General features: G+C 66.1%; 53 protein-coding genes, 3 tRNA genes and 1 pseudogene (1 of these 57 only partly in view). 18 read left to right on the top strand and 39 right to left on the bottom strand.

The window, feature by feature from the left end:
• From AB0876_RS07390 to AB0876_RS07400, 3 genes and pseudogenes are all read right to left on the bottom strand, one after another.
• A pseudogene (locus tag AB0876_RS07390) lies at positions 1-597 on the bottom strand (hypothetical protein); the annotation flags it as partial.
• Positions 598-648: 51 nt separating this feature from the next.
• Positions 649-1602, bottom strand: coding sequence for an ESX-1 system-associated protein (locus AB0876_RS07395; protein ID WP_526041625.1), 954 nt, complete (start codon positions 1600-1602; stop codon positions 649-651).
• A gap of 301 nt (positions 1603-1903) precedes the next feature.
• Entirely contained in the window at positions 1904-2734 is an 831-nt protein-coding gene (locus tag AB0876_RS07400; protein WP_526041626.1) for a PE domain-containing protein, read from the bottom strand.
• A gap of 617 nt (positions 2735-3351) precedes the next feature.
• Here AB0876_RS07400 and AB0876_RS07405 point away from each other — a divergent pair.
• Together AB0876_RS07405 and AB0876_RS07410 are read left to right on the top strand one after the other, a co-directional pair.
• A complete protein-coding gene (locus tag AB0876_RS07405) occupies positions 3352-4191 on the top strand; it encodes a DUF4333 domain-containing protein (protein ID WP_526041627.1) in 840 nt (279 codons plus the stop codon).
• A gap of 173 nt (positions 4192-4364) precedes the next feature.
• Complete coding sequence (locus AB0876_RS07410) at positions 4365-4940, top strand: hypothetical protein (protein WP_526041628.1); 576 nt, start codon at positions 4365-4367, stop codon at positions 4938-4940.
• Between the two features lie 174 nt (positions 4941-5114).
• Here the strand turns inward: AB0876_RS07410 and AB0876_RS07415 are convergent, their stop codons facing one another.
• From AB0876_RS07415 to AB0876_RS07505, 19 genes are all read right to left on the bottom strand, one after another.
• Positions 5115-5600 (bottom strand): hypothetical protein, encoded by a 486-nt coding sequence (locus tag AB0876_RS07415; RefSeq protein WP_526041629.1) that lies wholly within the window; start codon positions 5598-5600, stop codon positions 5115-5117.
• A 9-nt stretch (positions 5601-5609) separates the two neighbouring features.
• Positions 5610-5948 carry a DUF4333 domain-containing protein gene (locus tag AB0876_RS07420; RefSeq protein ID WP_526041630.1) on the bottom strand — a complete coding sequence of 113 codons (339 nt, stop codon included), beginning with the start codon at positions 5946-5948 and terminating at the stop codon, positions 5610-5612.
• 27 nt (positions 5949-5975) lie between these two features.
• Complete coding sequence (locus AB0876_RS07425; protein WP_526041631.1) at positions 5976-6668, bottom strand: DUF4333 domain-containing protein; 693 nt, start codon at positions 6666-6668, stop codon at positions 5976-5978.
• A gap of 78 nt (positions 6669-6746) precedes the next feature.
• Entirely contained in the window at positions 6747-7997 is a 1251-nt protein-coding gene (locus AB0876_RS07430) for an Rv0964c family protein (RefSeq protein ID WP_526041632.1), read from the bottom strand.
• A 3-nt stretch (positions 7998-8000) separates the two neighbouring features.
• Entirely contained in the window at positions 8001-8321 is a 321-nt protein-coding gene (locus AB0876_RS07435; protein ID WP_526041633.1) for a WXG100 family type VII secretion target, read from the bottom strand.
• 703 nt (positions 8322-9024) lie between these two features.
• Positions 9025-10557 (bottom strand): type VII secretion integral membrane protein EccD, encoded by a 1533-nt coding sequence (gene eccD, locus AB0876_RS07440; protein WP_526041634.1) that lies wholly within the window; start codon positions 10555-10557, stop codon positions 9025-9027.
• Positions 10554-11984: a MinD/ParA family ATP-binding protein gene (locus AB0876_RS07445; RefSeq protein ID WP_526041635.1), complete on the bottom strand. Its 1431-nt coding sequence runs from the start codon at positions 11982-11984 to the stop codon at positions 10554-10556. Before AB0876_RS07445 ends, eccD begins: the two co-directional genes overlap by 4 nt.
• A gap of 131 nt (positions 11985-12115) precedes the next feature.
• Positions 12116-12403 carry a WXG100 family type VII secretion target gene (locus AB0876_RS07450; RefSeq protein ID WP_064957546.1) on the bottom strand — a complete coding sequence of 96 codons (288 nt, stop codon included), beginning with the start codon at positions 12401-12403 and terminating at the stop codon, positions 12116-12118.
• 31 nt (positions 12404-12434) lie between these two features.
• Positions 12435-12737 carry a WXG100 family type VII secretion target gene (locus AB0876_RS07455; RefSeq protein ID WP_491840030.1) on the bottom strand — a complete coding sequence of 101 codons (303 nt, stop codon included), beginning with the start codon at positions 12735-12737 and terminating at the stop codon, positions 12435-12437.
• Positions 12738-12828: 91 nt separating this feature from the next.
• Positions 12829-14157 (bottom strand): PPE family protein, encoded by a 1329-nt coding sequence (locus tag AB0876_RS07460; protein WP_526041636.1) that lies wholly within the window; start codon positions 14155-14157, stop codon positions 12829-12831.
• A gap of 42 nt (positions 14158-14199) precedes the next feature.
• The gene (locus tag AB0876_RS07465) at positions 14200-14493 is read right to left on the bottom strand and encodes a PE family protein (RefSeq protein ID WP_064957543.1); all 294 of its coding nucleotides are present in this window, start codon (positions 14491-14493) and stop codon (positions 14200-14202) included.
• A 180-nt stretch (positions 14494-14673) separates the two neighbouring features.
• The gene (eccCb, locus tag AB0876_RS07470; RefSeq protein ID WP_491840028.1) at positions 14674-16425 is read right to left on the bottom strand and encodes a type VII secretion protein EccCb; all 1752 of its coding nucleotides are present in this window, start codon (positions 16423-16425) and stop codon (positions 14674-14676) included.
• Positions 16426-16456: 31 nt separating this feature from the next.
• A complete protein-coding gene (eccCa, locus tag AB0876_RS07475) occupies positions 16457-18688 on the bottom strand; it encodes a type VII secretion protein EccCa (RefSeq protein WP_526041637.1) in 2232 nt (743 codons plus the stop codon).
• Positions 18685-20127, bottom strand: coding sequence for a type VII secretion protein EccB (eccB, locus tag AB0876_RS07480; RefSeq protein WP_526041638.1), 1443 nt, complete (start codon positions 20125-20127; stop codon positions 18685-18687). The genes eccCa and eccB overlap by 4 nt, the downstream gene beginning before the upstream one ends.
• Before the next feature lie 3 nt (positions 20128-20130).
• Positions 20131-21855, bottom strand: a complete 1725-nt coding sequence (gene eccA / locus AB0876_RS07485) for a type VII secretion AAA-ATPase EccA (RefSeq protein WP_526041639.1) — start codon at positions 21853-21855, stop codon at positions 20131-20133.
• Positions 21848-22387: a YbaB/EbfC family DNA-binding protein gene (locus tag AB0876_RS07490; RefSeq protein WP_526041640.1), complete on the bottom strand. Its 540-nt coding sequence runs from the start codon at positions 22385-22387 to the stop codon at positions 21848-21850. Before AB0876_RS07490 ends, eccA begins: the two co-directional genes overlap by 8 nt.
• A gap of 14 nt (positions 22388-22401) precedes the next feature.
• The gene (locus tag AB0876_RS07495) at positions 22402-23250 is read right to left on the bottom strand and encodes an ESX secretion-associated protein EspG (protein WP_526041641.1); all 849 of its coding nucleotides are present in this window, start codon (positions 23248-23250) and stop codon (positions 22402-22404) included.
• A gap of 14 nt (positions 23251-23264) precedes the next feature.
• Positions 23265-23576, bottom strand: a complete 312-nt coding sequence (locus tag AB0876_RS07500) for a type VII secretion target (protein ID WP_491840022.1) — start codon at positions 23574-23576, stop codon at positions 23265-23267.
• 31 nt (positions 23577-23607) lie between these two features.
• On the bottom strand, positions 23608-25188 hold the full coding sequence (locus AB0876_RS07505; protein WP_526041642.1) for an EspA/EspE family type VII secretion system effector: 1581 nt from the start codon (positions 25186-25188) through the stop codon (positions 23608-23610).
• A 392-nt stretch (positions 25189-25580) separates the two neighbouring features.
• On the opposite strand from AB0876_RS07505, the gene AB0876_RS07510 reads away from it, so the two are divergent.
• Positions 25581-27056, top strand: coding sequence for a MinD/ParA family ATP-binding protein (locus tag AB0876_RS07510; protein WP_526041643.1), 1476 nt, complete (start codon positions 25581-25583; stop codon positions 27054-27056).
• A 10-nt stretch (positions 27057-27066) separates the two neighbouring features.
• Here AB0876_RS07510 and AB0876_RS07515 read toward each other — a convergent pair whose 3' ends face one another.
• Positions 27067-27858, bottom strand: coding sequence for a transcriptional regulator (locus tag AB0876_RS07515; protein WP_526041644.1), 792 nt, complete (start codon positions 27856-27858; stop codon positions 27067-27069).
• 386 nt (positions 27859-28244) lie between these two features.
• On the opposite strand from AB0876_RS07515, the gene AB0876_RS07520 reads away from it, so the two are divergent.
• A complete protein-coding gene (locus AB0876_RS07520) occupies positions 28245-28538 on the top strand; it encodes a WhiB family transcriptional regulator (protein WP_491840018.1) in 294 nt (97 codons plus the stop codon).
• A 238-nt stretch (positions 28539-28776) separates the two neighbouring features.
• Here AB0876_RS07520 and AB0876_RS07525 read toward each other — a convergent pair whose 3' ends face one another.
• The gene (locus AB0876_RS07525) at positions 28777-29043 is read right to left on the bottom strand and encodes a DivIVA domain-containing protein (RefSeq protein ID WP_491840017.1); all 267 of its coding nucleotides are present in this window, start codon (positions 29041-29043) and stop codon (positions 28777-28779) included.
• A 45-nt stretch (positions 29044-29088) separates the two neighbouring features.
• Between AB0876_RS07525 and AB0876_RS07530 the strand changes: the two genes are divergently transcribed.
• Positions 29089-30057, top strand: a complete 969-nt coding sequence (locus tag AB0876_RS07530) for a pirin family protein (RefSeq protein WP_491840016.1) — start codon at positions 29089-29091, stop codon at positions 30055-30057.
• Here the strand turns inward: AB0876_RS07530 and AB0876_RS07535 are convergent.
• From AB0876_RS07535 to AB0876_RS07550, 4 genes are all read right to left on the bottom strand, one after another.
• Positions 30054-30557 carry a pyridoxamine 5'-phosphate oxidase family protein gene (locus AB0876_RS07535; protein WP_491840015.1) on the bottom strand — a complete coding sequence of 168 codons (504 nt, stop codon included), beginning with the start codon at positions 30555-30557 and terminating at the stop codon, positions 30054-30056. The two genes, AB0876_RS07530 and AB0876_RS07535, sit on opposite strands and share 4 nt — an antisense overlap.
• Before the next feature lie 83 nt (positions 30558-30640).
• On the bottom strand, positions 30641-31798 hold the full coding sequence (locus AB0876_RS07540) for a hypothetical protein (protein WP_526041645.1): 1158 nt from the start codon (positions 31796-31798) through the stop codon (positions 30641-30643).
• A 1-nt stretch (position 31799) separates the two neighbouring features.
• Positions 31800-34265, bottom strand: coding sequence for a GAP1-N2 domain-containing protein (locus AB0876_RS07545; RefSeq protein ID WP_526041646.1), 2466 nt, complete (start codon positions 34263-34265; stop codon positions 31800-31802).
• On the bottom strand, positions 34262-36286 hold the full coding sequence (locus tag AB0876_RS07550; protein ID WP_526041647.1) for a SaeA-related protein: 2025 nt from the start codon (positions 36284-36286) through the stop codon (positions 34262-34264). Before AB0876_RS07550 ends, AB0876_RS07545 begins: the two co-directional genes overlap by 4 nt.
• 163 nt (positions 36287-36449) lie before the next feature.
• On the opposite strand from AB0876_RS07550, the gene ygiD reads away from it, so the two are divergent.
• Together ygiD and rfbA are read left to right on the top strand one after the other, a co-directional pair.
• Positions 36450-37223, top strand: a complete 774-nt coding sequence (gene ygiD, locus AB0876_RS07555) for a 4,5-DOPA-extradiol-dioxygenase (protein ID WP_526041923.1) — start codon at positions 36450-36452, stop codon at positions 37221-37223.
• A gap of 99 nt (positions 37224-37322) precedes the next feature.
• Positions 37323-38189, top strand: coding sequence for a glucose-1-phosphate thymidylyltransferase RfbA (gene rfbA / locus AB0876_RS07560; protein WP_491840011.1), 867 nt, complete (start codon positions 37323-37325; stop codon positions 38187-38189).
• A 32-nt stretch (positions 38190-38221) separates the two neighbouring features.
• Here rfbA and AB0876_RS07565 read toward each other — a convergent pair whose 3' ends face one another.
• Positions 38222-39250 (bottom strand): sensor domain-containing protein, encoded by a 1029-nt coding sequence (locus AB0876_RS07565; protein ID WP_491840010.1) that lies wholly within the window; start codon positions 39248-39250, stop codon positions 38222-38224.
• 506 nt (positions 39251-39756) lie between these two features.
• Here AB0876_RS07565 and AB0876_RS07570 point away from each other — a divergent pair.
• Positions 39757-40377 (top strand): lipoprotein LppJ family protein, encoded by a 621-nt coding sequence (locus tag AB0876_RS07570; RefSeq protein ID WP_526041648.1) that lies wholly within the window; start codon positions 39757-39759, stop codon positions 40375-40377.
• A gap of 361 nt (positions 40378-40738) precedes the next feature.
• On the opposite strand, the gene AB0876_RS07575 is transcribed toward AB0876_RS07570, so the two are convergent.
• Positions 40739-40821 (bottom strand) — tRNA-Leu (locus AB0876_RS07575).
• 274 nt (positions 40822-41095) lie between these two features.
• Between AB0876_RS07575 and AB0876_RS07580 the strand changes: the two genes are divergently transcribed.
• From AB0876_RS07580 to pknB, 7 genes are all read left to right on the top strand, one after another.
• Entirely contained in the window at positions 41096-42598 is a 1503-nt protein-coding gene (locus tag AB0876_RS07580) for an FHA domain-containing protein (RefSeq protein ID WP_526041649.1), read from the top strand.
• A 131-nt stretch (positions 42599-42729) separates the two neighbouring features.
• The gene (locus AB0876_RS07585; RefSeq protein WP_029110475.1) at positions 42730-43197 is read left to right on the top strand and encodes an FHA domain-containing protein FhaB/FipA; all 468 of its coding nucleotides are present in this window, start codon (positions 42730-42732) and stop codon (positions 43195-43197) included.
• 58 nt (positions 43198-43255) lie between these two features.
• On the top strand, positions 43256-44776 hold the full coding sequence (locus tag AB0876_RS07590; protein ID WP_491840007.1) for a PP2C family protein-serine/threonine phosphatase: 1521 nt from the start codon (positions 43256-43258) through the stop codon (positions 44774-44776).
• Entirely contained in the window at positions 44773-46188 is a 1416-nt protein-coding gene (rodA, locus tag AB0876_RS07595; RefSeq protein ID WP_064885491.1) for a peptidoglycan glycosyltransferase RodA, read from the top strand. The genes AB0876_RS07590 and rodA overlap by 4 nt, the downstream gene beginning before the upstream one ends.
• Positions 46185-47663, top strand: coding sequence for a D,D-transpeptidase PbpA (pbpA, locus tag AB0876_RS07600; RefSeq protein ID WP_491840006.1), 1479 nt, complete (start codon positions 46185-46187; stop codon positions 47661-47663). Before rodA ends, pbpA begins: the two co-directional genes overlap by 4 nt.
• 31 nt (positions 47664-47694) lie before the next feature.
• Positions 47695-48957 carry a protein kinase domain-containing protein gene (locus tag AB0876_RS07605; protein WP_491840005.1) on the top strand — a complete coding sequence of 421 codons (1263 nt, stop codon included), beginning with the start codon at positions 47695-47697 and terminating at the stop codon, positions 48955-48957.
• Entirely contained in the window at positions 48954-50825 is a 1872-nt protein-coding gene (pknB, locus tag AB0876_RS07610; protein WP_491840004.1) for a Stk1 family PASTA domain-containing Ser/Thr kinase, read from the top strand. Before AB0876_RS07605 ends, pknB begins: the two co-directional genes overlap by 4 nt.
• Here pknB and AB0876_RS07615 read toward each other — a convergent pair.
• Positions 50803-51477: an aminodeoxychorismate/anthranilate synthase component II gene (locus AB0876_RS07615; RefSeq protein ID WP_491840003.1), complete on the bottom strand. Its 675-nt coding sequence runs from the start codon at positions 51475-51477 to the stop codon at positions 50803-50805. The two genes, pknB and AB0876_RS07615, sit on opposite strands and share 23 nt — an antisense overlap.
• A gap of 17 nt (positions 51478-51494) precedes the next feature.
• Positions 51495-52244: a DUF881 domain-containing protein gene (locus AB0876_RS07620; protein ID WP_055119247.1), complete on the bottom strand. Its 750-nt coding sequence runs from the start codon at positions 52242-52244 to the stop codon at positions 51495-51497.
• 94 nt (positions 52245-52338) lie between these two features.
• Here AB0876_RS07620 and crgA point away from each other — a divergent pair, with 94 nt between their 5' ends.
• Positions 52339-52623: a cell division protein CrgA gene (gene crgA, locus AB0876_RS07625; RefSeq protein ID WP_003883285.1), complete on the top strand. Its 285-nt coding sequence runs from the start codon at positions 52339-52341 to the stop codon at positions 52621-52623.
• Between the two features lie 155 nt (positions 52624-52778).
• The gene (locus AB0876_RS07630; protein WP_491840002.1) at positions 52779-53195 is read left to right on the top strand and encodes a PH domain-containing protein; all 417 of its coding nucleotides are present in this window, start codon (positions 52779-52781) and stop codon (positions 53193-53195) included.
• A gap of 86 nt (positions 53196-53281) precedes the next feature.
• On the opposite strand, the gene AB0876_RS07635 is transcribed toward AB0876_RS07630, so the two are convergent.
• Entirely contained in the window at positions 53282-53809 is a 528-nt protein-coding gene (locus AB0876_RS07635) for a peptidylprolyl isomerase (protein WP_055119243.1), read from the bottom strand.
• A gap of 153 nt (positions 53810-53962) precedes the next feature.
• Here AB0876_RS07635 and cwsA point away from each other — a divergent pair, with 153 nt between their 5' ends.
• The gene (gene cwsA / locus AB0876_RS07640; protein WP_491840001.1) at positions 53963-54361 is read left to right on the top strand and encodes a cell wall synthesis protein CwsA; all 399 of its coding nucleotides are present in this window, start codon (positions 53963-53965) and stop codon (positions 54359-54361) included.
• A 15-nt stretch (positions 54362-54376) separates the two neighbouring features.
• Here cwsA and AB0876_RS07645 read toward each other — a convergent pair whose 3' ends face one another.
• The 6 genes from AB0876_RS07645 to gyrA all read right to left on the bottom strand — a co-directional run.
• Positions 54377-55018: an Rv0361 family membrane protein gene (locus tag AB0876_RS07645; protein WP_526041650.1), complete on the bottom strand. Its 642-nt coding sequence runs from the start codon at positions 55016-55018 to the stop codon at positions 54377-54379.
• Positions 55019-55133: 115 nt separating this feature from the next.
• Positions 55134-56003 carry a hypothetical protein gene (locus AB0876_RS07650; RefSeq protein ID WP_526041651.1) on the bottom strand — a complete coding sequence of 290 codons (870 nt, stop codon included), beginning with the start codon at positions 56001-56003 and terminating at the stop codon, positions 55134-55136.
• Positions 56004-56155: 152 nt separating this feature from the next.
• Positions 56156-56228: transfer RNA gene (locus AB0876_RS07655), tRNA-Ala, on the bottom strand.
• Positions 56229-56381: 153 nt separating this feature from the next.
• Positions 56382-56455, bottom strand: a tRNA-Ile gene (locus AB0876_RS07660).
• 56 nt (positions 56456-56511) lie between these two features.
• Positions 56512-57414 carry a DUF3566 domain-containing protein gene (locus AB0876_RS07665; protein ID WP_526041652.1) on the bottom strand — a complete coding sequence of 301 codons (903 nt, stop codon included), beginning with the start codon at positions 57412-57414 and terminating at the stop codon, positions 56512-56514.
• 52 nt (positions 57415-57466) lie between these two features.
• Positions 57467-57671: the 3' end of a DNA gyrase subunit A gene (gene gyrA, locus AB0876_RS07670; RefSeq protein WP_491839993.1), read on the bottom strand. Its footprint extends 2300 nt past the window's final position; the window shows 205 of its 2505 coding nt (coding positions 2301-2505); its start codon lies beyond the right edge, outside the window; its stop codon occupies positions 57467-57469.

Below are 57671 nucleotides of genomic sequence, written 5' to 3' on the forward strand. Positions count from 1 at the left end.
CGATGGATCACCCTGACCGCCATTCGGGTCCGGCGTTTTCGTTTGTGCCGGATCAGGAACCTTCCCGTCCGCGCCGGCTGTGTGCGCTGGCACATGCAAATGGTGCGCTAAGGACTTTGCCGCATCGGAGACATGCCCCACGTTTTCGTCGTAGCCCTTAAGGATTTCATCATCGATCCGATCGGATCGAGTGTCTCTGAAGGGAATCTGAGGAAAGCCCTCGTTGTGAATGTCTTCGCACGTCTTCTGCACACGTTGCGCGGTCGAATTAACCAGATCTTTTGTGTCGGCGATCTTCTTTTCGATGAGTTGCAGTTTGCCTTTTACCCGCTCCGCGGCGGCCTGACTGAGTTCGTGATCGTCGATGATCCCGGAGGCCTCGTCGTAAGCCGCTTGGGCACCGGTGCCCTCCCAATGATCGGACAGCTTCATACGCTGCCTGCCCGCATCGGGAACAACCTGATCGCGCACGTTAGTTGCCAATGTGCCGAACGCGTCGGCGGCAGCGCCGATGGCCTCTTCGTCGGCGTGCGGCCACGCGGGGCCGAGTACAGTCTGGCCACCGTACTCACTGGTATCGGGTTGCTTAGTCCCCACTGTGGCTACCGCCCGTTGCGCTTCCTGACACGATTCCGAGTCTGCATACCGTTACCCCACTGCCTTGCAAGCGAACTCGACCACATTCGCGGCGCGAGTTGCCGCTGCTGCGAGATATTTATCGGCCGGGGTATAGGTAGGCAGCGCCTCCAAATAGGCCTTCCGGTACTGAACCGATAGGTCCGCGAGGTCGCGCAGCGTCGGATTCTCGCTTCTACGACCCAACGCGGAAAGCTGCGTGTTCAAAAGTCTCATGACGGGAACCACATCGTCGTTTGTCTTTCGTTGTTCCGGCGACCATTCAGTGCCAGGGATATCCGGACTTGTCCGGTTCCAGGCATCGCTATTGGCGTAGTATTGTTCTATCGCTGAATTCCATTCTGGGCAAACAGAATTCGGCTCAGACAGCATTTTTTGCGCATCAGCGGGATCGCGCACCGGCGCGACATCAGAAGGCGCCGGCAGGGCCTGAACCAATGGTCCCCGGGCGGCGGCTGAACTGTACGAAATCGCAGCGCATATTCTGTCGATTGCATCGGCCGCTCTGGCTGCGGCCGCAGCCAGGTTGTTGTTGATGGGTGCGTAGTTGGGGATGCTGTCGGCATAGGCTCGTGCATAGGCGATGAATTGTTCGTACAGTTCCCGCATGACTCGATGCGGGGTCAGTTTCGCTGAGGGGATGATTTGGTCGGCGGCATCCCGGAATGCCTGTCCGGCAGCCTCGTACTGACCACGGATCTCCGGCGTCCAGTCCGCGGCGGCAAGCTCCGGGTCGCGCTTTTCCCAGCCATTCGTGGTCCGACTGATGTACGCGCTGATTACGGGATACTGCGTTTTGCAAGAGGGGTCCTCGGTAATCACCGCCACGGGCCCGGTGTCATTAGCGCTGGCAATATCCGGGTGCGCCGCACCGCTGACGGATGCGGTCGGCGGAGCGGCCGTTGGCGAACCGGGGTCGCCACCGTCGCCCTTGTTCGCCACCGACAACGTGACCGCGGCGGTCACACCGACCACCGCCACTAATGCCACTCCACCCAGCGCCCACTTCCAGCCGTTGCCCCGCTTCCGAGCCTGCACCGGTTGCAACGGCGCCTGCTGCCAGGCCGGCGGCTGGTTCGGATTCGCCCCCGGATACCCACCCGGCCCGCCAAACGGTGGCTGGCCGCCATGCTGTGGTGGTTGGGAGCCGCCATGCGGCGGCTGAGAACCCCCTGCGGGAGGCACCGAACCAGGAGGAGGCGGTAGAGTCACCGATGCACCCCCACACGAGCATTCACGTCATTCATCTCAATAACCCTGCCGTGCTTCACAGCGCAACCTCCGGTGACGTCTCTGTCATTCGCCGATGCCGTGGTGCTTCACCAGGAATCGACGACTCTGTCTGCGGGGCACCCACCGGTGCCTGCGGACCACGGCCGGCATCCGCTCCGGCCGCGTCCTTGTTCTTGTCCTCTGGCGACCTGTCGTCGGAGGACTTGTCTTCATCGTCCATGTCTTTGCCCTCGGGCTTGTCGCCCGCAGATCCCGGCTGCCCAGCACCTTGAGCGCCGTTGGCAGCGGCATCGCCCTTGGCGCCCTCGCCCGGCTTCTCCGGACCCTGGGACGCCTGCTGCACGATGCCCTGAACACCCTGCATCACCGGCTGCACCATCTGCCCAGCCGCCCCCGCCGCTTGCATGGGTACCTGCACCGCCTGCTGCCCAACCTGCATTGCCACACCCATCAACTGGCTCAGCAGACTCCCGCCGCCATCACCAGCCGATGAAGCGGCAGCCGGGGTGCTCCCCGGAGAGCCGGCACCGAACGCATCAGCAGGATCCGACAGCTTGCTCCCTGCAGAGCTGATCTGATCCCCTCCCGCCCCATCGGTAGCGTGATACGAACCTCGGGCAGCCTGCAAATTCGCGGCGAAACGCTCCTCACGCGCACGAGTGGCGGCAACCTGCTGTTTCACGTCGGATTCATAGTCCGGAACCACCGCTGCCACCAGAACGCTGAGCGGGTCACTGCCAGCTGTAACCGGAGGGGCTGCCGGTACCGTTACCTCAGCCGGATCCCAGGCAAGCTTCGTCTCATCAACCCGAATACCGGGATACCCCATCCGCAATTCCCCTCGTACGACCCACGGCAGATCCACCAACGCAGGCATAGCACCTGCCAGCTTAACGGCCGTTCGTTCCCGTCGTATGCGCCAATCTCCAGCGGCGACTCCGGTCGGCCCAAGCTTCAAGCGAAGCCCCTACCGAGGCAAGTCTGTCGAGGGTGTAGGCCGCGCTTTGCGGTCAGGGCCACATGCAGCGAACTCGCCTGCTTTAGGCCACGTCTGCCGAACAACTCCACCGGAGCCGAACACCTTCTTCGCCCACTCGGTCCGCACCGGCCGCGCCCCAATTCGGCAGTGACCAAATCCCAACTCGTTGCCCCGATCTCACCGGGATAGTCCGACCTAACGTTGCGAAGCACCGTTTGCTGCCGCTCGGCCGTCGACGGTTCTGCGAGATTCCCGACGACGACGATTCAGGACCTCATGATCCGCGTCCAACGAGACCTTCCCAAGGTGGTATGCGGATGTTCCCCGGCGATGCGAGACTCTGCCTTCGTGGGGACTGTTCGAAGATCGAGTGTTCCGCCGAGGAGTTGGGCTGCAGCGGCGCCGGCCTAGTGGAATGGGATGTACCGGCCGGGATATGGCTGCGTTGCTGTGGTCGGCGTCTGAACCCACTGGCTGCCCGCACTACCCGCCGCCGCGGTGCCATGACCGGATTCGCCTTACGTCACAACGCAATCACCGCGTTCATCAACGGAGGCCCCGACAACCCGCTGCGTCCTGGGCATCTGGCCGCCCCGATCCGGCGGACGCTATCGCCATTCCAACTCGGCCGTGATGTCACCACGGTCGAACTGGTCCTGGGAGTGATCGAAGGTGTCGCAGCATTGGCCATCGCGTGCGAAACGCACGTGGGCGTCCAGTGGCACGACGTACATCAAGTCCACCACTGCCTTCAACTTCGTTCTTCTTCGAGCGCTCCGGCTACCGTGGTTTGCGTCAGGCAAGGGTGGGCATCCATCCGACCCCAGTCGGCAGCCTGCCATACTCTGTCGGAACGCCTGCGGAGATCGCCGCACGCGGAGCGGATTCAGGGGGCAGATGTGGCTTTGCAATCGATGACGCGATGGATCGCGGTTGGGGCATTCCCGGTGATCGGGGCTTTGGCCGGATGCTCCGGCAGCTTCGAGGTCGGCACGATGTCGTCTCCATCCTCGTCGCCCGCGTCTTCGTCGTCTCCCACTTCAAGCGCACCCGCCGTGCCCGAGGTGAGCAAGAAGGCGTTGGAGTCCGCCGCAATGAAGCAACTTCAACCGAAAATCGACGTCCCAATCGACTCCGTTGATTGCGACGGTGGCCTGCCCGCAAAGGTGAATGCGACCCAGACGTGCGCAGTGACCGTCGGTGAAGACACCTATCAGGCAACCGTGACGGCCACCGAGGTCAACGGCACGAATATCGACTTCCATATCTCGATTCCACCCGGTCAGGGCAAGTCGGGCGACTCATCGGGTCCTGACGACTCGTCACCCAGCCCGGCCAACTGACACGCCGTCAGTTAGCGCCGAACAGCAGAAATAACCGGGGATCATCTGAACATCGCTTGCATCGTGAGGCGACCAGATGAATAGTCAGGCGGAGCAGACCTCGGTACGGGAGATTACCCGCCGTGAACGTGACTGGCGGCCGCCGGTCGGCTGCCAAGGGGGATGACGGGCACATGGCACCTTACGGTTCCAACGACTGGGATGACGCCGACGACAACGGCTTCGACGCGCTCGACTTCGGAGCCCCGGTGTTCGAAGAGGGTTCCGGCCTCGACGCTTTGCCAGACCACCACAGCGGTCAGGAGTTTGACCACGGCGAGGCCTTCGACGCGGCAAGCGACTACCTCTACCACGCGCCCGACGAGACCGAGGTCAACGGCTTCGGTGCCGTCAACGACGAAGCTGAGCCCGAAGGGACAGAACAGATCCCGGTGGTACAGGCCATCAATCCGCCTGGCACCGTCGCCGTCAGCGCCTACCTCAACGGCTCGATCGCCAAGGTCGACCTGGATCCGACGGTCGTCAGACTCACCGAAGCCCAACTAGCGGACGAAATCTGTTTCGTGGCCGGCGTGGCCGCCAAACGTGCGACCGCCGTGCTGCACGGCGACGCCGTGAACATGCTCGTAGAGCATGGAATGGACGTCCGCGAAGCTCGGTACTTCGTCGAGACGAACATGCCGTACGCGACTCCGGAACAGGCAGATGGCGCCGACCAGGCGCTCATAGCGCGACACTTCGGCCAGTAGCGCTAGGCGTTCTGATCCTGGCTGACCCGGCCACTGTGGTGGCCAAATCATCGCCGCGCGTTCACTGATCGCCGTTGTCGATGATCAGGTGGAACGCGGGAACAGTCGTCTACGGCTGGCGTGCAAGGCATTGCCTGCATTGGGATGCCCCCGGGGATCGGACCAAGCGGCGCCTCACACGCTCCGGTACAGCAGTCCTTTGTACGCCCACCCAGAAGCAGTCGCAGTGTCTCGCAACGGATTCTTCATGTCGTTCGTATCGAATCGATAGTCGTAACCGTTGACGGTCCCTGACGCAGTCACCTGTAGATTGCCACTGGAATCGACCCGGATCTGGCGGAACCGATTGTTGTCGTCGCGGCGCCACTCCCACATCTGGTCTTTGGCCCGCAGTTCAGACTTCTCCGGATCCAACCGCATGAGGACCATGAAGCTCTCGTTGATGTTGATCTCGTCGAAGATCGGCTGCCACCGCGGATCGCCCGTCCGCCACTCCGCAACAAGGTCAACGCCCTCTTCGGATGTGCCCTGTCGCACTCGCCACGGCGCTGCAGCATTGTTCAACCGCATCAACCGTTGCCACAGTTCTTGAGGGGACACAGCAATGACGTCTGGCTCCGGCTTGCGGCTGCCGCTGCCGAAGAAATCAGAGAAACCCACGATTGCCGCTCAGGACATCGGCTTGTCGTCGACCTTGGCATCGAACTTGATGTTGTCGTCACTCACCGATGTCGCGGTGACAGTCACACCCAATTTCGTACCCTTGACGGTCAACACACATCGCTGCGTCGCCCCCACCTTGGCTTCAAGGTCACCGTCGCAGGTCACCGAATCCGCCTTCTTACCCGCCTGGGCTTCCAACTTCTCCTTGACCGTTTTAGCCAACTGATCTTTGGGCGTACCAGTGCTGCCGATATGTACGTTGGCCGAACAGGCGCCAAGGACTCCTGCAGCCACGAGCATTGAAGCAGCCAGCATTCGGCGCGTATCAAGCTTTGTATTTAGCATTGTCAATTCCCCTCTGAATACTTCTCACTACACCATTGGTTTGCGATCAACCTGAATATCGAACTTGACTTCGGCACTTTCGACGGCGGTCACAGTAACTGTGACGCCCAGTTTGGTTTCACCAACCACTAGCGCACATCGCTGGACGGCGCCAATTTCTGCGGGAAGGTCGCCGTTGCAGATCACCGCGTCAGCCTTCTTCCCGGCCGAGCGTTCCAAAAGGTCTTTCACGCGCGATTCTAAATGCTCTTTAGTCAGCCCAGCACGCCCAGGACTACCGGCAGGTGCATCAACCGTTTCACCGGTGTTTCGTCGCGCCTGGATGGATTCCATGAACTGCACGACCGCAGATTGCCCGGATTCATAGGCGTCCGCCGGCGCGCTGTACAGCAGCTGAATCAGAACCAATTTAGACGGTTCTTCAGTCGGTATTTCGAAGAGAAACTGGGACTGCTTGATATCTATGGATCGGCCGTCGAGATTGACGGTGAATTGAAGTTCCTGGGCGTACTGATCGGGCGGGGACTCCGAGATCATCCCTTCCCGCACCAACGTCAAATCCGTGGTCCTGCCGGCCAGTCTCTGACGGTACGTCGCAGCCCGCTCGGCTAGGTCGCCAGTAGGCCCCATGAGCTGTTCGGTGACCGTGATGTTCGTCGTGAAGGGCGCATCAAGATCAGCTCTGCGTAGCAAGACGATTGATGCGGCGTCCTCGTTCACGACCTGGGGCTCGACAGAGACCCAACCGTCGGGTACGTCGCCTGTGAGCTCAATACCCCGACCAGCCACATGTCCCCCTTAGAATCCGAACCACTTGCCGACCTTCTTGGCCCCGTCCTTGATGGTGTCGGTGACCTTACCGGGGTCAATCTCCACCTCGAAGCCCACCTTGCCACCCACGCCTAATGCGGCGCCGACCGATCCGCCGATCTTGAGCTTGCCGTCGTGGAACCCGGCATCCAGATCTCCCGAGACACCGATCCCGGCTTGCAACTCGCCGTGGGCCCCCACGCCGACACCACCCACGTCGACGCTGGCGTCCCCGGTCAGACGTGCGCCGGCAAAAGCTTCGGCCTCCAAATTCACGCCGTCAGCGCCTATGGACGCATTGGCGGTGGCGTCAGCTTCAACGGCCGCGCGTACCTCGCCCTCAGCCTCGGCGATGCCATAGGTTGCCGAACCCTTCGCCTCAGCACCAACCAAGGTCGCATTGGCGTTGGCACCTGCCGAGATACCGTCAGAGGTGACCTCTACATTGGCCTTCGCCTCAGCGCTGAGGACATCGACACCTGCGGTGCCCTTGACCTCAACGCCGTTGTCGAACGTGTGCTTACCTTCGGGAGTCTCCTTTGAATAGACCGAAGCCTTTCCGCTGGTGACTTCTTTCTCGTAGAGCTTTACGCCGGGGCCTTTTTTGGACTTGTCGTCGCCGTTCTTCCCGTCTTTATCCTTGCCATCTTTGTCTTTGCCGTCTTTTTTCTCGTCTTTTCGGGACCCGAAGTCACGCTCTTTCTTGTTCTTCGGATCGAATTCCTTCGACTTCTCGAGCAGCTTCTTCTTCTCGCCAGGCTCAAAAGCTTTCGCCAGGAGGTCATCCGCCTTATTCGCCGCTTGCAGCAGCTTGTCGACGGCTGACTGGGTGTTCTTCACCATCGTCTCGACGAGCTTTTTGCTCGCCGCCTGAAGCGATTCGACCGACGGCGCTATCACCCGACTAGTCGCCGCATCGATCACAATCCCGTAGGCCCCCGCCGTTGAACGAAGCGCCGCCAGTTGGGATTTGACCTGACTTACCTCGTTCGCCGCGGTCCGCGCGGCGGTGGAGACCCCCGTGGAATCCTGGACATGGGTGAGCAGATCGCTTGCGCGAGCCTGTGTCTGTTGCAGCGCCGCCGCGGACCCCTGGCCCGACCAGCTTTGGAACGCAGTCAGACTCCCGAGCGAGCCACTGACCCGAGAGGCAGCTTCAGCTCGGACCGCACTTGACTGGCTGACCGCATTGATTGCAGCAGAATCCCACCGATCGATATCGGCTACGTTCAAGCCCACGGATCAAACCACGCTGGAATCGAATGTGTCGCCGGCTGACTTCACCGACTCCGCTTCGGACTCATCGGTGTGGCCGTACATCGCCGCAGCGGCAACGAAGCGCTCACCGTGCCCGGAAATATTGTGGTGATGAATCTCGGCGTCCTCGTCCCATTCGGCCAACTTTGCGGCCAAGGCTGCAGCCGACTTGCCGATCCACCCGGACTGCGCTGCCGCGAGCTGCTGGCTCGAGGAGGCAAGTTCACCCCGCAACGTTTCAGCAAGCTCGCCTACCTGCTTGCCCGATTCGTGCACAGCCGCCGCGTCCACACGTAGTTGGCTCATCGGCCCCCCTCTACCAATGCTCAAACAGTCCGCCAGGCGCGGCCTCTCACGAGTAGCTAGCCTAACCCGCGGTCACAGGCCTCAGGTGCAGAAGTTTTAGCTCATGGGCCGAACCCGCCGGCTGAGTTCTCAGCTGCCGAAAAGCTCCGCCGGTGCGGAGTATTCCTGCGCCCAACTCGGTCCGCGCCGGCGCAGTAGGCCCGACCACGCTGGTCACCAAATCCCAAGCGCCGCTTGAATTTGACCGAAACAGTCCGACGTAGCGCTTCGAGGCGTCACCGTTTGCCGCCACCTCGGCCAGCGCTGTCCCGGCGTAGTCGAACGGGCTCCAGTCGGGCTGTTGAGCTGCATGGACACGAACGCCACCCGCTCGCCGCCTTGAAGGTCTGCACGGAAATCTGAGCGGGTTTACCCAGTTGGCCGTATACATCGGTGGCCGCGGCCTTCAAAATCGCCTCGCCCTCAGGCGAATTCTGATTCACGTCGTGCCCTTGCTGGGCTTCCCGCGTCGGCGACCCGGTCGGCGCACACCCCGCCCACTAATCGCCATGCACACGGCCACCAAGCCGGGCAACCAACACTCGCCGGCACCGAGTCATCACGGTCTGACGCTACCGATGCCGACGATGGGCACTGCGATTGGCATGCACCGCGTCCCTACCGGGCAAGCCTCCGCCAAAGCCCACCAGCCACCCCGTAAACCTCAGTGCAACCGCAGGTTTCGCAGCAGGTCGTAGACGCCGGCGATCCACAGCAGCAACGGAATCACCGCGGCAATGGCCAGGCCGTCACCCAGTTCCAGGATCCGCTTGGTCACCGGTGACACGCGGCGCACGCCGTCGGTCGCACCGATGGTGATCACCGCAACCAACCCGAGCGCCGTGTAGATCGCCAGCACCAGCCACGCACTGGCGGGATTCCATAGGCACAACCGAACCATCACACCGGTGGGCACGGTGACCGCTGCCGCGAGCAGTGCCCAGGAGCACCACCGCTCAGCATAGAGCCGCGACCGGAAGCCACAGATCACAGCCACCAGGGCGGCCACGATCATGCTGTGTACGAAGAAGTGTCCTTGCACCACAACGGCAATCGCGCCGACCGACAGCACCAGCGCACCCGCCGATAGGAACCCGATCAACAGCTGGCGGGTGAGCAGGCTGCGCTCCTGCAGCCGTGCCGCCGATTCCGGCACCGAGGCGATGATCGCCTTCCAGGTGGGCGAGGCCTCGTCGACCTCGTCGGGAGTGATGACCGGGTCGAGCAGCTCGTCGTTGGACACCGACTCACCGGGCGCCGGGATGGGCGGCAGGGCGATACGGGCAACGGCGACAGTGAGTTTGGCGGCATTGGTCACCACGATCAACCCGAACGCGATGGCTCCGGCCGGTACCCACGTGCCGCCGTCGTAACCGACGGCGATCGCCGCACCGGTGATGGCGATCGCCATCACCGCCGCGAATGAGGCCACGTCAGCCCGACCTCGTGGCCCGCCACGGGTCGCCAAAGTCAACAACAGCACGACCGCACCCGCTCCGGCCAGCTGCGGCGCGCCGAGAGAATCGGCGTCATAGGGCAACGGCACGGCCAGCGCCGCGGCGCCGCCCAGCACGATCGTCGCCGCGAGCATCAGGCTCTCGGCCAAATCCAGGTTCTGGTAACGGCTCTGCGCGGCGAAGCTTCCGCCGAGCAGGCCCAGACCGAACAGCCCCAGCGCCAACGCCCACCACCAGCCCTGGCCGGCCCCATTCCAGGACACCAGCGACATGACGGTGATGACTGTGGCGACCACCGGAATGGCGATGCCGACAAAGCGATTCAGTGCCGTGCGGTCGAAGACCGGTGATTCGTCGAGCACCGCGATCGCGTCGATCACGTCCTCGACAAGCGGGCGGTACCGCTCGGTGCGGCTGACCGAAACCAAGGTCAGCAACGAACCGTCGACCACCCCGGCATCATCCAGGGATTCGTCGGCCTTCAGTGGCGGCGCACCCGGGCGGGCGAATGCCCACATGCCCTGCTCGGAGAAATCGAAACCGGCGAGGGTGTCCTTGGGAGTGTCCTCGAGCAATTCGCCCAGGACACTCACGGTTTCGTCGATGTAGGTCTCGATCGCCGCCGTGGCGGGCAACACCAGATCCGTCATCCGCTTACCGGTGAGGATGGTGACGCGGGTGGTGGCCGGCCGGCCGGGCGTCGAGCTCGATGTGTCAGCGGCAGCTGCGGTCGCGGTCAACGCCGTTCAAGCCTGTCGAAATCGTCGGAAAGCGCAGCGGCCAGCTCGGTGATGCGCCGCTGGAACGTGTCGCTGAGCAGCTCGAGCTGAATCTCGGTGCCCGCGGCGATGTGCTTGTCCCACGGCAGCACGACGACCCGGCCCGGAGGTACGTGGCGTTCGAACTGCTGCACCAGATCCTCGACGTCGACGTTGGGCTTACCCGGCGTGACGTGGTTGATGACGACACAGGACCGGCCGAGCAGATCCTGGTATCCGTTCTGGCGCAACCAGTCCATGGTGATGGCGGCCTGCCGGGCCCCGTCGATCGAGGCGCTGGCCACGATGACCATGCCCGACACGGTGGACAGCACTCCGCGGGACGCCTTCTGGAACAGGCCGGCACCGCAGTCGGCGAGGACGAGGTTGTAGTAGCGCGACACCACCGCGGTGGCGCCTTTCCAGTCGTCGTCGTTGAACTCACGCTGTGCGCCGCTGTAGTCCTCGGACGACAGCACCTCGAGGTTCGCGCCGTTCATGCTCGTGTAGGCGCGAATGTCGTTGTAGCGCGACAGTTCCTGGTCGGCGAGCAGATCGGAGATCGTCGCGGCGGACTGACGCCCGGCCCGGTCGGCCAGGTTGCCGCCGTCGGGGTCGGCGTCGATCGCCAGGATGCGGTCACCACGGACCTTTGCCATGGCCGATCCCAGCGCGACCGTCACCGCGGTCTTGCCGACGCCGCCCTTCAGACCGAACACCCCGATCTGGTAGGAGTCACGGGCATTGCGCCGAATCCGGTTGTGCAGGTCAAGTTCGTAGATCTCATCCGGCGACAGACCGAGGTTGATCCGCGTCGTGAGATAGAGCCAGTGGCGCCATCCGCGCTGGGACGGCATCTTCACGCCGGTCTTCACTCCGACGTGCGACAACGCGTCGATCGCGCGGTGGTTGCCCATCGTGGCGGCCGAGGTGGGTCCGGGCGCGGCCGGAGTCGGGATGGCCTGCCCCGCTCGCCACTGGCCACTGACCTCGGGATCGAGATCGGCGAACTGCGACGGTGCCGGGCCGGGCGCGACGCGCGGCGCCGGGCCGGGCATGGCGCGGGCCTGCTCGTGCCGGGCGCCCTGGCCGAACTGCTGTTGCTGCTGCGGAGCCCGCAGCATGGAGTTCTGCGGCCACTGCGGCGCGCTCGCCGGCGGCTGCGGCATGGGCGCAGGCATCGGCTGCGCCGTCTCCGCGTGCCGAGGCTGCGGCGCTGCCTGAGTCTGGGTGGAGGCCGTGGGGGCCACGGGCACATCCGTGGTACTGGTTTCCCCAACCGGGACCGGCGGTGGCGCCGCTGCCGCGGCGGCCTTCAGGATGGCATCTCTGTCCACGATGGCCGTGGCGTCGTCGACCGGTTTACCCGGTTCCGACGAGTGAAAGAGCCGGTCATAGTCGGCCGACATGGGGACCCCTCAGATAGTCAAAAACAGATGGTTAGATCTTTACACCCAAGCGCAAGTGGTGGGCGGGTTCGGGCCATCGTCAGATGGTCCGAGCACCCGCCCACCAAAGCATGCTTGTTTGCCGCGTAATACTAGGCAAACATCCCCGAGACGCCGGCCTCGGTCTGGGCCATGGTCTGGCCCGCCTCGCTGATGGTCTGCGCGAGGTTCTGCAGCGCCGTGTTCAGCTCGTTGGCGGTGCTGTCCCAACGGGTCTGAACGGCCTGGTAGGCGTCCGAACCCGAGCCACCCCATGCTGCGGCGAGCGAGGCCAGCGAGCCCTTGCCCTCGTCCAGCAGACCGGCGGTGGTGCTGACGGCGCCGTGGATCTCACCGGCTCCGCCTTCGATACCAGCGAAATTCCAAACCTGTTCAGTCATGTGTTTGTCTCCGTTCTTGAGGTCAGTTAGGTCAGATGTTCATCGCCGAGGACAGCGTGCTGGCCTGGTCGTCGTCGGTGCTGGTGTACTGCGTGCCCGAGGTGTGGATGTTGTTCGAGATGTCGTTCAGTTCCTGCATCTGCTTGTTGGCAGCGTCCTGGAACCGCAGCAGTGCGCTCTGAGCGGCGTCGCCCGCGGCACCCCGCATCTGAGCCGCCAGGGCGCCGCCGGTCGAGTCGACCTGCGCCATGACGCTCTTGAGCTCACCGGAGATGCGCTCGAAGTTAGCAGCCTCCTTGGCGAGGACGGCGGCATCTGTATTCATCTGTGCCATGTTGGATTCCCCTTATTTTTCCTTTGTCCTCACCAGAGAAAATTTGGCGAGTCCTCCGGCCGGGTGGCCGGAAAGTCTGTGTAGTGGACGACTACCAGTCGTCGTCCCCGTCGTCGGTTTGGTCGTACGTGAGCGAGGTCGGCGCGATCAATCCGTCCTTGGTGCCGCCGCTCTTCTCTTCGTTGTTCTTGGCGGCGTGCACCGGTGCCCCGCCACCTCCGCCGGCGCCGCCACCGACCGGCGCCACCGGACCCGCGCCGCCCGCGGCCATGGCGGACACGGCAGGCTTGGCCTCGCCGCTGATGCCCAACATGCTGGACAACAGCGCCGTGCGCGGCGGAGATCCGAGAGCGCCAGGCAACGACGCCGCACGCACCAGGCCCGCGCCCGAGCTCGGGCCGGTACCGCCTGTCAGCGGATGGTTCGAGAACGGCGTCGCCCCCATCAGCCCGACCTGCATACCCTTGTCGCTGCCGCCCATGCTGGTGAACTGACTGACCATCTGGGTGACCTGCTGCAGCGGCTGGGTGAACATCTGCATCTGGCTCTGGACCATCTGCGGTATCTGCCCCGCAAGCTGACCACCCTGCTGCGCCATCTGCATGACCATCTGCATGCCCTGCTGCATGGGGTTCTTCTGGGACGGATCCTGCTTCTGCTGCGCCGCGCTCTCACCCTTGTTCGCTGCCCCGGCCCCCAGCTGCTCGGCGTGGTTGACCCACGCCCCAGTGCGCCCCGCAGTCAAGGCCACCGACTCGACCGTCGCCTTCACGGCGACGCCCTCCATAATCGCGTTGCGCATCATGCCCTGGGCGACCCGCGGTGCCGTCGACGCGAGCGCTGCTCCCGCGGTCGTCTCTCCGACCCCGGGCAACACGATCGGCGTCATCGGCATGATCGGCTCGAACAGCAGGTTGACGGTGGTTGCGGCGTGGTAGGCCTCCATCGCATCGGCGGCCTGATTCCACATCCTGACCCAGTAATCCATCTCATTCACGGCGATCGGCACGGTGTTGATACCGAGGAAATTCGTCGCGTTGAGCGTTGCAGTGGTGACGTGATTCTGTTCGATCTCAGGTATCGGCGGCGTCGTCGTCAGAGCCAGGGTGTACGAGCTCGCCTGGGCGCCGGCCTGCAGGGCGCGTTTCTGCGCCTGCATGGCCATCGTCCGCAGCCACAGAATCATCGGCATCGTCGCGGAGACCGCACGCTCACTCGCCGCGCCACTCCACACCGAGGTCAGGTTGGCGAGCGCGCCGGCGAGTTCGTCGGCTTGGGTCTCCAGCAGGATCGCCAGGCCTTCCCAACCCGTCGCGGCCTGCAGCATCGGCGCCGGACCAGCCCCGACCATCAACCGCGCGGTGTTCACCTCTGGAGGCAGCGCAAACCAGGTCGGTGGGACGGGCGGAACCGCAACCATTACCAGATGACCCTATCTGAAGACGAATTTGCCGACGAGCTGCTAGAGCGTGGTGGCCTGAGCCGCGTCGACCGCGTTGTAGATGCCCGCGATCTCCGCGTAGGCCGCACCCGCGCGGGTCAGCTCCTCCTGGGCGAACGAGTTCGCCGCAAGCGCCTCGACACCCTCGCTGGCGAAGGCCATCGCCGCCAAGGCCGAGACCTCGTCAGCACCGGCCGGAACCAGCGCGGTGACAGCGGCGGTAGCGGTGGTGCCACCGGCCAGACCACGGGCCGCGTTTGCGATCACCTGTGCCGCAACACCTTCGGCACCCGGGTTGTGCATCAACGGTTCCATTTGCTTACTCCCCTGTTTCGATTACAAATAACCAGGGACAAGCACTCAAGGCCGGCCTGGCATGAAGTTTGCCAAGCCGCCAAGGAATCTGTCCCCCGATCCCTTTGCTGGCGGGCCGCCGCCAGCGTTGCTGAGTGCGTTGGATAAATACTAACTGCCCTTTCGGGGTGGTGAGAACACTTATTCCGCGGGCGGGTCCACATAGGACGCCTGAATAACCTCCTTGCCGTCCGGCGCGACCATAAATGCCTGGCCAGGCGGCCTTTTCTTGACGATGATCTCCCGCGACGGGAAATCGTTCTTCTCGCCGGACAGGAACAACGTCGGCGAACCGGCGCCGAACGCAGCACCCACGAACTTGTCCATCGTGGCCCGGTGCGCCAGGCTCATCTGGCACGTCACGATGATGTGCAGGCCGATGTCGGCCGCCGCCGGCAGCAACGCACTCAACGGCGCCATCGGCGACACCATGCCCGCAGCGGCGGTGATCATGTGCCAGTCGTCGACCAGCAGCACGATGTCGGGACCGCTCCACCAGGACCGCGACCGCAACTGTGCGGTGGTCAGATCCGCCGGTGGCAGCCGCTTCTTCAGGTTGGTGGCCAGCGCCTTGATCGACTCTTCCAGCGATGCGCTGTTGCGGTTGATCGCGCCGGCGGCCAGCAGATGCGACTCGGGCACCGCGTCGAGCAGGCCCGATCGGTAGTCGGCCAGCATGAACCGCACCTGGTCGGGACTGTTGCGACTGCAGATCGCCTTGGCGACCGCATGTGCGATGGTGGTCTTCCCCGACTTCGGAGCGCCGAAGATCAGCAAATGCGGCGTCATGTTCATCTGGTTGTAGGCGACCGCGAGGTCAGACTCGCGCAGCCCCAACGGCACCTGCCAGCGGGTCCGGTAGTCGGAGTCGGGTCCGGGCGGATTCGGGTCGAGCTGATGGAGGTAGATCTTCTCCGGGAGCACCCGCACCTGCGGCGCCTGGTCGGTGTAGCGCGAGGCCACTTCCTGTACGCCTGCCGAGATGGCATCGACGATGTTGGCGGCGCTGTGTACGCCGTCCAGCCGGGGCACCCCGATCATCAGGTGGTGCTTCTCGAGGGAGACGGCACGGCCCGGTCGGTTGGCCGGGATGTCCCGGGTGATCCGGTCGATCTGGGTCTCGTTGACGTCACCCAGGCGGAACTCCACCTTGACGCCCAGATAGTCACGCACCCTCGATTTGAGCTCGGTCCAGCGCGGGGTCGAGATGATGACGTGCACGCCGTACGCCAGACCCTGACCGGCCAGGTCCTGCACCGCCGCTTCCAGATCGGGGAACTCGGCCACGAACGCCGGCCAGCCGTCGATCACGAGGAAGACGTCACCGAACGGATCCTGGGCAGCGGGGTTGTTCGGATCCTCTCGCATCTCACGGTAGGACGAAATCGAGCCCACGCGGTATTGCTTGAACACCTGCTCACGGGCCCTCAGCACCGCCTTGACCTCGGCCACGACCCGGTTGACCCGGTCCGGTTCGGCACGGGTGGCGACGCCACCCACATGCGGCAGGTCTTCCATGTACATCAAGCCACCGCCACCGAGGTCGATGCAGTAGAACTGCACCTGCCGCGGCGTATGGGTCGCCGCGGCCGACAGCATCAAGGTCTGCAGGAATGTCGACTTGCCGGTCTGCGGGGCACCACCGATTGCGATGTTGCCGCCGGCCGCCGAGACGTCGATACCCCAGATGTCCTGCCGATGCCGGCGCGGCTCATCCATGATCCCCAGCGCGAAGCGCAGTGGCTGACGCTGGTAATCACGCTCGACCAGCTCGTTGACCGGGGTCGGATCAGTCAGCGGCGGCAGCCACATCTTGTAGGCGCGGCTCTCACCGGTGCCCAACTGGCCGAGGACGACCTCGCGCAGCACCCTCGGTTCGGCATCTGTACTCATACGCGATCCGCCTCCGGCTCCTCGCTGGCCCTCATGAACTGACCGCCGTATCGAAGATCGGTGTCGTCGTGAACTGGTGAATCCGCACCCGGGCCTGTCGCTTCGACCGCGGTTTGGCTTCGCCGTCGGCCGACTCCTCAACCTCGGGCACGTAGTTGGCCCCGGTGTAGAGGGTGCTGAACTTCACCGGATCCTCCATACCCACCCGCAGGAAGCCCACACCGCTCTCCTTGTTGGTGATGTACTGCGCCTCGGGCGTACCGATCACCGCCTTGGACTCGGCAGAACTGGTGGTACGCAAGGCAATTCGGTACGTCAGGTTCGGCTCGAGCTTGTCGATCCGGACGCCGCCGGTGTTCAGCGACTGGGTGGCCAGCAGCAGGTGCACGCGCAGCGACCGGCCGACGCGGCAGATGCGGTCGAACAGCTGGATGAAGTCCGGGTGGTTCTGCAGGAGCTCGGCGAACTCGTCCACCACCACGAACAGCGTCGGCAACGGTGGCAGGTCCGCACCACGCTCGCGGTGCTTCTCGTACTCGGCCACGCCGGACAACGCACCCGCGGCGCCCACCTGCATACCGGCCTGACGCAGAATCTGCTGGCGCCGGTCGAGTTCACCGGTGAGCACCTCGCCCATACGGCCGACCAGCTCGGCTTCCTCTTCCATGTTGGTGACGACGGCCGCGGTGTGCGGCAGCTTCTCCATACCCAGGAAGGTCGAACCGCCCTTGAAGTCGGTGAGCAGCAGGTTGATCTGGTCGGGGTGGTGGGTGGCCACCAGCGACAGGATCATGGTGCGCAGGAACTCCGACTTACCCGAGCCGGTGGTTCCGATGAGCATGCCGTGCGGGCCGGCACCGAACTCGGCGCCCTCCTTGATGTCCAGCTTCATCACCTCGCCGGACTTGAGCTCGTGCCCGAACGGGATCTTGAGCCGGTCGCGGTCGGTGTCGGTGAACATCCGCCAGCGCGCCGGGGTCACCTCTTCGACCGACTTGGCGCCCACCAGGTGGTGCCATTCCTTGGACACCTTCTTCTGCACCCGGACGTTCTTGTCGATGATCGTTCCGGTGATCGACCAGCCGGCCAGCTTGCGGGCGATCCGGCCCGCCTGCGCCGGAGTCATCCGGTCGACGACCCGGGTGACCTCGCGGTAGTTCTGGTTCGGCAACTTGTCGTCGGCCGTCCCGTCCGCGTCGACCCGCAACCGGTACGCCGAACCCCGGTGATTGCCGAGCGTGAGCACGGTGACCCCGGCCCGGCCGTCGACGGGGAAACCGGCCTTGCCGCCGGTCAGGTCCACCACGATGACGTACGGGCCGCCGGGCGCGGCGTCGGCGCTGTGCGGACCGCGCGCGGTCAGATCGCTCAGGCCGTCGGGGCGGGTGTAGACCAGCCGGGTGGGCCCGGCCGCATCGGTGTCGGTCTGGTGCTGGGTGTGCGGCAGCCACTTGAGCCACGACCACTTCGGGTCTTCCGGATTGTCCGTGAGCACCCGGATCTGCAACAGGTCCGGCGGATGGAACACCGCCAGATGACAGATCATCGCGGTCAGCATCGCCGAGGCGCCGTCGATGTCGCCGCCCACGGCGATCGTCGGAAATGTCCGCAGCTGAACAAGTTTCGGGCAATCGTGGATCAGTCCGTGGGTGCGCAGGAACTTGGTCACCCACATGTGGCTGACCGGCTCCAGGTGCGGCTGCGGCGCACCCTGCGGACCCGCCAGCTCACCGCTGGTGTTCGGCTTGAGCAGCCGGTCCACCGCGATCTCAGCACCGATGCCGATCCGGGTTGCGGCATAGAAGTCGGAGTTGGCCTGACGTGACCACTGCCGATGCGTGCCGATGATCGACAACAGATCGTCGGGATGCGGTGCGTGGTAACCGAAGAACGAGACCTGCGCCGACGCCGACGACGTCACGCGGGTGCGCAGGCCGGCCAGATACCGCAGGTATTCCTTGCGGTCGGCATTGATCTCGGGGACCTTCTTGCCACCGGAGCCGCCGGCGCCCATCATGCCGACGGTGCCCATGATCATCATCAACGGCATCATCAGCATGTACGGCGACAGCTGACGCACACCGGTGAAGATCATGATCGCGATCATGCCGAGCATGCAGCCGCCCATGACCCAGGGCATGGCCTTCTGCATGCCCGACGGCGGGATCTCGATACCGAGGTCATCCGGTGCGGCGACGTTGATCTCGCCCGGTGTCAGCCGTGGCCCCCGCTTGACGGTCGGGGTGAACTTCTTGGTTGTCATGAGCCTTGCTTGCTTTCCACTTTGCGCGGATGGGGGTCGGCAGGCAGCGTGTCGTGCTCAAGCAACGCCGCGTCCTTCGACAACACCGGGCCCTCCACCAGCAGCCCGACGACCTGCCACGGTGCGTTCACCGCACCGGACAAGCCCAGATTCTTCGCCGCATCGTCGTTGGCGATGCCGTACCGCACTCCTTGCGGGTCGATGTAATACAGGCTCTCGCCCACCCGGGGATCCGGCGACTGCAGCCGCACGAACTGACCGCCTTCGATGTACACCGTTGCGTCACCGCCGATCTGGTCGATTCCGGTGCCGACCGCCGACGACGGGATCGGCAGCCGACGGCCGGCGATCACGGTGGTCTTGGGCGCCTGATCGCCCGGCTCCCGCTGCCAGGCCCAGCACAGCACCGGGGCGTCCTGACGCAGCAGCACCTCGAGCGGCTTGTCCGGCAACGGCGACCCGTAGACCTTCTCGGCGATCTTGGCGACCACACTGGCCTCGACCGACGGCGGCTGCAACAGGCCGTAGGAATTCGTGGCGCGCAACGCCGCAGCGGTGGTGGGGTTGACCCGGGCCACCCCGTCCGGCAGCACCACATAGTGCTGCGGGTCTGATTCGGTGGCCGTCTGGAAGACCGAACCGATCACCAGATTCTCCGGTAGGCCAACGGTATTCGGCGCGCCTGCGGCCCCGATCGCCGGAAGCTGCCAGGGGCCCCGGTTGGCCAGTGCGTTGAACAGCCCCTCGGAGACCGGGGTGGCCTTCGCGGTCACCGGGATGCCCACGGCCGAGCTGATCGCCCGGTCCGACAGGTCGATGCTGTGCCTGCCGTCCTCGGTGACCAGCCAGTTCCCCCCCTGGAAGGACACCAGCATGCCCTGATTCGGGCGCATCGGGCCGACCCCGGTGTCGGTTGCCAGCGACCTGATCAGGACGGAGGACTCCACCTTGGGCGCCGAGCTGTCGGGCTTGGCCACGGTGTCGCACAACGTCCACCGCGAGGCAGGTGCGCCGATCGGGGTGGCGTACGGCGCGCCGGGAATACCGATCGGCTGTCCCTTGGGCAACCGGTTCAGCTCCTCGGACTTCACCGCGGACGGGGTACCGGCATTACCGAGCGCCAACCGCGCCGAGGTCAGGTTGTACACCGGGCGAAGCAGATTGCTGCCGGGCAGCATCACGTACAGCTGATTGGTGGTGCGGTCCACCAACAACTGGTCACTGCTCTGCTTGCCCAACGGCTTGAAGTACGCCATCAGCCCCGCGCCGAGACAGATCAGCACCGAGACGACGACACCGGCGAACACCGCCCGGCTGTAGAACTGCAGCGGATCGTCGAACATCCGGGTATCGCGGCGCACGATCGCGTGCTCGACGCGGCGCAGCAGAAAACGCCAGCCGCTGACCTGGACCTTGGTGGTGAGCCGGAAACCTGCCATCGCTTATTCGCCGACATTCAGGCGGCTGTGCACCGCCGCGATCGCCGCTGACATGTCGTCCCCGTTGACCTCACTGAGCTGTTCGACACCCAGGCCCTCGAAGTCCAGCGACCGGGACAGCCGCATGTCGCGGTTCTGCTCACCGGCCTCCACCAACTGCCGTGCGTAGCGACCGTTACCTGCGATGTCGAGTGCCGGCTTGTTGTTGAGCGTGCGCTGGCTCAACAACGAGGCCGCCTCGTTGACGCGCTTGCAGGCGTCATCGTCGAGCCACGAATCATTCGACTTGGCAATGACTTTGGCGATCTCGACGATGTCGTCGGGCGAGTACGAATCGAACTCGATCCGGGTGGCGAACCGGGACCGCAGACCGTCGTTGGCCTCCAACAGGCGGTCGATGTCGTTGCTGTAGCCGGCGATGATGACCACCAGGCGGTCGCGGTCGTTCTCCATCCGGGCCAACAGGGTGTCCAGCGCCTCGGTACCGAACGGGTCGGCGCGGCCGTCGCGCTCCTGCACCAGGGTGTAGGCCTCGTCGATGAACAGCACACCACCCAGGGCGCGATCGATCGTCTTGGCCGTCTTGACCGCCGACTGCCCTTCGTACTCCGCGACGAAATCCTTACGGGAGGTTTCGATCAGCTTCGGCTCGGCGATCACGCCAAGGCCGGCCAGGATGTTGGCGACCACGCGCGCGATCGTCGTCTTACCCGTACCGGGCGGACCCGCGAAGATCATGTGCTTGGAGGTCTGGGCTACCTTCATGCCGCGCGCGGCCCGGATCCGGGCCATCTGCGTCGCCGCCCGGTAGGCCTCGATCTGCTCCTTGACCCGGCTCAGACCGATCTGCTTGTCCAGTTCGGCCTGCGCCTCGGCGAGCAGCTTGTCCCTCCCCGAGGTATCGGCCACCACGCTGGACGGATCCCACGGATCGGTGCGGGCAGCGATCTTCTCAGCAGTCGTGGTCTCCAGCCGGTAGGCCGGATCACGCAGTGCTGCAGTGACTTTGGGCTCAGGGAAGTTCGCCTGCAGCCATTCCAGGAGAACCTGGGCTGATTCCTCGTTGCCCTGGTAACGCCGCGCCATCGCCAGGTACCAGGCGATTGCCGGTGCGCATGCCTGGCCGGCCGGTGTGTCATTGGCCTCGGTGAGCCTGCGGTCGGCCTCGGTGAACAGTCCAAGGTTAGCCGCCGCGACACCATGCGCCACACCAGCGGCCGCGCCAAGGAACTTGTCTGGCCACTGGTCGGCGCCGCGTACCTGGTCGATCACATCGGTCCAGCGTTGGGCCGCACCGTAGATGACCGCCTTGACCCAGGCCACCAGATGGTCGGACCCGCCGGCCGGGGCATCCTCCAAGGCCTCCATCGCGTCGGCGTAGTTACCCTCGGCAGCCTCCTGCACGGCGAAACCAAGGGTGATCGCCAGCGGCGAGTTGATCGGGTAGGAGATGTCCTTCCCGTAGATGCCGCCGATCGGCACCCGCGCGCCGACACCGTTCATCGAGATCTCGGCGGTACCGGCCAGCTGCCCGAAGTTCGAGCGTGAATACCAGGCCCGGAACAGCGTCACCCGGTCGCTGTCACCACAGCGGATCCGACCCACCCAGGCGTCACAGGCGGTTTCGTCGTAATTGGTTATCTCGGTGAATATCTCGAGCGATCGGGCCGGCGAGCCGGACAGCATGCCCACCGCGCTACCGAACATTCCAGCAAGGTGGTCAGCCATCGTCGCCTCCATAGCGGTTCGAAAAGACCTGGGACCGAGCATCATCGGCCTGCTCGGGCGTAGGTAGATCCAGGTCACGGGTCAGAAAGTCGCGGGTCGCCGCGTCGTCGTGTCCATGCTCCCGCATTCCCGCGAGCATGAACGAGTACTGGGCGGACTTGGCCTGTTGAGCAGCCAGGCCCGCGATCACCAGGATCTCCTCGGCGAGATCCTGTTCGGACAGATTGGTGACTTTCGGTGCCAACTCGATCTGATGGACCCGGCCATCCATGAATGCCGTCACCGTGACGGTTTCGGGCGGATTGGTGACGGTGAACAGCGGCACCGTGAGTGTCTCGTCGTCCACGCCGGACACGTCCGCGAAACCGTCACCCAATACCGCATCGTCGTGCGGCACGACGTCGTCGTAGGTCCCGAGCGCATCGAGGGCCGTTGCGTTCGAACCGTCGTCCGAGTACGAGAAATCCAGCGCCGCGAGGTCGTCATAGTCGCCTTCGTCGTCGTCCGGAGAATGTGGCGGAAAGTCACCCACCGTGGCGGCCTCTTTCAGTACGCGTAGGAGCTTTCCGGATCAGACTTGTCGAACCACGAACCCGAGGGCAGGAATTCGATCAAACCGTCCAACGCCCGCTGCAGGTTGTCCTTGGTCCCAGTCAGGAAGCTGCCGTAGAGCTCCCCGTTGACCCTGCGCGGAATGGACACGATGCGTCCCTGCTTCGAGTCCAGCACACCCGCGGCCACGTCGACCTGGGAGGTGGTGCCGCCCGGATTGCGCTCGGACACCACCAGCTCCACCCAGCTCTCGGGCTCGGAGATGATGTTGGCGTAGACCCGAGCCGAGGTCGGCGGGATCCCGTAGCCGGTCAGCTCGTCGGCGGTTCGGCAATTGGCGAGCGTCGCCGCGACACCGGTCAACGGCTCGACGCTGGCCGGTTGGCCTTCGCCGAGCACAGTGGTCACCATGCCGGCCAGACCCACCTGTGCGGCCACTCGCTGCAGTACCAGCATGTCGTTGTCGCGGGCCGCGACCACGTGCCGGCCACCCTTGCGGCACACCACGAACCGGATCATCTTGCCGCCCAGGTCGCGACGCCACCAGCGCCCCTCCAGGGTGCGCTCGGGCCGGCTCAGCGTGTCGAGCATCGCGGCCACCTCGGGATGCGGGGTGCCGAACACGTCCAGCACGCTCTGGGCCGTGAGGTCACGGGCCACCTGCTCCCACACCGTCTTGCGCAGATCGGGCTGCGGAATGTTCAACCGGATTCCCATCGAAGGCGGGAAATCGGTCAGCCCCAGCTTGTCGGCGACCACCAGGATCCCGTCGATGGTCAGCTCGACCCCGACGACATCGTCGATGGCCGCGGTGTTCGCGTCAGCGCCAAAAGAATTTGTCATCCGTCGCTCCGCCTCTACCGAATGGATCCATGGAGGGCACCGGACATCGTCGAATCCGTCCGGTCGTATCCGCCCGCTGCGCGGGATAGTTTCGACCCGAGGTCTCGCGACACACTGGCCAAACCCGTGCCCGCGGTCCGACGCGCGTTGACCGCGCGCGCAATGGCCGCAGCCGACGCCGACGAAATCGGGCCATGCGTCAGACGCACCGCGGTGTCGACCCCTTCGACCACACCGGTAGCCACAGTCAGGCTGGTCGCAGCCTGACCTTGTTTGGCCGATAGCTCGTGCAAATGAGCGGTGGCAACCCGCAAATCACCCGCCATGAAATTCCCCTCGATCCCTGTCCCCGAATTCTTACCTGTCGATCACGGCCGCAGATCCGGGTACACCGCGATCTAATGTAGCCGCCGCTGCCACATGCAGCTGGCCCTGCTCGAAATCCGCCCCGACATGCACCGGAGCCTGCCCCGCCGCAGCGCCGCCGGCGGCCGTGGCTTCCAGGTCGGGAGGCAGTGTCTTGGCGGGCGAATCCTTCGCGCCGGCGGCCGGCGGATCGGCCGGCCCACCCGCAGAATCCGGGCCAGGCAGGCCACCGGCCTCGCCCTTTTCGGCCTCACCCAGCTGCTCCTCGCCGTCCTCGTCGTCCTGCTTGCGGTCCTCGTCGGGTTCGTCGTCCTCGTCCCGATCGTCGTCCCGGCCGTCCCGCTCGTCGGCGTCGGTATTTCCCGACGCCTGGTCGAGCTGCGCGGCGTCGGCAGCGGGGCCACCTGCCTGCCCGGCCGCCTGACTCGCCATCTGCGCCGCCTGGGTCCCGGCCTGCGTGGCAGCCTGCGCCGCCTGGGTGAACCCGGCGAGTATTCCGCTGAGCGGGCTCACCAGCGAGCCCAGGATCCCGCCGAGAGCGCCGGCCGCGCTTGCCGCCGCATCGGATGGCGGGCTGCCCGCACCCGGCATGCCGGTGGGCATCGACGGCGAGGAAGCCGACGGCATCCCTGCCCCACCGCCCGACGGAGCAGCACTACCGCCGCCCGACGGGATGTCTCCGCCGCCGCCCGACGGGACCTCACTGTCTGACAGAACATCGTCGCTAGCAGTCAGGACGGCCGGATCCGCGGCCTCGGGGTCCGGCGGCCCGGTGGGCACCTGAGAATCGTCGGGCAGCGGCTCGAACTCCGCGCCGGCTGCGGTGGTGCCGCCGGCCAAGGTCTCGTACCGGGCAGCCGCGGTCTGCAATACGGCCGCGTTCTCATCGATCTGGCCGCACAGAGTTCTGAGATCGTCGTTCGAGTCGCCGACTGCCTTGGCCACCATCGCGAACTCGGCCGTCATCTGGGCCGCTGTCCCGAAACCCGGAACGATTCCCGCACTCGTGGTGAGCAGACTCATCGCGCCCAGCCAGTCGGAGTGTCCGTCGAGACTGTCGCGGGTGGCCGCGATCTGGCCGGCCTCGGTACACAGCACCCCGGCCACCATGGTGTCCAACCCGGACATCGTCTGGACCCGGCCGACCTGTTCGGTGTTGCGGCCCGCGTAGGCGCTGGCCCCGCTGCTGTCCCAGCTGTCGTCGGGGAAGGCCGACACGAGCACCTGCCCGACCGCGCCCATCTGGTCGGCCCCCTCACCGAAACGATGTCCGTCCTCCGGATCGCCGACTCCGGTGCTGTGCTTCATCGACTCGATGGTCTGCTGGCCGGCGGCCAGGACCGGCGACCGGGCGGCTCGGATCAGCCGGCCGCCGATCTGCGACGCGAAGAAGTTGGCGGTCTTCTGGCTGAGGTCGACCATCTGGCCGCCGAACGTGGATACCTGCTCGAGTTCGGAGCCGACGGTGTTGCGGACGATGAACTCTCCGACCTTCGCGGCACGCTCGGTCCACTTCAGATTGTTCCCGAGCACGCCTTTGCCGAGATCGGCAATATCCCCCAACAGTCCCATACCCCGTGTCCCCTTCGCCGGAACAGAGATTACCAGCGCATTCGACCCGGTCGGTGCACCAATTTCGGGCTCGCGACAGCCCCGGGACGACGGCCCTAGAACCCCCTCCGACCACCAACTATTGCAGTTGAACGGTCGTTTTCGCAGAAGCATCCGAGGGGTTACGCCGCACGACTGGGCGGCCTCTCAAGGGTGCCGCCGCAAGAGCCTTTCGGGGTGCCGCCGGAGGTAGCACCCGACCTCGCCGCGACCCGCTTCGGGATTTGCCATCCAAATTTGCTGCGCCGTCAGTTCAACCGGAATACGGACGGATCCTGCAAGCCGGACGGGTTGTGGTCGATACTTGAGCACGGTCAAAGTTCCCTTGTGTGAGTTCCGGAGGAGATTCAGGCGTGCCCGACCCCGACGACACCTTGCGTAGAGAGCTCGGCTGGACGGGTCCGGAGGAATCACACTTCGAACCCGACACCAGGCCGACCCGCCGCAAGCCACCAGAGCCGCCGCCCTCGATACCCGGGCGGCCCCCGGTGGATTTCGTGCCGTCGAAGGCTCCCGCCGGCTCCGGCTCCGATGATCCCGGCACGTCGCAAGTCGTACCCGTCGACCGCGACGCCGAGCGCGCCCGCAACACGTTCCGGGAGGCTCCTCCCGCGCCCCCGACCCCGCCGCAACAACAGGCACCTCCTCCTCCTCCGCCGCCACCACCCGCACCGCCGCAACCGCCGCACGACACCCATCAGGCCCCGCCCCGGCCGGATGCCTGGGAGCAGGGCCCGCCCGGCTGGCAGCTTCCGTCGCAGCGTCCTCCTGGCCCCGGGGGTCCGCCGCAGCCGCCGTACGGACCACCACCCGGTCAACCCTGGCCCCCCGAAGGCGGATTCGCACCGGATCCGGGTGCGCCCGCGCCCGGTGTGCCGCCCCTGCCGACCGGCTCCTACGCGGACCGCATCCGGGTCAACGACCTGGTTCCGCCGAAGCGTCAGCCACCGGGCAGCGGTTGGCGCTTGTTCGTCTATCGGGCCACGTTCGGGCTGATCAATCCCGGCCCGTCGCCCGAAGATCTCCGGGTCGCCGAGTTGGAGACCAAGATCAAGGGGCTCCTGCGCGGCCACTACAAGGTCGGGGTGATGGGCAAGGGCGGGGTCGGCAAGACCACCGTCTCGGCGAGCGTCGGATCGATCTTCGCCCAGTTGCGCCAAGACGATCGCGTCGTGGCCATCGACGCCGACACCTCGTTCGGCAAGCTCGGCAGCCGCGTCGATCCCCAGGCCCAGAGCTCGTACTGGGAGCTGGCCAACGACAAACACCTGGACTCGTTCGCCGACGTCCGCAGCCGAGTCGGCACCAACGCGGCGGGGTTGTTCGTCCTGGCGGGCGAGGGCACCCCGGCCCGCCGCCGCGTGCTCGACGCCGCCATCTACCGCGAGGCGACCACCCGGCTCGACAAGCATTTCTCTATCTCGGTGGTGGACTGCAGCTCGACGATGGACTCACCGGTGACCCAGGAGGTGCTGCGCGATCTCGACGGCTTGATCGTGGTGTCCTCCCCCTGGGTCGACGGCGCGGCGACTGCCGGACAGACGCTGGACTGGCTGGCCGCCCATGAGATGACGGACCTGCTGCAGCGCACCGTCGTGGTGCTCAACGACTCCGACGGCCACGCCGACAAGCGCACGCGGACGATCCTGGCCGGACAGTTCTCGGGTCAGGGGCAGCGGGTGATCGAAGTGCCGTTCGACGGGCATCTACGTCCCGGTGGTGTTGTCGATCCGCGGGAGATGTCGATGCCGACCCGGCGCCGGTTCCTGGAGATCGCCGCGGCGCTCGCCGAGCACTTCCCGACCCACGACGAGCGGCGGGACCGCTAGCCGGGCCTGCTCAGCGCATCGCGCCGATCAGCGCCTCCAGAGCGTGGACGGCGGATGCGTCGACCGGATACTCGGCCTCGGCGCGCGCCACGATGTCTTCGGAAACGCCGGCGGCCGTTGCGGTCTCACTGATCGTGAGATTCGACTGCCGACGGGCGGCATACAGGCGCTGCCCGAGCGTGGCGCCGGGCGCGGTGGCGGCCAGGGTGGTCAGCTCGTCAATCTGGCGCCGCACCGCACTGAGTGCTTTGATCAGCGCCGGGGTCACCATGCTGAGCCGCGCCGCGCGGGCAGCGACCGCCTCGAGCTGACGCAGGTCGGCGAGTACTGACGTGACCCGCGGGGTGAACTCCGGGTCCCCGACGGCGGGCAACGTAGCGATCGTCGACTCGAGGGTGTTCACCGCGGTGAGGACCGCCTGGGCGATCAGCGGTACCTCGTCACTGGCCGGCGGTGTGGTCGTCAACGGCACGGCCGCGGGTAGCGCGGTGACCACTGTCGGCGGCTCGATGTGTGCCGGAGCGGACATCGCCGGATCGGGTACCGGCCCACCCTGCCGGAGCCGGGCGATGGTGCCCGGCGGCCAGCGCAAGACCTCTTCGAGTTTGAGCCGGGTGCGCTCGCGGGGCCAGCTGCGGCCCTTCTCGAACGCGATGAGCGCTCCGGCGTTGATGATTCCGTCGGCGGCGAGGCTGCGCTGGCTGATGTCCAGTTCGCGGCGCCTGGCAGCGGCTGCAGCACCAGCGCGGATGAGTCCGACATCGAACTCGCCCGTGGCGAGATCGTACTCAGCGTCGGTCATACGGGGCTGTTTCCTCGCCAATGTGCTCAGCCTCAGCCAAGTGCTGAAGCGGTTGCCGGGACCCCTCAATCCTAACCCCAGACTGCAGCACCGCTACGCATTGGGTTTTTCGCATTCGTAGCAAACAACCCCGACGCTACGGCTTCGCGGCAGGACAAACCGCAGCCCTGCTACGGGTACACAGAGGTACCTGTCGAGGTTCTGACGTGCACTTTTAGATCTATATCGACTTTCCGCTGGTGGTTCACCATCGTTACCAATGCAAATTTCCGTAGCGTTGCACCGCTGCGGTTTGAACGAAACTGTTGCATCGCTACGGTTCTTGCTATAGCGTTCCCCTCAACGCGGTACACACCGCAACAAAAGTCCTAAACAGGAGCAGCAGCATGAACGCACTCATGGCCAACGGCATCCCGCTCGGCGTGTGCACCAGTGACCCGGAGCGGTGGACCTCCACCCCCGACGATCAGGCGAAGGTCATCTGCCGGGAATGCCCGCGGCGCTGGCTGTGCGCACGCGAGGCCTGCGAACTGCCCCGCGCGGAAGGACTTTGGGCCGGCATCATGGTTCCCGAGGCCGGCCGTGGCCGCAGCTTCGCGCTCAAGCAGCTGCGATCGCTGGCAGAGCGCAACGGCTACCCGGTGCGCAAGCTCGGCCTGGTTTTCCACGAAGCCGCCTGATCCCGCTCGGCAACACGGTCTTCACCAGATCTTTTTTCTGGCCTTCTCGCTGCCGATTCGAGGGGACGGCAGGGCGAGGGCGAGTTTCCACTGGGGGAGGAATAGGGGCCCGGGGTGTGTCGTTACACCCGCAGACGGTGCCGGGCATTGCCCCGGGCCCCACACCAGAAACGTCGCTTCGAGCGACCACGCGCCGCGAGGCGCAGTGACGGCACCGTCCCCCAACTTCTCTCTCCCGTTACCGCTCGAGCGTGACGACCACCGCGTCGAGCAGACTGTCCACCTCGTCCTCGTCGTAGCCGCGCTGAAACATCGGCGGCTTCGGGAACACGATGTTGCGGACATCATCGGCACCCAGGTGCCCGCGCCCGTCGAGCCTGCGGGCCACCAACGCCAGAAAGTCGTCGACCGACTTCTTGTCGTAGCCCCGCTTACCCAGCGGCGGCTTCGAAAATTCGGTGCTGCGAACATCTTCGGCAGTCAATCCCCCGGTCATGCCGGTCATGCTAACCGCGCACCGAGGCCGCCGGACGCGGTTACCGTGAGGTTCATGAGCAACACCGACACGGCGCCCGCCGAAGTCACGTGCACCAACTCGGAGTTCACCGGGGTGCTGCATCCGCGGGAGGTGCCGCTGGGCGGGCCGCGCGCACTGCTGGTCCGGCGCACGCTGCCGCAACGTGACCGGTCGATGATCGGCGCCTGGTGTTTCGCCGACCATTACGGACCGCACGACGTACGAGCCGCGGGCCGAGGCATGGACGTAGCGCCTCATCCCCATACCGGGTTGCAAACCGTGAGTTGGCTTTTCGAGGGCCTGATCGAGCACCGCGACAGCGCCGGGGTCCACGCCATGGTCCGCCCGGGTGAACTCAACCTGATGACGGCCGGTGCCGGGATCTGCCACTCGGAGGTCTCGACGCCGGAAACGACGATCCTGCACGGCGTCCAGCTGTGGGTGGCGCTGCCCGATGCCGCCCGCGACACCGGCCGCGACTTCGCGCACTACACGCCTCCGCCGCAGACCGTCGGCGGCGCCACCATCCGGGTGTTCCTCGGCGAACTCGAGCAATCGCAGTCACCGGTGCACACCTTCACGCCGCTGCTGGGCGCCCAGATCGACCTCGACCCGGGCGCCGAGTTGACGCTCGACGTCGATCCGGCCTTCGAACACGGCGTGCTCCTGGACCAAGGCGCGATCGAGGTGTGCGGGACCACGCTGGCAGTCGCCGATCTGGGATACCAGGCCCCGGGGCGTACACAGCTTCACCTGACCAACCGTGACAGCGGCCCGGCCCGCGCGGTTCTGCTCGGCGGACCGCCGTTCACCGAGGAACTGGTGATGTGGTGGAACTTCGTCGGCCGCAGCCACGACGACATCGCGACCTACCGCGAACTGTGGCAGGCCAACGATGCCCGCTTCGGCGACGTCCGGGGCTATGTCGGCAACATCGCGCGGTTACCCGCGCCGCCCCTGCCGAACGGACGGCTCAAGCCCCGGCCGCGCCCCTCGAGCTAGGCGTTCAGATACTGGGCCGTGCTGCCCCCCACCGGCATCTCGGGCAGCCCGAGCTTGCGGTGGTCCCAGCTGCGCAGCCGGCTGGGAACGACCCGCACCGCGATGCGGTTGTTCATCATCTGGTCGACGAACGGGCGCATCTCCTCGGTGTAGGGACCGGTGTAGCGCTCCCACACGCTGATACCCACGCGCAGAATGGTTTCCGGATCGTCGACGATCTCCGCGGTGCCGTCTATCGACACCCCACGCAGCGTGTTGTAGGTGTCGCCGTCCTCGATCATCGTCGTGATCGTGGGATCCCGACGCAGGTTGACCGCCTTCTGCGACTTGGCTTTCGTCTCGAACCAGATCTCACCGTCGAGCACCGCGTACCACATGGCGACCAGGTGCGGTCGGCCGCTGGGCAGCACGGTGGCCATCGTCGCGGTTCGGCTGCGCTCGATGAATTCGGCGATCTCATCGTCACTCATGACGATCTTCGTGCGCTCGTTCTTGCCCACCTGTCACCTCTCTGATCGGTCAGCCCACCATAGCCACGGCCCCACCGGCCCCCGCGAACGCGGTCGGTAACCCGACCGGCCGCCTACAGCACGCCGAACTGTGAGGTCACCCACCGCACCGGGTCCACACACCGGAATGGGGCAATACCCCTGGCGTGCAGCCGATTTCCGGTTGGCGGATGCCCGAGCGCCGACACCGCGAAGTACCGGGTGGCCAGCCGCGCTCCGGCCGACGGGTTCTCCACGGCTGACACGATCGAGCCGCCGTGCAGACGGGCCAGCAGGCTGCGCACCTCCTGATCGAGCAGTTGGCCGTCGACGTCGTCGTACTGCTTGCCGTCGGAGGTGTCCCGCAGGAAAGCCGCTCCCCCGTTGGACATGACCAACGCCCATTCCGAACCCTGCACGTCACGCAGGGCCCGCAGCACGTCGAACTTGGACAGGATCACCGCCAGCTTGGGCTGACCGGGATTGACTGCCACCAGCAGATTGCCCAGGACCGAGCGTGGCTCCCCGCCGCTGAACGGCTGCGGCGGCAGGAGATCCTGCAGTTGGTCACGGATCGCCTTGACCCGCAGCGGGTCGAACATGAAGAACACCGCGTCGGCGTGGCCGAAGAACTGGAAGGGCGGCGCGCGCAGGTCACCGTTCTCCAGGTCCTCGCCCGCCACGTCGCGCAGTACCAGGAACCGGCGCACACCGTGCCAGCTCCCGATCGAAAACACCAGGGGTTCACGCTGATTCGGAGCTTGGGTGTGCACCGTCGGGGTGGGAGGGAGCAGGCCCCGCTGCACATACAGCGGGCCTTCGTAGTTGGTGGCGTAGTTCTGGGCAGTGGCCCGGGTGACCGGTTCCAACACCACACCGAACCGCTCGCAGAGCAATTCCAGCTGCTTGATCAGCACGGCGATGTAAAGGCTCTTGCCCGTCGCCCGCGCACCGGCCAGCGCGATGCAGATGGCGTGGCCCTCCCGGAAACCCTCGGGGAGGGTGAAATGGCAGACCGGGCAGATCTCCACAGCGGGCCCCTGCAACGCCCGGTTCGCCTCGGACACCGGAGGCGGCGGACCGTTGTACCCGGGAGATCGGGTCCAGGTGTACAGCGGCCCACAATCGGCGGGCGCGCCCACGTAGGTCGAGGCGACATCGTCGCGGTACCGGGTGCCGCCGGCCTGGGCCGGCAGGGTCCACAGATGGTTGTTGGGACTCAGCTGGGTGAAGCAACGCGGGCACTTGCTCATGTCAGCCCCGGCTCCCCCTCAGTCGTTCCGCCAGCGACGGATTCGCACCCCGCCGCGTCATCAGCCTGTCCACCATCTTCCGGTACCCGCGCATCGTCCCCTCAGAGGAATCACCCGACAACTGCGCCATCAACACCACCACGGATTCCGCGTCGGCGCCGCCCATCGTGGCAGCCACCTTTCCGGCCAACACGCCCGCGAGCTGCTCGACCGGGTCAGGGGCATAGGCGGCGGACTCCGCTGCCGCGTTGCGCAACAGACTGAGCGCCACCACCGTCACCGGCGCCAACTGGCCGCCGTCGACCAACGGTAGTACCCGGGCCACTGCCTGTGCGCCGCAACCGCTTTCAGCGGCCAAAGCGTTACAGGCCTGCGGATAGGGCTGGCCGGCGAGCACACCCAACAGCGCGAACGCCAGCAGCCGCACCGAGAAATCCGGGTGGACGGTCTGCGGTTCCACCTCGGCCAGCACCTGATCCCACAGCGGCGAGTACGCGCTCTGGTGGGTATGCAGGTACCGCTGCTGCAACCAGTTCCGCGGCTCGATGTGGCGGACCGCTGCGCAGGCCACCACCACGCCGTCGCCGTCGTCGTTGTCGTCGATCACCTTGCCGGCCAGCTGTTGCAGTGCCGCCGAGTCCGCGGCACCGAGAAGTGTGCGCACCGCGGCCCGGCCCGGCAGCTTGTCGGTACCGACCGCGAGCAGGAGATCCCGCGGATTCCAGACCGAGGCCGCCACGGTGGCCTCAAAGCTGTCCGGATCGGTGGTCCGCAGCCACCACAACTGCGCGCCGGCATCACCCGGATGCCGCGCTCCGCTCCGACGCGACCGGAGCCCGCGCAGGGCGGCGCGGATCCACACCGAATCCCAGGGCTGGGCAGCGGAGAGTTCAGCCGGCTCGGGCACCGGGCCGGCCTCGGCCAGCCAGTCCAGCACGTCGTCGCCGATGACGCTGCCCTCGGCGTCGCCGTCGCGCAGCAACCAGGTGCCCAACGCCAGCCGCTCGGCGCCGCCGATCACCCCGCGCACCCGCGGATCGGCCAGACCGGGCAGCACACCGTCGGTCAGGGCGACCTGGAGTCGGTCATCTACAACCCCGGCCCGCAACAGCAGATCGACGACCCGTAGCAACCGGTCGGCGCCGTGCTGCCTGCCGCGGTCCAGCGCCGGTCCGATGGCCGCCCGCAACGACGAAGGTGTTGGTTTCCCGTGAAACGTTCTCGGCCCCAACGGGATTGGTCCGTCCTGCGACATCCAGGCGTCGTCGACGATGGCCCGGGCGAAGTAGGTGGCATCGGCGTACGTCGCTCCGGCACCCTCCGGCAGTTCGTGCCGCGCCCGCCAGGCGTCGGCGGTGGTGACGCCCACCACAGCGGCGAGCACGTCGGCGATGATGTAGGCCGCCGCGGAGCCGACCAGTGCACCCGCCGGGGAATGCGCGGCGATCACCTCATGGGCCTCGGCCTGCGCGTCGGCGAACTCCGGGTTCCCAGCCACCGCCATCGCGATCGGCCAGGCCGGATGCAGCCCGTCATCGCGCACCTGGCCGGAATACGTGTCGATGTCATCGAGGGCACCGCGGGCCGACGCCACATCGAGCAGCACCACCTGCGCCATCACCGACCACCGGGTCACCTCGATCCGGTGCCCGCCCGCGGTGCGGTGCGGATCTCCGCCGAGCTCACCGAGCGACACGGTCTCGGATTCGCTGATCACCACCATGCCGGGTTCGACCGCGGAAAGGTCCTCGAACGGCACCGCGCTCAGCACCTGGCCGTTGTGCGGCGCGACCTGCTCGGCACGGTCGAAGGTGGAGAAGCTCAGCCTCGCCGCGGTGCCCGGCGACATCAGGAAACTCACCAGACCGATCCACTGTGCCGCCGCATCCGGGGACTGCACACCCAGCACCACCGGCGGCCCGCCCGCGAGCGCCGCGGCCACCGCATCCAGGAGCGCGAACAGCGTGGCCAGCCGCCAGGTGGTGGTGTCCAGCGCGAACGCCACCACGCTGTCCTTGGTCACCGAGCTGCCCAGCTCCGGCAGGGTCGCCGGGAGTTCGGCACGGGCCACCGCGGCGGCGCCGTAAGGCTGCAGCCAGTGCGGTGACCGCCACCGTTCGATGGCCCGGCAGCGCGGGTGGGTGTCGGGCGCGCGGTCCAACAGCACGTGGGCGAACACGTTGCCCGGCCGGCCCGTACTGTCCGAGCCCGCCGGGAAGGTATGCCAGTACCCCGCGCCGCCGGGGACATCGCGGTACGCCAGCCGGCGCGGGCCCAGCTCGAGCTGCTCGGGGGTCGGGAAATCGGGCGTCTGGTCCACCGGCCGGAAGACCGTGTGGACACCGGCTATCAATGCCTGGGTCTCGGCGGGCGTGAGCCCACCGGTCGTTTCCTTGACCTGCCAGCCGCCGACGGTCCCGACGGCATCGAACGACGTGTAGGCGAGCTGGCCGTAGCGCGACGTCATAACACCGTCGCGGTGAGCTGCAAGGTCGGCGACGGCGGGTCCAACAGTGCGACGGTGCGCAACTGGAGTGGGTCGGTGATATTGAGGAAAAGACGGATCCAGCCGTGCAGACCACTGACGTTGGCGGCCCACAGTTCGCCGGCTCCTGACGCCGTCGCCGCCGTCCAGCGCAGGTACTTGGACGGATGATCCGCCAGCTGGCCCTGCGCATCCAGCGGAGCGACGTCGACGGGCTGACCGTCATGCACACTCAACGGCATCCGCTGCGGATTGTTGACCAGAACGAACGCCGGCGAGCCCGGCACTTCGTACTCCGACCGCACGGCGACGGTGGCCGTCGTGGGGAACCCGCCGGGATCGCGACCGATCCGCACCGCGTACTGCAACCTCAACATGCCCGCGTACTCGATGCTGGCCACCGGCCCGGTCACCCTTCGGCCGCCGGAGAACGCCACCGGCGCGAGGTGCAGTGAACATCCGCCCACCGGGAGCGCACCGGTCAGGTGCATGCCACCGTACTTCTCGTAGTCCTCCAGGGAGATCTCGAAGGATCTGCCGGTCAGGCCGGACCGAGGGTCGTGACCCTTGGGCGCGAGAGTCACCACCACACCGGCCGCGCCGGCCGGCCATTCGAACGTCAGCACCTGCTTGTTGCAGTACTCGACGAGTTCGACTTCGCGGATGGTTCCGGTGTGTACCGCCGATACCGTGCGGCCGAGGACCGCCCGCCCGGCCAGGATCGTCACCGGCGTGACATAGGCCCGGCTCCACCCCTGGGGCCACGGCACCCCGGTCATCAGGGTGCGGGTGCTGCCGTCTGGTTGTGCCTGGTTGGCCGCCGGCTGCCTCAGGCGTAGGTCCGGCGCCAGCCCCACCTGCTCGAGGGCGTTCTCGGGAAGTTCGGTGGACACACTCCCCGCGCTCGGACCGGTCTGGCTGAGATAGATCGCGACCTCTGCTCCGGGAGCCGCCCAGGACACGTCGAACGACTCACCGTCGAAGGCGGTGTCCACCGAGATGTCGGTGACCGCGGCGAGCACCGCAGACACCTCCACGTCGGCGTCGACGGCTTCCGACAGCTGCACGCCCCCGTCGACGTTGACCGCGCAACGCACCCGGTAGCGGTAACGCATACCTCGGGCCGCCCCGGAGTCGACGAAACCGGTCCGGTGCTCGCCGTCGGCCAGGATCCGGTAGCGGGACTCGTCGATCGCGGGTGCGTCAGCCTCCTCGAGCGGGATGCGGTGCACGTGCACGGCGCTCGTCGCGGGCGGTGACGTCCACTTCCCGATCACCAGGCCGCTGTCCTCGCGGATGGACACATCACCGGGCGGTGCGACGAACACCCCACTGGCGTAGAGCACCGGCCGGGTGCTCAGGGCGTCCGCGCGGGACGTGCCGGTGATGACCCAGACCTGGTAGTAGCGCACGGGCCCGGTCAACGGCCGGTCGTCGCTTGCCGCCGACAACGGAGTCGCGGCCACCAGGTCAGCGTTCTCCGATGATCGGGGCGCCCGGTCCTCGGCGCTGACCACCCGGTACAGCACCACTCCCCCGTTGGCCTGATAATCCGGCCAACTCAATTCGACGACGCCGGGGCGGGACTCGCCGTGGCGGAAGGCAATCGGGTGCACGTCACCGGCCGCTGACGGCTGCTGCTGCTTGTCGGGGGCCCGGGTCTCCAACTCGGCCAGTACCCGGGCCATCTCTTCGGCATGTTCTGCCACCGAACCGGGCAACATCTCGCGGATCTGCTCGACATCGGTGCGCCCCGACCGGAGCACGAGCCGCAGATGGGCTTCCTTGAAACTGCGCGCTGCGACCGCGCCGGAATCGACCAGTTGCTGACGCCAGGCCAGCAACGGCGCCAGCCGGGGATCCGCGTCGTCGGGATCGTCGACGGGATACAGATCGGGCATCAGAACACCAAATCCCCGCCGGACATGAGCGCTACGCGTCACGTGCTCCGGCAGCTCGAACAGCGCGAACTCCTGAGGTGCCGGGCCCACACTGGCCGACACACCCAGAAACGCTACCGCAGCAGCGGCCTGGTCACTGCCACATGGTGGGCCGGGCCGATGCGACATCACTGCACACACGGCATAAGTTCGGAACATGTCTCCTGCCGGCTCGTCGGACGCCGACCCGCTGCCTGCACGCCGCGTTGTCGGCGACACCGGCCTGATGCCCGCGGCGTTCATCGGCCACGGCAGCCCGATGAACGCGCTCGAGTCCAACCGCTTCACCACTGCCTGGCGCAGTTTCGGTCAGACCGTGCCGCGGCCGCGGGCGATCCTGGTGATCAGCGCGCACTGGTACATCAACGCCACCGCGGTCACCGCGATGCCGAGCCCACGGACCATCCACGACTTCTACGGATTCCCGCGTGAGCTGTTCGAGGTGCAGTATCCGGCGCCGGGGTTGCCAGAGCTGGCCGAGGAGGTCGGCGAGGTGGTGAAGCCGACGTGGGTGGGTGCCGACGTGGACAGCTGGGGCATCGACCACGGCACCTGGTCAGTACTGGTACACGCCTTCCCCGACGCGTCCATACCTGTTGTGCAACTGGCCATCAACGCCAACGAGCCGGCCGAGTACCACCTGCAACTCGGCGCCACGCTGGCGCCACTGCGTGAGCGCGGTGTGCTCATCGTGGGCAGCGGAAACATCGTGCACAACCTCGCCGGCATGGACCCCACCCAACCCGAAGACGGGTTTACCTGGGCCAAGAGATTCGACGACGACGCCCGAGAACAACTCACCCACTCCCCCGCCGACGTCCTCGATCTCGCGGCACATCCGGACTACGCAGCCGCCGTTCCCACCCCGGACCACTTCATCCCGATGCTGTACTTCGCCGGGCTGGCCGGTGCCGCACCAGATTCCGGGAGATCACTGGACACCCTGGTCACCGGCTACACCTACGGGTCGTTGTCGATGACGTCGTATGTACTGCGCTGAGGCAGCTCAATTCGTCGAACCCACGCTGAAAGGCACGCTATGGTGACGGGCGTGTTGAGCCATGACGAGCAGGTAAACCCCGTCGGGGTGTAGGCACACGTGCGCGGAATCATCCTGGCCGGCGGTTCCGGCACACGACTTCATCCGATCACCATGGGCGTCAGCAAGCAATTGCTGCCGGTGTACGACAAGCCGCTCGTCTACTACCCGCTGTCCACTCTGATCATGGCCGGCATCCGCGACATCCTGGTGATCACCACACCGGTCGATGCCCCGGCGTTCCAACGGCTTCTTGGGGACGGCTCGGCCTTCGGGGTGAACCTGACGTACGCAGTCCAACAGCAGCCCGAGGGCCTGGCTCAGGCATTCATCATCGGAGCCGAGCACATCGGCACCGATTCCGTGGCACTTGTGTTGGGCGACAACGTCTTCTATGGACCGGGCCTGGGCACGAGCCTGCGCCGGTTCCAAAATGTCAGCGGCGGAGCGATATTCGCGTACTGGGTGGCGAACCCGACGGCCTATGGCGTCGTCGAGTTCGACTCCAACGGGGCAGCGCTGTCGCTGGAGGAGAAGCCCGTCGTCCCCAAATCCCAGTACGCGGTGCCCGGGCTGTACTTCTACGACAACGACGTCATCGAGATTGCCCGGTCGCTGCGCAAGTCGGCCCGCGGCGAATACGAGATCACCGGCATCAACCAGACCTACCTGAGCCAGGGCCGACTCTCCGTCGAGGTACTGGCCCGCGGCACCGCGTGGCTGGACACCGGCACCTTCGACTCGTTGTTGGACGCCAGTGACTACGTCCGCACCATCGAACGCCGCCAAGGACTGAAGATCGGTGTGCCAGAAGAGATCGCGTGGCGGGAGGGCTACATCGACGATGCCCAACTGGCCGCACGCGCCAAAGAGCTGCCCAAATCCGGATATGGCGACTATCTACTGGAGCTTCTGGCGCGTAAGTAGGTGCGGATGCGCACCTACTTACGCGGCACCGGTCAGCGTTCGCCGTTGATCTTCTTGCCGATATCACCGGCGATCGAAAAGCCGGCCGTCACGATGTCACTGCTGCATGCCCGGACGTCGACGACCACATTGGCCCTCCGGGACACTCCGCGACTGCAGGTGATCGCATCGGCGGCCCCGCTGATGTCGGTGAAGATCGACATATTCAGGAACTCTTTGTCCTTATCCTCACCGTTGCCGGAGGTTTTCACCGTGTCGGTGCCCAGCCCGTCGTAGGTGGCGTTGATTGTCTTGTATCGGCACTCCTTCCAGTCGGAGGCCTGCTTCTGGAACGCCGCCTTTGCCGCCGCCTCGTCAGGGAACAACACTGCGGCCTGGACCATATGGAATCCCGTCCCGCCCTGCACAGTCTGGATCGCCACTCCCGTGTAGCCGGAATCGCCATACGTCGATTGCGCACCCGGAGCCCATACACCCGCGCAGTTCGGCGGTGTGACGGGGTCGGTGGACAGTGACGTCTCGACCGGCCCGGGCGTCAGTCCCGAAATATAAAGTCGCTTCTCGATCTCACTGGCCGACAGCAGCACACCCTCCAACTCCGACGCCTCCACGGTGCCGTCGGCGCCGGGCAGTGCCGCCGTTGCCGAGGTGGTGGCCGGACTCTTCGACGTCGTCTGGGTAGACCCCGACGGAGGTGCACTGGTGGTACCGGTCGCGACCGGACCATCACTCGTCTCATCGCTGCCACCGAGCTTGACTGCGACCAGGACGATCGCCAGCACCAAGACGACCACGCCGGCAATCGCGCCCCCGATGATCCACGGCCCCTTGTTGTTGTTGGGCGGCTGGCCGTACGGCGGGTTCATCATCGGCGGTGCGTTCCACGGACCGGGTTGACCGGCCTGCCATTGCCCGCCGGGCATCGGAGGCGGCGGATACGGCGATCCCTGCGGAGGCCCCTGCGGAGGGCCCGCCGGAAGCCAGGGTGACTGCGACGGGGCCGGCTCATTGCCAGGCCAGCCGCCACTGCCCTGGAACGGGTCGTTTCCACCAGGATTCATTTGTGCTCCATATCTTGTTGTGAACGAGCTCGAGCCACCAGCCCGCGTCGCCGGCCCGGTGTTCGCGAAAGGGCTTCGGCGGCGGGCGCTTCGGTGCCTTCTCCTGGTTCCCGGCTGAATTCCCCACGGGAAGGTATCGCTCGGTCCGCATGACGCGGACGCATCGCCAGAACTGCCCTCTGGTGCCCAAGATCCGGGCATAGGGGTTCTTGTCGAACGGATGCAGCGGGTCTCCCGTTGGCCACCACACGGATTGGCCGGCCACCCGCGCGGTTGCGCCGGTTACGCACCGTGATCTGGTCGGCCGCTGCGCCGCCGCATATCGGACAGCGCAAAGGACCCCTCCAGTTCTTTGGTGCTCTCGACAGCCCGGACCACCCTAACCCTGCGGAACACCAGCTGAGGACACCAATCTGCCGATCCGATCTGGAACCTCGTTGCCGTCCCGCAAAGAAGTGTGATCGAAGCGTTGCCTGCGGATTTAGGCTTTTGTTCATGGGTGGGCGATGCGTGCCAATCCGGTCTCGCTGCGTAATGCTGCGCGCGCTCACGTTGAAGTGAGTCAGTTTGTCTCAGGTCTGGGAGCGGGGCAACGACCATTGACGCGCGTATGGATTCGAATCGCCGAAACGCTGGCGGGGCTGCTGTGCCTGGTGGGGTGCTCTGGCGCCGTGCGTAATCCGATATCCCCCGAGGAGGCGCGCCGCCAGGTTATCGATGTGTCCGGTCAGGTGATTGTGGATCTCGGCGCCGAGGTGGCTGACGCGAGGTTCGGCTACGACTCGTGCAATGACTATGGCAAACCACCGTTCCAGGGCCACAGCAGGCTCAAGTTGTGGATGCCCGGAGCCGACCGGTCGCGTGAGGTTTCATCGGATTCGGTGCTGAATAGATTGCGACAATACGGCTGGCAGATCGATCCCGACTTTCATTCCCACGCCACCACATTCAAGCGCGACGGGGTCGATGTGAGTGTGTGGGTGATACCGCCGCCCGAGCCCGACCAGCCACCCGTTGCTCACGTGATGATCGACGTGTTGGGCGAATGCCGCGACAATTTCGACCATCGCAGCAACCAGACAAACTCGCTGTCGGAAGACATCAAGGGAGAACTGGCCTCCGGTTAGAGGTACAGAAATCCATTAGCGCGCAACGGATCCGTTCCTGAGACTCAGGGCGGCTCCACTTTTGTCCTGGACCGTGCATGGAGCGGCTCGGAGCTAGAGGCGCCGCGGCGGCTGGGTGCCGGCCACCGGCCACAAGATATGCGGCGGGGACGAAGCCATCGCCCTGCGCGTCGATAGAAGGAACGGTCAGCACCAGCGGCAGACGCCGGGAAGTCTGAAGTTCGAACCTCGCGCGACGATGCCCGGCCTTCGGCGGCGGCCTGCACGCGCCGAACGCACTGGGTCTACCCACCAAACACAAAGGCCGCGAACCCAGTTGGGTTCGCGACCTTTGAGTTGCGATTCGTAGAACCGCTCTCTGTGGGCGAAGGGGGACTTGAACCCCCACGTCCCGAAGGACACTGGCACCTGAAGCCAGCGCGTCTGCCATTCCGCCACTCGCCCGAATGACCGAGGCAGCGTAACACTGCGAGCGCGCCGTTCCCAAACCAGCCGATCAGCGGGCCGATCAGGCGGCCGTCAAACTGTCAGAAAACCCTTAACCTCATCTAGATCAGGTCACTGACCTGCATCGATCGAATTCTCAGAGTTCTGTTGGTCCCGCATTACGGCACCAGGCCGATACCATGCTTGTGAGCAGTGTGGCCAGAGCGACACGCGGGAGCACGGGTGGCCGTGCCGAGGCGACGTACGACAACGAGAAAAGGCGGGCGGTGACATGGGTCTGGTCGACCGCATCGAACGCAAACTCGAGTCAACCGTCGGCGATGCGTTCGCCCGGGTCTTCGGCGGCTCGATTGTGCCCCAGGAAGTAGAGACGGCGTTGTGCCGGGAAGCCGAGTCCCAAGCCCGTACGGTGGCCGGTGGACAAGTTTTGGCACCGAACGACTACGTAATTACGCTCAGTGGCACTGACTATCAGAAAGTAAGCGCCGATACTGACCTGACCTCGACCGCGTTCGCCAAACATCTGGGGGGATTCATTCGTGATCAGGGGTGGCAAACGTATGGTGATGTGGTCGTTAGATTCGAGCAATCACCGAACTTGCACACCGGACAGTTCCGCGCACATGGCGCGGTTAACCCCGATTCGACCGCTGGCGAATCCGCGCGAGCCCAAGGCGACCATGCGTTCACCGCAGAATCAGGAGAACCACCTATGACCGATAACCCGAATTACCGCGGCGGCCAGGGACAAGGGCGGCCCGGCGACGATTATTACGACGACCGTTACGGCCACCCGCAGGATGACCCCCGTGGTGGGCAGTACCCGCCGGATCAAGGCGGCTACCCCCCGCAGGACCAGGGTGGTTACCCTCCGCAGCGCGGCGGCTACGGCGGCGACCGCGGTGGATACCCCGACCAGGGTGGTTACCCGGATCAGGGCGGCTACCCCGACCAGGGTGGTTACCCCGATCAAGGCGGCTACCCCGACCAGGGTGGCTACCCTCCGCAGTCCTACGAGCAGCAGCGCCCGCCCGCCGGCTACGGCGGCCAGCAAGGTGGCCAGCCGGGCGGTGGTTATGACCGCGGCTACGGCGGCCAGCCGGGCGGTGGCTACGGCCAGCCCCCGCAGGCCCCGCAGGGTGGCCAGCCCGGTTACGGCGGCGGTGACTACGACTACGGACGTCAGGACCCCCGGCAGGGCGGCGGCTACCCGGAGCAAGGTGGCGGTTACCCCGAGCAGGGCGGCTACGGCGGCGGCGGCGGACAGTCTTACGGACGTCAGGACTACGGCCAGCCGCAGGATTACGGCCGCGGCTACGCCGAGCCTCAGCAGGGCGGCGGCTACGCGGAGCCGGGCTACGGCGACGCCGCAGGTTATGGCGAGCAGGGCGGCTTCGGCGGCGGCGACTACGGCGCACCGCAGGGTGGCCAGCCCGGTTACGGTGCCCAGCCGGGCGGCTACGGCGGCGGTGACTATGCCGCAGGCGGCGCTGCAGTCACCCTGCAACTCGACGACGGCAGTGGCCGCACCTACCAGCTCCGTGAAGGTGCCAACGTGATCGGCCGCGGTCAGGACGCACAGTTCCGTCTGCCCGACACCGGGGTGTCACGCCGGCATCTCGAGATCCGGTGGGACGGCCAGGTCGCGTTGCTGTCAGACCTCAACTCCACCAACGGCACCACGGTGAACAACGCACCGGTGCAGGAGTGGCAGTTGGCCGACGGTGACGTGATCCGGCTGGGCCATTCCGAGATCATCGTGCGCGTGCACTGAGCGTCTGAGACCGGACACACCTGAGTGGCAAGCACCCCGCTTCGCCCTCACGGCGAACGCCGTCCAAGTATCGTGACGTTGCCGACGGTAGCTGAGCGATACCAGTGGGGCGGATACGGAGAGGACGTCAGATGCAGGGGTTAGTGCTGCAACTGACGCGTGTCGGATTCCTCCTGCTGCTGTGGCTGTTCATCTGGTCGGTGCTGCGCATCCTGCGGACCGATATCTATGCGCCCACGGGCGCTGTGATGGTGCGCCGGGGGTTGGCTCTCCGCGGCTCTCTGCTGCCGAGTCGGGACCGACGCCACATCGCGCGGCAATTGGTGGTCACCGAGGGAGCACTGGCCGGTACCCGCATCACGTTGGGTGCCCAGCCGGTGCTGATCGGCCGTGCCGACGACTCCACTCTGGTGCTCACCGATGATTACGCTTCGACGCGCCACGCCCGGCTCTCGCCACGAGGTTCGGAGTGGTACGTCGAGGACCTAGGATCGACCAACGGCACATACCTTGACAGGGCGAAGGTGACAACAGCGGTAAGGGTTTCGATCGGGACGCCGGTCCGAATCGGTAAGACGGTAATCGAGTTGCGTCCGTGACGCCGCGCACGCGAGGAGCAGATCGGATACTGCGCATGCGAGGAGCACGAGAAACAACATGACCCTCGTACTCCGATATGCCGCGCGCAGTGATCGCGGGCTGGTTCGCGCCAACAACGAAGACTCGGTGTACGCCGGGGCGCGGTTGCTGGCACTGGCCGACGGCATGGGCGGCCACGCCGCAGGTGAAGTGGCCTCACAACTGGTCATCGCGGCACTCGCCCACCTCGACGACGACGAACCCGGCGGCGACCTGCTGGGCAAGCTCAACACGGCCGTCGCCCAGGGCAATGCCGCGATCGCGGCACACGTCGAGGCCGACCCTGAACTCGAGGGTATGGGCACGACACTCACCGCGATCCTGTTCGCGGGCAACCGGCTCGGGCTGCTCCACATCGGCGATTCCCGGGGATACCTGCTCCGCGATGGCGAGCTCACCCAGATCACCAAGGACGACACCTTCGTCCAGACCCTGGTCGACGAAGGCCGGATCACCGCCGAGGAGGCCCACAGCCATCCGCAGCGCTCGCTGATCATGCGGGCACTGACCGGCCACGAGGTCGAGCCGACCCTGATCATGCGCGAGGCCAAGGCAGGCGATCGCTACCTGCTCTGCTCGGACGGTCTGTCTGATCCGGTCAGCCACGAGACCATCCACGAGGCCCTCCAGATCGAGGACGTCGCCGAGAGCGCCGACCGGTTGATCGAGTTGGCGCTGCGCGGCGGCGGACCGGACAACGTGACGGTGGTGGTCGCCGACGTCGTCGACTACGACTACGGGCAGACCCAGCCGATTCTGGCCGGCGCGGTGTCCGGGGACGACGACCAGAGCGCGCCGCCCGACACGGCTGCCGGACGGGCTTCTGCGTTCAACCCGCGCCGCAACGAGCCCAAGCGCGTGGTCCCCCAGCCGGCCGAGCCGGACCGCAAGCCACGGTCACGGCGCCGGATCCTGATCGCGGCCGTACTGCTGGTGCTGGTGCTCATCTGCGGGCTGGCCGTCGGACGGCAGATCATCCGCAATAACTACTACGTCGCCGAACACGACGGCACGGTGTCGATCATGCGCGGGGTGCAGGGCTCGTTTCTGGGCATCTCCCTGCAGGAGCCGTACCGCCTGGGCTGCTTGAACGCCCGCAACGAACTGTCGCTGATCGGCGTTGACGAGGACCGGAGCCGGCTCGACTGCCGGTTGATGGCGGTCGACGACCTGCGTCAGTCCGAGCGCACCTCGGTGTCGGCCGGCCTGCCCGGCGGCACGCAAGACGAGGCCATCAAGCAGATCAACGACCTGGCCCACGGCTCCGTCCTGCCGGTGTGTACACCGCGCACCGCGCCGACGACGTCGAAGCCCGCCCCGCCGCCCAGTCCGTCGCCGTCACCCACTCCGGGTGCCGCGCCGACACCGACTCCGGCACCTGGCGCCGAGACGCCGGCACCCGAGACACCTGCGCCTGAATCCTCGGCGCCAGGGACCGCCGTTGTGCCGGCCCCGGTGCTACCGACACCGTCCCCGACCGTCACCGCATTGCCGCCCCCATCACAAGAACCGGGGAAGAACTGCCGAGCCGTGTCATGACGACTCAACCCCAGTCGCCGGTTACCGTCATGCCGCCGCTACCCAATCGGCGCAACGCGGAACTTCTGCTTCTGGGGTTCGCGGCCTTCATCACCACCATCGCGCTGCTGATCGTCGAGGCCAACCAGGAGCAGGGTCTGAGCTGGGACCTGGTGGGCTACGTCGTCACCTTCATCGCCCTGATGGGCGTCGCCCACCTGGCCATCCGGCGGTTCGCGCCGTATGCCGACCCGCTGCTGCTGCCGGTCGTGGCGCTGCTCAACGGGCTGGGCCTGGTGATGATCCACCGGCTGGATCTCGCCAAGGGTGAAACCGCAACGGATGGGCTCGGTGGCACCGCCAGCCAGCAGATGACGTGGCTGCTGATCGGCGTGATCGGCTTCTCCGTCGTGGTGGCGTTGCTGACCGACCACCGCATGCTGGCCCGGTACGGGTACATCTGTGCGCTGACCGGCCTTGTGCTGCTTGTGATTCCGGCATTGCTGCCGACGAGATACTCCGAGCAGTACGGCGCGAAGATCTGGATCCAGTTCCCCGGCTTCTCGATTCAGCCCGCCGAATTCTCCAAGATCCTGCTGCTGATCTTTTTCGCCGCGGTGCTGGTGGCCAAGCGCGATCTGTTCACCAGTGCGGGGAAACACTTCTTCGGACTCGATCTGCCGCGCCCCCGTGACCTGGCTCCCCTGCTGCTGGCCTGGGCTGCCTCGGTGGGCGTGATGGTCTTCGAAAAAGACTTGGGCACTTCCCTTCTGCTGTATGCCTCGTTCCTCGTACTCGTCTACGTGGCTACCGAGCGGCTCAGCTGGGTGGTGATCGGGCTGACCCTCTTCGCCGCGGGAAGCGTTGTGGCATACCAGGTTTTCGGCCATGTCCGAGTGCGGGTCGAGACCTGGCTCGACCCGTTCGCCGATCCCGATGGCGCCGGCTATCAGATGGTGCAGTCCCTGTTCAGCTTCGCCACCGGCGGCATCTTCGGCACCGGTCTGGGCAACGGACAACCCGGCACGGTGCCCGCCGCAGCCACCGACTTCATCATCGCCGCGATCGGCGAGGAGCTCGGATTGGTCGGGCTCGCAGGCGTTCTCATGCTCTACACGATCTTCATCATCCGCGGCATGCGCACCGCGATCGCGGTGCGTGACAGCTTCGGCAAGCTGCTCGCCGCCGGCCTGTCCGCCACCCTGGCCATCCAGCTGTTCATCGTCGTCGGAGGTGTCACCAAGCTGATTCCCCTGACCGGGCTGACCACCCCGTGGATGTCCTACGGGGGATCATCGCTGCTGGCCAACTACATCCTGCTGGCCATCCTGGTGCGCATCTCGCACTCCGCGCGCCGGCCGATCACCACCACACCGGCGCCCAACCCCACCCCGATCGCAGCGGCCAGCACCGAGGTGATCGAGAAGGTATGAACACCTCCCTGCGCCGGGTGGCAGTCACGATCATGGTGCTGATCGTGCTGCTGTTGGCGAACGCCACGATCACCCAGGTCTTCACCGCCGACGGGCTACGCGCGGACCCGCGCAACCAGCGGGTACTGCTCGACGAGTATTCGCGCCAGCGGGGCCAGATCACCGCAGGCGGCCAGCTGCTGGCCTATTCGAAGGCCACTGACGGCCGGTTCCGCTTCCTGCGGGTCTACCCCAACCCCGAGGTGTACGCCCCGATCACCGGGTTCTACTCGCTGGGCTATTCCAGTACCGGGCTGGAGCGGGCCGAAGACACCATCCTGAACGGCTCCGACGAGCGCCTCTTCGGCCGCCGGCTGGCGGATTTCTTCACCGGCCGCGACCCGCGCGGTGGCAACGTCGACACCACCATCAACCCGCAGGTGCAGCAGGCCGCCTGGGATGCGCTGCAGCACGGCTGCAACGACGGCCCCTGCAAGGGCTCTGTGGTGGCCCTGGAGCCCTCGACGGGCAAGATCCTTGCCATGGCGTCGTCTCCCTCGTACGACCCCAACCAGCTCGCCACACACGATCTGGGCGCCCAGAGCCAGGCCTGGCAGCAGTTGCGCGACAACGAGCAGTCCCCACTTCTCAACCGCGCCATCTCGGAGACCTACCCGCCGGGCTCGACGTTCAAGGTGATCACCACCGCCGCGGCCCTTCAGTCCGGCGCCACCCCGGACACCCAGCTGACCGCGGCGCCGCGGATCCCGCTGCCCGACAGCACCGCGACGCTGGAGAACTTCGCCGGGTCCTCATGCGGCCCCGGTCCCACCGCGACGCTGCGCGAGGCGTTCGCCAGATCGTGCAACACCGCTTTCGTTCAGCTGGGCCTCAATACGGGTGCCGACAAACTCAAGTCCACCGCCCAGGCGTTCGGACTCGACGAAGCGCCGCCCACCATCCCGCTACAGGTGGCCGAATCCACCACCGGCCCGATTTCGGACGCGGCGGCACTGGGTATGTCCAGCATCGGGCAACGGGATGTCGCTTTGACACCCCTGCAGAATGCGCAGGTGGCCGCCACCATTGCCAATGACGGGATCGCGATGCGCCCGTATCTTGTGGATAGCCTAAAAGGACCCGACCTGGCCACGATCGCCACCACCGCCCCCGCCCAAGAGCGCCGGGCGGTGTCACCCCAGGTCGCAGCTACACTTACGGACTTGATGGTCGCCGCCGAGCAGGTGACTCAGCAGAAGGGAGCCATCGCCGGCGTGCAGATCGCTTCTAAGACCGGTACGGCAGAGCACGGGACCGACCCCCGTAACACTCCGCCGCATGCCTGGTACATCGCATTCGCACCGGCCAGCGACCCCAAGGTCGCGGTCTCGGTGTTGATCGAGGACGGCGGGGACCGGTTGTCGGCCACCGGCGGCGCACTCGCCGCCCCGATCGGACGTGCCACCATTTCGGCGGCACTGCGGGAGGGTTCATGAGTCCGCGAAGGCGACTCGTAGGAGGCGAGCCATGAGCCCGCGCGTTGGAGTCACGCTGTCCGGGCGTTACCGGCTGCAGCGGCTGATCGCCACGGGCGGCATGGGTCAGGTCTGGGAGGCTGTCGACTCCCGGTTGGGCCGGCGCGTCGCGGTCAAGGTACTCAAGGCCGAGTTTTCGACCGATGCCGAGTTCGTCGAGCGCTTCCGGGCTGAGGCTCGCACGGTGGCCATGCTCAACCACCCCGGCATCGCCAGCGTGTACGACTACGGCGAGACCGAGCTCGACGGCGAGGGCCGCACGGCGTACCTGGTGATGGAGCTGATCAACGGCGAGCCGTTGAACTCGGTGATCAAGCGCACCGGCCGGTTGTCGCTGCGCCACGCCCTGGACATGCTCGAGCAGACGGGCCGCGCCCTGCAGGTGGCCCACACCGCGGGCCTGGTGCACCGCGACGTCAAGCCCGGCAACATCCTGATCACCCCGACCGGTCAGGTGAAGCTGACCGACTTCGGTATCGCCAAGGCGGTCGACGCCGCCCCGGTCACCCAGACCGGCATGGTGATGGGCACCGCCCAGTACATCGCGCCCGAACAGGCCCTTGGCCATGACGCCACCGCGGCCAGCGACGTGTACTCGCTGGGAGTCGTCGGCTACGAATCTGTTTCCGGCAAGCGGCCGTTCACCGGCGACGGTGCGCTGACGGTCGCGATGAAGCACATCAAGGAGACCCCACCGCCGCTGCCCGCCGATCTGCCGCCCAACGTGCGCGAGCTGATCGAGATCACCCTGGTGAAGAACCCGGGGATGCGTTACAAGTCGGGTGGACCCTTCGCCGACGCGGTCGCCGCGGTGCGCTCCGGTCGTCGTCCCCCGCGTCCCAACCAGGCTCCGACGCTCGGTCGGGCCGCCCCGGCGGCGGTTCCGTCGGCCGCGCAGGCTCGCGCCGCAGCGGACCTCAGCGGCCGCACCCCGGTGACCGCTACGCGAGCCAGGCCGACCACGGCCGCACACCGGCCCGCGCCCGCCCCGCGACGTACGTTCTCGTCGGGTCAACGTGCCCTGCTGTGGGCCGCCGGGGTACTCGGCGCGCTGGCAATCGTGATTGCCATCCTGATCGTCCTCAATGCTCAGGACCGCAAGGATCAACCCCCGCCCACCGTCACCGACACGGTGACCCAGACGACGCCCTACCAAACGCCGGCAGCGTTGCCGGACCTGGCATTCCACGCGATCGTGCCCAGGGGAGCCGCCGTTCAGGTTGTCCCGAAAGCACCAGAACAGATACTGCAATGACGACGCCTCAGCATCTCTCTGACCGATATGAACTCGGTGAAATCCTCGGCTTCGGCGGCATGTCCGAAGTTCACATCGCACGCGATACGCGGTTGCACCGCGATGTCGCGGTCAAGGTCCTGCGCGCCGATCTGGCCCGCGATCCCAGCTTCTACCTACGTTTCCGCCGGGAAGCGCAGAACGCGGCCGCGCTGAACCATCCCGCCATCGTGGCGGTGTACGACACGGGCGAGGCCGAGACGCCCAATGGGCCGCTGCCCTACATCGTCATGGAGTACGTCGACGGTGTCACGCTGCGCGACATCGTGCACACCGAGGGTCCGATCCCGCCGAAGCGCGCGATCGAGATCATCGCCGACGCCTGCCAGGCGCTGAACTTCAGCCACCAGCACGGCATCGTGCACCGCGACGTCAAGCCGGCCAACATCATGATCAGCAAGGCCAATGCTGTGAAGGTGATGGACTTCGGTATCGCGCGGGCCCTGGCCGATACCGGCAACAGCGTCACGCAGACGGCTGCGGTGATCGGCACCGCGCAGTACCTGTCGCCCGAGCAGGCCCGCGGGGAAACCGTCGACGCTCGTTCCGACGTGTACTCACTGGGCTGCGTGCTCTACGAAATCCTCACGGGCGAACCACCTTTCATCGGTGACTCCCCGGTGGCGGTGGCCTATCAGCATGTCCGGGAGGATCCGGTCCCGCCGTCGAGCCGGCACACGGGCATCTCTCCCGAACTCGACGCCGTCGTGCTCAAAGCCCTGGCGAAGAATCCGGACAATCGCTATCAGACCGCGGCCGACATGCGCACGGATCTGATCCGCGTACACAGCGGCGAGGCCCCCGAGGCACCCAAGGTGCTCACCGAGTCCGAGCGGACGTCGATGATGAACTCCGGGCCGATGCTCACCCAGGGCGGCGGTGCACCCACCCAGAACCTGGTGGTGCCTCGTCCCGCCGACCGCAACGCCTCGCTGGCCCGTTGGCTGATCGCCGTCGCGGTACTGGCGGTGCTGACCGTCGTGGTGACGGTCGCGATCAACATGTTCGACGGCAAGCCACGCGACGTGCAGGTGCCCGACGTGAGTGGCCAGCGTTCGGCGGATGCCATTGCCACGCTGCAGAACCGCGGCTTCAAGACGCGCACCGAGGGCAAGGAAGACAACAAGGTTCCGCCGGAGTACGTGATCGGCACCGACCCGTCGGCCAACAGCATGGCGGCCGCCGGCGATGAGATCACCGTCAACGTCTCTCGCGGGCCCGAGCAGCGGGTGGTCCCCGACGTCGCCGGTCTGTCCCCGAGCCAGGCCCGGCAGAAGCTCAAGGACGCCGGCTTCGAGAAGGTCAAGGAGTCGGCGAGCCCGTCGACGCCCGAGCAGAAGGGCCGCGTGCTGGCGACGAACCCGCCGGCCAATCAGACCGCGGGCATCATCTACGAGATCACGCTCGTGGTGGGTTCGGGCCCGGAAGACACCGCGGTTCCCGACTGCAAGGGTCAGAGCGCCGACGTGTGCAAGCAGATTCTGACCGCGTCGGGGTTCACCAACACGGTGGTCATCGACATCGACAACACCGCGCCCTCGGGGCAGGTGGTGGATACCGAGCCCACCTCCGGTACGTCGGTTCCCAAGGACACCCCGATCCAGATCCACGTATCCAAGGGCAACCAGTTCGTCATGCCCAACCTGGTCGGACAGTTCTGGGATGACGCCTACCAGCGTCTGAGCGCGCTGGGTTGGACCGGCAACCTGGACAAGGGGCCTGACGTACGCGACAGCGGTCAGCGCACCAACGCCGTGGTCACCCAGAGTCCGCCGGCCGGGACCGGGGTGAATCGCGGGGCGAACATCACGCTGAGCTTCGCGTCGTAGCCGCCGCTACGGCGCTGGCCACCTCGGCCTCGAGCGCGGCCACCAGACGTTCCTCCGGGGCGGCACCGCAGACGCCGAGCCAGTTGGCCAGCATGCGGTGTCCGCCCTGGGTCAGGATCGACTCCGGGTGGAACTGCACGCCGTGGATGGGGAGTTCGGTGTGCCGCACCGCCATGATCACTCCGCTGTCGGTCTGCCCGATCACCTCGAGCACATCCGGCACGGTCTCGGGCAGGATCGTCAACGAGTGATAGCGGGTCGCGGTGAACGGGTCGGGAAGGCCCTTGAGCACCCCCGCATCGGAGTGGTGCACCACGCTGGTCTTGCCGTGCAGCAGTTCGGGTGCGCGGTCGACGGTGCCGCCGAAGGCAACCCCGATGGCCTGATGACCCAGGCAGACACCGAGTAGGGGAGTACCTGCCGCGGCGCACGCGTGTACCAGCGGGATCGTGGCGCCGGCCCGCTCGGGGGTGCCGGGGCCGGGGCTGAGCAGGACGCCGTCGAAGTCGGCCGCCACCTTGGCGAGGTCGGCGTCGGTGGCCAGCCGCTGATCGTCATTGCGCCAGACCTGCGCGTCGACCCCGAGCTGACCCAGATACTGGACCAGGTTGAACACGAAGCTGTCATAGTTGTCGACGACCAGAACCTGCATCGGCCCAGGTTACCGGCTCAGTAACCGACAGGGCCCGCGGGTTTCGCGTAGCGCATCCGCACCGGCTCGGTGTGCCCGGTCAGCTCTACCTCGGCCCGAGGCTCCTCGACATAGCCCAAACCGAAGCGCACCACGTACTGCTTGTACAGGGTGACCAGTGGGGCGGCCGCGAGGGCGGCCTGCATGGCCGGGGCGTCGCCGATCGCGGTGATCACGTAGGGCGGGCTGTAGGTACGGCCGTTGAGCAGCAGGGTGTTGCCGACGCAGCGGGGCGCCGAGGTGGCGATGATGCGTTGGTCCTGCATCTGGATGCCCTCGGCACCCGCACTCCAGAGTGCGTTCAGGACGGCCTGGATGTCCTGTTGATGCACCACTAGGTCATCCGGGGAAGCGTCGCGCGGGAATCGGCCCTGGGCGTCGCGTTGGGCATCGTTGAGCGTGACCACCAGGCCCGGCCCACGCATGGGCACAGTGCCTGCGTCGACGGCCAACTGGGCCGAACGTCGGGTGATGGCCTCGAGCGCCGCGTGCGAGCCGGGTGATCCGCCGTGATGGCTGTCGATCTCGGTGGCCAGCGAATCGCGCTGGGCCGTCAGCCGGTCGACGGACTGTTGGGCTTCGCGGACCAGGTCGACGAGTCGGGGAGCGTCGCTGCGGCGAATCTCGTCACCGCCGGAGACCCCGTGGGTGGCGGCCAGCAGCAAGCCGGCGGCCAGGCAGACCACCGGGACGCCGAAGCGCCAGGGTGAACGATCCGGTTGGTCCATCGCAGTCTCTCCTGGACGTGCAGCTACGTTAGGCTCGTGAGGCATCCTGCCTCATCGTCGCACCGTGTGACGCCGACTGTCCGCGAAGGTACCCATGCCCAAGTCCAAAGTCCGTAAGAAGAACGATTTCACCATCAAGCAGGTGAGCCGGACTCCGGTCAAGGTGAAAGCCGGACCGTCGAGTGTGTGGTTCGTCGCGCTGTTCATCGGTCTCATGCTGTTCGGCCTGTTGTGGCTGCTGGTTTTCCAGCTCGCCGCGACCAACCCGGTGGACACCCCGTCCTTCCTTCAGTGGATGGCCGATATGGGTCCGTGGAACTACGCGGTCGCCTTTGCCTTCATGATCACCGGGCTGTTGCTCACGATGCGCTGGCGCTGATCGGAGAGCGGACGATAATGAATTCATCTTACGTTTTCAGCGTTTCCAGCTCAGCAACGCCGGCGATGCTCAATCACATCGTTGTGATTCATCCCCATTGGGGATAGCACCTGTGGATAACTCCATTAGTCGCGGTAAGAGGGTGTGAAGAACCCGTGCAGCAAACTCATTGGAGCCCACCGGCCGCTGGAGTCGCAGGTTGCGCCATAGCCGGACTAGCGATGGCTATCGCAGCTGTGACCGTGATCACAGACCCGCCTGGACGTGTTCTTGCCGGCATAGCTGGGGTGGGATTGCTCACGTTCGCAACATTGTCGTGGCGGGCCCGGCCGAAACTGGCAATCAACCAAGACAGTCTCATCGTCGCCAGTTGGCTGCGGACCCGGACATATCGCCGCGATGAGATCCGGAAGATCCGCATCACCGAGTTCCGCCGCATCGCTCGCAAGGTCCGCCTGCTCGAGATCGACACGATCGATGACCGGCTGGAAGTCCTCACGCGGTGGGATCTGGGAACAGACCCCCTCGACGTCCTCGACACGCTCACCCAGGCCGGTTTCTCGACCGGGTAGGCCCGGTAAAGGAAGCACCCCACACAACACGCGACGCCCCCGAGACCCGGGGGCGTCGCGCATTGGTATGTGCGGGGGAGGACCCGTTATGACACGGTGATCGATTCCACGACGACCGGATCGGTCGGGCGGTCGGAGCGATCGGTCGGGGTGGAGGCGATCGCGTCGACCACCTTCTGCGACTCGGGGTCGACGACCTCACCGAAGATGGTGTGGCGCCGGTTCAGGTGCGGCGTCTTGCCGACCGTGATGAAGAACTGTGAGCCGTTGGTGCCCGGGCCGGCGTTGGCCATGGCCAGCAGGTAGGGCTTGTCGAACTGGAGCTCAGGGTGGAACTCGTCGGCGAACTTGTAGCCGGCGTCGCCACGGCCGGTGCCGGTCGGGTCGCCGCCCTGGATCATGAAGCCGTCGATCACCCGGTGGAAGATGACGCCGTCGTAGAACGGACCGGAGGTGCCGCCCGAGGCGTTCTCGGTGGTGTAGTCCTTGGTGCCCTGCGCCAAGCCGACGAAGTTGGCCACGGTCTTGGGAGCGTGGTTTCCGAACAGTGCGATCTTGATGTCGCCGCGGTTGGTGTGCAGTGTCGCCGTCGCGGTCTGAATGGGGCTCGTCACGGCTACTCAGTCTGCCATCCCGGTTCGCGGCGAGGGTCAGATACCCCACCAAGCGCCCCAGACTCCCGCAGAGATGGCAGTCTGGATCTCAGCCGACAGATGGCCCACCCCGGTCCGTCGCCAGTGTCCCGCCAGTGCCCAGAAAGGTGCCAGATGACCGCGAACGTCGATACCCGGTTGGCCCCCCGTCAGCGCCTAGCCCGCGGCTTGAAATACAGCACTGTCGGTCCGGTCGATGTCACCCGCGGCGTGGTGGGTCTGAGCGCGAACACCGTGTCCGCCGTCGCCGCCGGGCTGCGTAAGCGCTACGACTCGGGCAAGCTGCGCCGTCAACTCGCCGCCGCCGCGGGAGCGGTGGCCGCGCTGCCCGAGGTACTTCAAGAGGCAGCGGCAGCGCCCGAGCCCAAACGACGTCGCCGCCGGTTGGTACTCGCCGGGGTCGCCGCGGCAGTCCTCGCCGGTGGGGCCGTGACGTTCTCGATCGTGCGGCGGTCCACCCGACCCGAGCCCTCTGCGCTGCCGCCCAGCGTCGAGGTCAATCCGAAGCCCTGACGCCGCTGCGCCCGGCTATTCGTTGAATTGCGCCTCGGCCGGGTCGCACACCTTCCACGCTCCCGATTCCTTGCGTAGGTACAGCGAACCGGAGTGGTCGGAGTTCGGTCGCAGGAATTGGACCTGCGCCACATCGTCTTTCACCGTGACATCGGTGACTTCGAACGGCTGGCCGTTGTCCTTCGCCCCCGGGCCAGAGTCCGCAGGATCGAAGCCGTCACCGTCGGTGACCAGGTCATGCTCTTCCTGACAGAGCGTCGCCAGCATCTTGTCCTGATCCTGGGTATCTATCGCGTCCGCGAATTGGGAAGCGACGTCCTTGATCGCCCCCTTTTCCCGACTCGACGAGAACCACATCCAACCGCCGACACCACACGCGATCAGTAGCACCGGCACGGCGATCGCCAACGCGATCAACAACTTCGACTTTCCCCGACTCTCATCGGGCTGCTGCTGATTTCCCTGCCAGGGTTGCGGAAATCCCGACTGCGGAAACCCGTAGACCGGCGGAACGTTGCCCAGCACCGGGTATCCCGATGGGGGATAGCTCGGTGGCTGCCCGTAATCCGTTGGCGGATAGGGCTGTTGCGGCGTCCCCCAGTCCGGCGCGCCTGGATGGTTCGGGTCACCACCAAACGGTGACGTCGGTCCTGTCATCACACATCCAACCGGGTTGACTCGATCCGTCGGTACCGCTGCGGCATGATCAACTCCGCTTTGCCCTTCGAGGTCAATTCGGCGGCCACCTGATCGGAGTCGATCTCCACCCGACTCACTCTCCGTTGGCCGTGACGAGGTTGTTGATGATGTCCCGCAGCTGGTTTCGGGTCTCGTTCTGTAGCTGCATCTGTTTTCCCGCCCAGTTCCGGTCGGGCTCGGGCAGCATGCGTGCGGCGCTGCCCGAATTCTCGGCGGTGTTCGCGGTCCACGACATCCACCGGTAGTTCAGCGGTGCCTGCGACAGCAGAAACATCTGATCTGAAGTCAACTTCAGGAAACCCGGAAGCTTGATCAGCTCCGCCAGCGGAACGATGTGGTCGGGCGTGACTTTCGCGTTGCCGGCCGGTGTCTCTCCGATCTTCTGCCCCGGGTAGACCGGGTCGGGGGCTCCTGCCGGCGGCGCGGCTGCACCGGCGAGGCGGACGTCTTTCGGCACGCTCCTCGGGTTGTCTCCGCGCAGCGCTTCGTACAGTGGCCGCTCGGGCGCGCCCTTGGGGACGGTTTCCCGGTCTCCCTTGCGGACGGACTGCGGCTGATAGCCCGCGGGGATCCCTTTCCTGGCGTTGTCGACCGCGAGCCGTTGGGCGGCCGAGGCCGTGGCCAGCTGCAGGCCTGACGGGTCCTTGGGCGTGAGTACCTCGACTGCGGCATCGCACGCGTCGATACGCGGCATCAGCGCGCTGCGATCGGCCTCGAGCTGTGCCTTCTCCGCGTTGAACACCTCGACAGCGGCGTGGTCGTATGCATTGACGGAGCCGGTCCGGCTGTTGTGATCGTTCGCCCGCTGCAGCCACGAATCGAGTTGGGCAGCGGGATCGGGGCACACCTGATGAAGGGCGTCGGCGCGAGCCACAGACAGGACGGGTCCGGCGATGACGGACGCCCACATCAGCCCACCTGCGAGCACCAGCGCGAGCAACATGCTCGCCAACCTGCGGACCACCACTTGCCCCCCGACTGCCCGAAAACTCCCAGCCACATTCAAGCACGCAGGTTATGGCCGGTCTGTGGTCGGAGACCAGAAAAGCGGCCCCGGATGGCTGTCACCGGAACCGCTTTGATCGAACTTGATTGTGGAGCCTAGGAGATTCGAACTCCTGACATCTGCCTTGCAAAGGCAGCGCTCTACCAACTGAGCTAAGGCCCCTCATTTGGCCGAGGTGGCGCATCTGCCAAGTCATGCCAAACTTCTTCACCGTGTCGTGATCGCCATACGATCACCGCCGCGGCTGCGATGCCGGCCAGAAGCATGAACCGCATGGCACAACCTCTCGGTGATCACCGGCTACACCGGGTGTCGTGGGCCTAGGAGGACTCGAACCTCCGACCTCTTCGTTATCAGCGAAGCGCTCTAACCGCCTGAGCTATAGGCCCGAAAATTGGGATCGACCGAGCGCAGAGATTACCGCACCGGAGTGCAGAGTCCCAAATCAATCCCTGTCGGCCAGCGTGACCTCGACCCCGCCGACCAGATCGGTGGTCAGGTTGTAGATGAAGGCACCGATGGTCGCCATCGCGCACAGCACCACGATGTTCACCAGGCCGACCAGCGCCGCCCCGCCGAAGATCGTTCCGCTGGAGACCAATTCGCCTCCTGAGGCACCGCTGGCGCTGGTGAGGAGGTCGCCGACATTGCTGTTGAGCTTGCTCCACACACCCATGGCGCCGAGCACCAGGTACAGGAATGCCACCGCGATCATCCACACGAAGAACAGCACCACCGACAACACCAGTGAGACCTTGAGCACAGTCCACGGGTCCACCCGGCGGATCTGCATGCTGGCCCGGACCGGACCCTGATGCGAGCCGCGGTTGGCGACCTGGATCCGGGTGGTCGGGCTGTTGCTCGAGCTGCGGGCGGCAGGCGCCTCAGTGGTGGTCTTACGTTGCGGGGTACGCGGCGAGGGCCCGGAAAGGTCGGGGATCTCGCTCGCATAGGCCTCGGGCCGCACCTGCTCGGTGCGGGTCGCCGACGGGGCAGGAGGCGCCGGACGGGCAGGCCGGGCCTGCTGCTCGGTGTCCTTGGCCTCCGTGCCGGCGACGAAGCGCTGCAGCCGGGCTTCCACGCCGGGGGAGTGGGAGCCCGGAGTACGGGCGCTTTCCTCCCGCGGCTCGGTTGCCTGCGGCGGGGTGGTGCGGGCGGCGGTGCCCCGCTGCCACGGCGGTGCCTCCCCGGTCTCGGTGATCTGACCGCCGGCGGGCCGGGCCTGCGTCCCGGCCGTCTTGCCGGCGGCCGGGGTGGCCTCGGCCCCTGCGGCCCCGGTACCCGAGCCGTTGGAGCTGCCGGACCGGTCGCCCGTTCGCGGGTACCCCGGCTCGTTCGGTGAACTCACCTAACAGCTCCTTAGCTCAGGCCGAGGTCCGGGTTGGGCCTCGGCGACAGCGTCACTCTTCGTCGGACTCGGCCTCATCCGCTTCCGAGTCCTCCTCGGCGTTGCGCGCAATCGCAATCAGTGTGTCGCCCTCGCCCAGGTTCATCAAGCGAACGCCCTTGGTCTGACGCCCAGCTTTGCGAACCTGACGTGCGGCGGTCCGGATGACGCCGCCACCGGAGGTGATGGCGTACAGCTCCGTCTCGTCATCGACGATC

This window comes from Mycobacterium sp. NPDC049093, assembly GCF_040704635.1.
In the GTDB taxonomy this organism is placed as follows: domain Bacteria; phylum Actinomycetota; class Actinomycetes; order Mycobacteriales; family Mycobacteriaceae; genus Mycobacterium.

Coding starts and splice junctions, on each gene's coding strand:
- AB0876_RS07570 (WP_526041648.1), top strand. CDS start 39,757: ATGCGTGCCAATCCGGTCTCGCTGCGTAATGCTGCGCGCGCTCACGTT.
- AB0876_RS07580 (WP_526041649.1), top strand. CDS start 41,096: ATGGGTCTGGTCGACCGCATCGAACGCAAACTCGAGTCAACCGTCGGC.
- AB0876_RS07420 (WP_526041630.1), bottom strand. CDS start 5,948: ATGCTAAATACAAAGCTTGATACGCGCCGAATGCTGGCTGCTTCAATG.
- AB0876_RS07540 (WP_526041645.1), bottom strand. CDS start 31,798: ATGAGCAAGTGCCCGCGTTGCTTCACCCAGCTGAGTCCCAACAACCAT.
- AB0876_RS07465 (WP_064957543.1), bottom strand. CDS start 14,493: ATGGAACCGTTGATGCACAACCCGGGTGCCGAAGGTGTTGCGGCACAG.
- AB0876_RS07460 (WP_526041636.1), bottom strand. CDS start 14,157: ATGGTTGCGGTTCCGCCCGTCCCACCGACCTGGTTTGCGCTGCCTCCA.
- AB0876_RS07450 (WP_064957546.1), bottom strand. CDS start 12,403: ATGACTGAACAGGTTTGGAATTTCGCTGGTATCGAAGGCGGAGCCGGT.
- AB0876_RS07525 (WP_491840017.1), bottom strand. CDS start 29,043: ATGACCGGCATGACCGGGGGATTGACTGCCGAAGATGTTCGCAGCACC.
- pknB (WP_491840004.1), top strand. CDS start 48,954: ATGACGACGCCTCAGCATCTCTCTGACCGATATGAACTCGGTGAAATC.
- AB0876_RS07405 (WP_526041627.1), top strand. CDS start 3,352: ATGACCGGATTCGCCTTACGTCACAACGCAATCACCGCGTTCATCAAC.
- AB0876_RS07615 (WP_491840003.1), bottom strand. CDS start 51,477: ATGCAGGTTCTGGTCGTCGACAACTATGACAGCTTCGTGTTCAACCTG.
- AB0876_RS07605 (WP_491840005.1), top strand. CDS start 47,695: ATGAGCCCGCGCGTTGGAGTCACGCTGTCCGGGCGTTACCGGCTGCAG.
- eccCa (WP_526041637.1), bottom strand. CDS start 18,688: ATGACAACCAAGAAGTTCACCCCGACCGTCAAGCGGGGGCCACGGCTG.
- AB0876_RS07515 (WP_526041644.1), bottom strand. CDS start 27,858: ATGACCGACGCTGAGTACGATCTCGCCACGGGCGAGTTCGATGTCGGA.
- eccCb (WP_491840028.1), bottom strand. CDS start 16,425: ATGAGTACAGATGCCGAACCGAGGGTGCTGCGCGAGGTCGTCCTCGGC.
- eccB (WP_526041638.1), bottom strand. CDS start 20,127: ATGGCAGGTTTCCGGCTCACCACCAAGGTCCAGGTCAGCGGCTGGCGT.
- cwsA (WP_491840001.1), top strand. CDS start 53,963: ATGACCGCGAACGTCGATACCCGGTTGGCCCCCCGTCAGCGCCTAGCC.
- AB0876_RS07620 (WP_055119247.1), bottom strand. CDS start 52,244: ATGGACCAACCGGATCGTTCACCCTGGCGCTTCGGCGTCCCGGTGGTC.
- AB0876_RS07410 (WP_526041628.1), top strand. CDS start 4,365: ATGGCACCTTACGGTTCCAACGACTGGGATGACGCCGACGACAACGGC.
- AB0876_RS07585 (WP_029110475.1), top strand. CDS start 42,730: ATGCAGGGGTTAGTGCTGCAACTGACGCGTGTCGGATTCCTCCTGCTG.
- AB0876_RS07565 (WP_491840010.1), bottom strand. CDS start 39,250: ATGAATCCTGGTGGAAACGACCCGTTCCAGGGCAGTGGCGGCTGGCCT.
- AB0876_RS07530 (WP_491840016.1), top strand. CDS start 29,089: ATGAGCAACACCGACACGGCGCCCGCCGAAGTCACGTGCACCAACTCG.
- AB0876_RS07445 (WP_526041635.1), bottom strand. CDS start 11,984: ATGTCGGCCGACTATGACCGGCTCTTTCACTCGTCGGAACCGGGTAAA.
- AB0876_RS07520 (WP_491840018.1), top strand. CDS start 28,245: ATGAACGCACTCATGGCCAACGGCATCCCGCTCGGCGTGTGCACCAGT.
- AB0876_RS07500 (WP_491840022.1), bottom strand. CDS start 23,576: ATGGCGGGTGATTTGCGGGTTGCCACCGCTCATTTGCACGAGCTATCG.
- AB0876_RS07455 (WP_491840030.1), bottom strand. CDS start 12,737: ATGGCACAGATGAATACAGATGCCGCCGTCCTCGCCAAGGAGGCTGCT.
- eccA (WP_526041639.1), bottom strand. CDS start 21,855: ATGGCTGACCACCTTGCTGGAATGTTCGGTAGCGCGGTGGGCATGCTG.
- AB0876_RS07650 (WP_526041651.1), bottom strand. CDS start 56,003: ATGTTGCTCGCGCTGGTGCTCGCAGGTGGGCTGATGTGGGCGTCCGTC.
- AB0876_RS07495 (WP_526041641.1), bottom strand. CDS start 23,250: ATGACAAATTCTTTTGGCGCTGACGCGAACACCGCGGCCATCGACGAT.
- AB0876_RS07590 (WP_491840007.1), top strand. CDS start 43,256: ATGACCCTCGTACTCCGATATGCCGCGCGCAGTGATCGCGGGCTGGTT.
- rodA (WP_064885491.1), top strand. CDS start 44,773: ATGACGACTCAACCCCAGTCGCCGGTTACCGTCATGCCGCCGCTACCC.
- AB0876_RS07545 (WP_526041646.1), bottom strand. CDS start 34,265: ATGACGTCGCGCTACGGCCAGCTCGCCTACACGTCGTTCGATGCCGTC.
- ygiD (WP_526041923.1), top strand. CDS start 36,450: ATGCCCGCGGCGTTCATCGGCCACGGCAGCCCGATGAACGCGCTCGAG.
- AB0876_RS07505 (WP_526041642.1), bottom strand. CDS start 25,188: ATGGGACTGTTGGGGGATATTGCCGATCTCGGCAAAGGCGTGCTCGGG.
- AB0876_RS07435 (WP_526041633.1), bottom strand. CDS start 8,321: ATGAGCCAACTACGTGTGGACGCGGCGGCTGTGCACGAATCGGGCAAG.
- AB0876_RS07645 (WP_526041650.1), bottom strand. CDS start 55,018: ATGACAGGACCGACGTCACCGTTTGGTGGTGACCCGAACCATCCAGGC.
- pbpA (WP_491840006.1), top strand. CDS start 46,185: ATGAACACCTCCCTGCGCCGGGTGGCAGTCACGATCATGGTGCTGATC.
- crgA (WP_003883285.1), top strand. CDS start 52,339: ATGCCCAAGTCCAAAGTCCGTAAGAAGAACGATTTCACCATCAAGCAG.